Origin of the sequence: Klebsiella sp. K5-45, from assembly GCF_030128605.1 — a bacterium.
Classification (GTDB): domain Bacteria; phylum Pseudomonadota; class Gammaproteobacteria; order Enterobacterales; family Enterobacteriaceae; genus Klebsiella; species Klebsiella quasipneumoniae.
Window position 1 is genome coordinate 1 of sequence record NZ_JAKUZW010000018.1, and the last position, 57,671, is coordinate 57,671.

Annotated in this window: 53 protein-coding genes and 4 pseudogenes (1 of these 57 running past the window's edge); 36 read left to right on the plus strand and 21 right to left on the minus strand. The window is 53.1% G+C overall.

Annotated features, from left to right (window positions below):
• Positions 1-445 precede the first annotated feature (445 nt).
• Positions 446-1,441 carry an IS110 family transposase gene (locus MKS11_RS25000; RefSeq protein ID WP_104458976.1) on the minus strand — a complete coding sequence of 332 codons (996 nt, stop codon included), beginning with the start codon at positions 1,439-1,441 and terminating at the stop codon, positions 446-448.
• A 465-nt stretch (positions 1,442-1,906) separates the two neighbouring features.
• Between MKS11_RS25000 and MKS11_RS25005 the strand changes: the two are divergent.
• Positions 1,907-2,095 (plus strand): annotated as a pseudogene (locus MKS11_RS25005) (DUF2913 family protein); the annotation flags it as partial.
• A gap of 205 nt (positions 2,096-2,300) precedes the next feature.
• Here MKS11_RS25005 and MKS11_RS25010 read toward each other — a convergent pair.
• Positions 2,301-2,513: a hypothetical protein gene (locus MKS11_RS25010; protein ID WP_161989521.1), complete on the minus strand. Its 213-nt coding sequence runs from the start codon at positions 2,511-2,513 to the stop codon at positions 2,301-2,303.
• Here MKS11_RS25010 and MKS11_RS25015 point away from each other — a divergent pair.
• From MKS11_RS25015 to MKS11_RS25055, 9 genes and pseudogenes are all read left to right on the plus strand, one after another.
• A pseudogene (locus MKS11_RS25015) lies at positions 2,508-2,609 on the plus strand (integrase); the annotation flags it as partial. The gene MKS11_RS25010 and the pseudogene MKS11_RS25015 overlap by 6 nt on opposite strands.
• A 284-nt stretch (positions 2,610-2,893) precedes the next feature.
• Complete coding sequence (locus MKS11_RS25020) at positions 2,894-4,021, plus strand: transporter substrate-binding protein (protein ID WP_004118840.1); 1,128 nt, start codon at positions 2,894-2,896, stop codon at positions 4,019-4,021.
• Positions 4,018-4,611, plus strand: a complete 594-nt coding sequence (locus MKS11_RS25025) for an ANTAR domain-containing response regulator (RefSeq protein WP_004118229.1) — start codon at positions 4,018-4,020, stop codon at positions 4,609-4,611. The genes MKS11_RS25020 and MKS11_RS25025 overlap by 4 nt, the downstream gene beginning before the upstream one ends.
• Positions 4,608-5,456 (plus strand): ABC transporter permease, encoded by an 849-nt coding sequence (locus MKS11_RS25030; protein WP_004118228.1) that lies wholly within the window; start codon positions 4,608-4,610, stop codon positions 5,454-5,456. Before MKS11_RS25025 ends, MKS11_RS25030 begins: the two co-directional genes overlap by 4 nt.
• Positions 5,456-6,376 (plus strand): ABC transporter permease, encoded by a 921-nt coding sequence (locus MKS11_RS25035; protein ID WP_004118227.1) that lies wholly within the window; start codon positions 5,456-5,458, stop codon positions 6,374-6,376. Before MKS11_RS25030 ends, MKS11_RS25035 begins: the two co-directional genes overlap by 1 nt.
• 12 nt (positions 6,377-6,388) lie before the next feature.
• Positions 6,389-7,993 carry an ABC transporter substrate-binding protein gene (locus MKS11_RS25040; protein WP_024196104.1) on the plus strand — a complete coding sequence of 535 codons (1,605 nt, stop codon included), beginning with the start codon at positions 6,389-6,391 and terminating at the stop codon, positions 7,991-7,993.
• A gap of 44 nt (positions 7,994-8,037) precedes the next feature.
• A complete protein-coding gene (locus MKS11_RS25045; RefSeq protein ID WP_004118225.1) occupies positions 8,038-8,985 on the plus strand; it encodes an acetamidase/formamidase family protein in 948 nt (315 codons plus the stop codon).
• Positions 8,986-8,992: 7 nt separating this feature from the next.
• Positions 8,993-10,726 carry an ABC transporter ATP-binding protein gene (locus MKS11_RS25050; protein ID WP_104458974.1) on the plus strand — a complete coding sequence of 578 codons (1,734 nt, stop codon included), beginning with the start codon at positions 8,993-8,995 and terminating at the stop codon, positions 10,724-10,726.
• A 363-nt stretch (positions 10,727-11,089) separates the two neighbouring features.
• A protein-coding gene (locus MKS11_RS25055) for an IS1 family transposase (RefSeq protein WP_284109754.1) occupies positions 11,090-11,786 on the plus strand; the annotation gives its coding sequence in 2 pieces (ribosomal slippage) (positions 11,090-11,343 and positions 11,342-11,786; 699 coding nt in all).
• 14 nt (positions 11,787-11,800) lie between these two features.
• On the opposite strand, the pseudogene MKS11_RS25060 reads toward MKS11_RS25055, so the two are convergent.
• The 4 genes and pseudogenes from MKS11_RS25060 to lacI form a co-directional block, all read right to left on the minus strand.
• Positions 11,801-11,941: pseudogene (locus MKS11_RS25060) on the minus strand (maltose acetyltransferase domain-containing protein); the annotation flags it as partial.
• Positions 11,942-12,006: 65 nt separating this feature from the next.
• The gene (lacY, locus tag MKS11_RS25065; protein ID WP_003846917.1) at positions 12,007-13,260 is read right to left on the minus strand and encodes a lactose permease; all 1,254 of its coding nucleotides are present in this window, start codon (positions 13,258-13,260) and stop codon (positions 12,007-12,009) included.
• Between the two features lie 51 nt (positions 13,261-13,311).
• Positions 13,312-16,386: a beta-galactosidase gene (gene lacZ / locus MKS11_RS25070; protein WP_104458973.1), complete on the minus strand. Its 3,075-nt coding sequence runs from the start codon at positions 16,384-16,386 to the stop codon at positions 13,312-13,314.
• 121 nt (positions 16,387-16,507) lie between these two features.
• On the minus strand, positions 16,508-17,590 hold the full coding sequence (gene lacI / locus MKS11_RS25075; protein WP_004206569.1) for a DNA-binding transcriptional repressor LacI: 1,083 nt from the start codon (positions 17,588-17,590) through the stop codon (positions 16,508-16,510).
• 230 nt (positions 17,591-17,820) lie between these two features.
• On the opposite strand from lacI, the gene MKS11_RS25080 reads away from it, so the two are divergent.
• Positions 17,821-18,672: an HNH endonuclease gene (locus MKS11_RS25080; protein WP_375538594.1), complete on the plus strand. Its 852-nt coding sequence runs from the start codon at positions 17,821-17,823 to the stop codon at positions 18,670-18,672.
• A 387-nt stretch (positions 18,673-19,059) separates the two neighbouring features.
• Here the strand turns inward: MKS11_RS25080 and MKS11_RS25085 are convergent, their stop codons facing one another.
• The 4 genes from MKS11_RS25085 to silR all read right to left on the minus strand — a co-directional run bounded on the left by MKS11_RS25085 (position 19,060) and on the right by silR (position 22,384).
• Positions 19,060-19,410 (minus strand): DUF305 domain-containing protein, encoded by a 351-nt coding sequence (locus tag MKS11_RS25085; RefSeq protein ID WP_000694953.1) that lies wholly within the window; start codon positions 19,408-19,410, stop codon positions 19,060-19,062.
• Positions 19,411-19,553: 143 nt separating this feature from the next.
• The gene (gene silE, locus MKS11_RS25090; protein ID WP_000790483.1) at positions 19,554-19,985 is read right to left on the minus strand and encodes a silver-binding protein SilE; all 432 of its coding nucleotides are present in this window, start codon (positions 19,983-19,985) and stop codon (positions 19,554-19,556) included.
• A gap of 250 nt (positions 19,986-20,235) precedes the next feature.
• Complete coding sequence (gene silS / locus MKS11_RS25095) at positions 20,236-21,711, minus strand: copper/silver sensor histidine kinase SilS (protein WP_104458972.1); 1,476 nt, start codon at positions 21,709-21,711, stop codon at positions 20,236-20,238.
• Positions 21,704-22,384, minus strand: a complete 681-nt coding sequence (silR, locus tag MKS11_RS25100) for a copper/silver response regulator transcription factor SilR (RefSeq protein ID WP_000697969.1) — start codon at positions 22,382-22,384, stop codon at positions 21,704-21,706. Before silR ends, silS begins: the two co-directional genes overlap by 8 nt.
• Positions 22,385-22,573: 189 nt before the next feature.
• On the opposite strand from silR, the gene silC reads away from it, so the two are divergent.
• The 7 genes from silC to MKS11_RS25135 all read left to right on the plus strand — a co-directional run bounded on the left by silC (position 22,574) and on the right by MKS11_RS25135 (position 32,243).
• Positions 22,574-23,959 carry a Cu(+)/Ag(+) efflux RND transporter outer membrane channel SilC gene (gene silC / locus MKS11_RS25105; RefSeq protein ID WP_023292107.1) on the plus strand — a complete coding sequence of 462 codons (1,386 nt, stop codon included), beginning with the start codon at positions 22,574-22,576 and terminating at the stop codon, positions 23,957-23,959.
• A gap of 28 nt (positions 23,960-23,987) precedes the next feature.
• A complete protein-coding gene (cusF, locus tag MKS11_RS25110; RefSeq protein WP_001246153.1) occupies positions 23,988-24,341 on the plus strand; it encodes a cation efflux system protein CusF in 354 nt (117 codons plus the stop codon).
• Between the two features lie 113 nt (positions 24,342-24,454).
• Positions 24,455-25,747 carry a Cu(+)/Ag(+) efflux RND transporter periplasmic adaptor subunit SilB gene (silB, locus tag MKS11_RS25115; protein WP_004098959.1) on the plus strand — a complete coding sequence of 431 codons (1,293 nt, stop codon included), beginning with the start codon at positions 24,455-24,457 and terminating at the stop codon, positions 25,745-25,747.
• Positions 25,748-25,757: 10 nt separating this feature from the next.
• The gene (gene silA, locus MKS11_RS25120; protein WP_004098958.1) at positions 25,758-28,904 is read left to right on the plus strand and encodes a Cu(+)/Ag(+) efflux RND transporter permease subunit SilA; all 3,147 of its coding nucleotides are present in this window, start codon (positions 25,758-25,760) and stop codon (positions 28,902-28,904) included.
• Positions 28,905-28,990: 86 nt separating this feature from the next.
• On the plus strand, positions 28,991-29,431 hold the full coding sequence (locus tag MKS11_RS25125; RefSeq protein WP_000758228.1) for a DUF411 domain-containing protein: 441 nt from the start codon (positions 28,991-28,993) through the stop codon (positions 29,429-29,431).
• Between the two features lie 126 nt (positions 29,432-29,557).
• Positions 29,558-32,005 carry an Ag(+)-translocating P-type ATPase SilP gene (silP, locus tag MKS11_RS25130; RefSeq protein ID WP_029505601.1) on the plus strand — a complete coding sequence of 816 codons (2,448 nt, stop codon included), beginning with the start codon at positions 29,558-29,560 and terminating at the stop codon, positions 32,003-32,005.
• Positions 32,006-32,045: 40 nt separating this feature from the next.
• Entirely contained in the window at positions 32,046-32,243 is a 198-nt protein-coding gene (locus MKS11_RS25135) for a DUF2933 domain-containing protein (RefSeq protein WP_000843497.1), read from the plus strand.
• Positions 32,244-32,276: 33 nt separating this feature from the next.
• Here the strand turns inward: MKS11_RS25135 and MKS11_RS25140 are convergent, their stop codons facing one another.
• Positions 32,277-33,014 (minus strand): peptidoglycan DD-metalloendopeptidase family protein, encoded by a 738-nt coding sequence (locus tag MKS11_RS25140; RefSeq protein ID WP_029505602.1) that lies wholly within the window; start codon positions 33,012-33,014, stop codon positions 32,277-32,279.
• A 288-nt stretch (positions 33,015-33,302) separates the two neighbouring features.
• Entirely contained in the window at positions 33,303-33,752 is a 450-nt protein-coding gene (locus tag MKS11_RS25145) for a copper resistance protein (protein ID WP_001023257.1), read from the minus strand.
• 233 nt (positions 33,753-33,985) lie between these two features.
• Between MKS11_RS25145 and pcoA the strand changes: the two genes are divergently transcribed.
• From pcoA to MKS11_RS25180, 7 genes are all read left to right on the plus strand, one after another.
• Positions 33,986-35,803, plus strand: coding sequence for a multicopper oxidase PcoA (gene pcoA / locus MKS11_RS25150; protein ID WP_016947613.1), 1,818 nt, complete (start codon positions 33,986-33,988; stop codon positions 35,801-35,803).
• Positions 35,804-35,808: 5 nt separating this feature from the next.
• Complete coding sequence (gene pcoB, locus MKS11_RS25155; protein ID WP_001378118.1) at positions 35,809-36,699, plus strand: copper resistance outer membrane transporter PcoB; 891 nt, start codon at positions 35,809-35,811, stop codon at positions 36,697-36,699.
• Positions 36,700-36,738: 39 nt separating this feature from the next.
• The gene (pcoC, locus tag MKS11_RS25160) at positions 36,739-37,119 is read left to right on the plus strand and encodes a copper resistance system metallochaperone PcoC (RefSeq protein ID WP_099729061.1); all 381 of its coding nucleotides are present in this window, start codon (positions 36,739-36,741) and stop codon (positions 37,117-37,119) included.
• Positions 37,120-37,174: 55 nt separating this feature from the next.
• Complete coding sequence (gene pcoD / locus MKS11_RS25165) at positions 37,175-38,053, plus strand: copper resistance inner membrane protein PcoD (RefSeq protein WP_080821469.1); 879 nt, start codon at positions 37,175-37,177, stop codon at positions 38,051-38,053.
• Between the two features lie 54 nt (positions 38,054-38,107).
• Positions 38,108-38,788, plus strand: a complete 681-nt coding sequence (pcoR, locus tag MKS11_RS25170) for a copper response regulator transcription factor PcoR (protein ID WP_001188930.1) — start codon at positions 38,108-38,110, stop codon at positions 38,786-38,788.
• Complete coding sequence (gene pcoS, locus MKS11_RS25175) at positions 38,785-40,185, plus strand: copper resistance membrane spanning protein PcoS (protein WP_002436614.1); 1,401 nt, start codon at positions 38,785-38,787, stop codon at positions 40,183-40,185. Before pcoR ends, pcoS begins: the two co-directional genes overlap by 4 nt.
• A gap of 215 nt (positions 40,186-40,400) precedes the next feature.
• A complete protein-coding gene (locus tag MKS11_RS25180; protein ID WP_004118347.1) occupies positions 40,401-40,835 on the plus strand; it encodes a hypothetical protein in 435 nt (144 codons plus the stop codon).
• Between the two features lie 179 nt (positions 40,836-41,014).
• Here MKS11_RS25180 and MKS11_RS25185 read toward each other — a convergent pair.
• The 3 genes and pseudogenes from MKS11_RS25185 to MKS11_RS25190 all read right to left on the minus strand — a co-directional run bounded on the left by MKS11_RS25185 (position 41,015) and on the right by MKS11_RS25190 (position 41,478).
• Positions 41,015-41,177, minus strand: a pseudogene (locus tag MKS11_RS25185) (type II toxin-antitoxin system RelE/ParE family toxin).
• A gap of 36 nt (positions 41,178-41,213) precedes the next feature.
• On the minus strand, positions 41,214-41,333 hold the full coding sequence (locus MKS11_RS27625; RefSeq protein ID WP_009654306.1) for a type II toxin-antitoxin system RelE/ParE family toxin: 120 nt from the start codon (positions 41,331-41,333) through the stop codon (positions 41,214-41,216).
• Positions 41,299-41,478 (minus strand): type II toxin-antitoxin system ParD family antitoxin, encoded by a 180-nt coding sequence (locus MKS11_RS25190; RefSeq protein ID WP_104458971.1) that lies wholly within the window; start codon positions 41,476-41,478, stop codon positions 41,299-41,301. Before MKS11_RS25190 ends, MKS11_RS27625 begins: the two co-directional genes overlap by 35 nt.
• Before the next feature lie 313 nt (positions 41,479-41,791).
• On the opposite strand from MKS11_RS25190, the gene MKS11_RS25195 reads away from it, so the two are divergent.
• The 5 genes from MKS11_RS25195 (at position 41,792) to MKS11_RS25215 (ending at position 44,483) form a co-directional block, all read left to right on the plus strand.
• Entirely contained in the window at positions 41,792-42,055 is a 264-nt protein-coding gene (locus tag MKS11_RS25195) for a hypothetical protein (protein ID WP_009310051.1), read from the plus strand.
• Positions 42,052-42,618, plus strand: a complete 567-nt coding sequence (locus MKS11_RS25200; protein WP_009310052.1) for a hypothetical protein — start codon at positions 42,052-42,054, stop codon at positions 42,616-42,618. Before MKS11_RS25195 ends, MKS11_RS25200 begins: the two co-directional genes overlap by 4 nt.
• A gap of 30 nt (positions 42,619-42,648) precedes the next feature.
• Positions 42,649-43,143: a hypothetical protein gene (locus MKS11_RS25205; RefSeq protein WP_004213594.1), complete on the plus strand. Its 495-nt coding sequence runs from the start codon at positions 42,649-42,651 to the stop codon at positions 43,141-43,143.
• 60 nt (positions 43,144-43,203) lie between these two features.
• Positions 43,204-43,407 carry an HHA domain-containing protein gene (locus MKS11_RS25210; RefSeq protein ID WP_004150739.1) on the plus strand — a complete coding sequence of 68 codons (204 nt, stop codon included), beginning with the start codon at positions 43,204-43,206 and terminating at the stop codon, positions 43,405-43,407.
• Positions 43,408-43,514: 107 nt separating this feature from the next.
• The gene (locus tag MKS11_RS25215; RefSeq protein ID WP_284109755.1) at positions 43,515-44,483 is read left to right on the plus strand and encodes an IS5 family transposase; all 969 of its coding nucleotides are present in this window, start codon (positions 43,515-43,517) and stop codon (positions 44,481-44,483) included.
• Positions 44,484-44,587: 104 nt separating this feature from the next.
• On the opposite strand, the gene MKS11_RS25220 is transcribed toward MKS11_RS25215, so the two are convergent.
• Positions 44,588-45,955 carry a formimidoylglutamate deiminase gene (locus tag MKS11_RS25220; RefSeq protein WP_241506243.1) on the minus strand — a complete coding sequence of 456 codons (1,368 nt, stop codon included), beginning with the start codon at positions 45,953-45,955 and terminating at the stop codon, positions 44,588-44,590.
• A gap of 102 nt (positions 45,956-46,057) precedes the next feature.
• Between MKS11_RS25220 and hutC the strand changes: the two genes are divergently transcribed.
• Complete coding sequence (hutC, locus tag MKS11_RS25225) at positions 46,058-46,819, plus strand: histidine utilization repressor (RefSeq protein WP_104458982.1); 762 nt, start codon at positions 46,058-46,060, stop codon at positions 46,817-46,819.
• Positions 46,816-47,373 (plus strand): HutD family protein, encoded by a 558-nt coding sequence (locus tag MKS11_RS25230; protein WP_023329012.1) that lies wholly within the window; start codon positions 46,816-46,818, stop codon positions 47,371-47,373. Before hutC ends, MKS11_RS25230 begins: the two co-directional genes overlap by 4 nt.
• Positions 47,374-47,406: 33 nt before the next feature.
• On the opposite strand, the gene hutH is transcribed toward MKS11_RS25230, so the two are convergent.
• The 5 genes from hutH to MKS11_RS25255 are packed head-to-tail and all read right to left on the minus strand — an operon-like array spanning position 47,407 to position 52,277.
• Positions 47,407-48,939, minus strand: coding sequence for a histidine ammonia-lyase (gene hutH / locus MKS11_RS25235; RefSeq protein ID WP_057072327.1), 1,533 nt, complete (start codon positions 48,937-48,939; stop codon positions 47,407-47,409).
• A 10-nt stretch (positions 48,940-48,949) separates the two neighbouring features.
• Entirely contained in the window at positions 48,950-49,825 is an 876-nt protein-coding gene (locus MKS11_RS25240; RefSeq protein WP_032439658.1) for an ABC transporter substrate-binding protein, read from the minus strand.
• Between the two features lie 30 nt (positions 49,826-49,855).
• Positions 49,856-50,536 (minus strand): ABC transporter permease, encoded by a 681-nt coding sequence (locus MKS11_RS25245; protein WP_014228066.1) that lies wholly within the window; start codon positions 50,534-50,536, stop codon positions 49,856-49,858.
• A gap of 2 nt (positions 50,537-50,538) precedes the next feature.
• Entirely contained in the window at positions 50,539-51,183 is a 645-nt protein-coding gene (locus tag MKS11_RS25250) for an ABC transporter permease (protein ID WP_004848024.1), read from the minus strand.
• Entirely contained in the window at positions 51,180-52,277 is a 1,098-nt protein-coding gene (locus MKS11_RS25255) for an ABC transporter ATP-binding protein (protein ID WP_104458980.1), read from the minus strand. Before MKS11_RS25255 ends, MKS11_RS25250 begins: the two co-directional genes overlap by 4 nt.
• A 507-nt stretch (positions 52,278-52,784) precedes the next feature.
• Here MKS11_RS25255 and hutU point away from each other — a divergent pair.
• The 4 genes in view from hutU to hutG are tightly spaced (at most 52 nt apart) and all read left to right on the plus strand, a layout consistent with a single transcriptional unit that may run on beyond the window.
• The gene (hutU, locus tag MKS11_RS25260) at positions 52,785-54,461 is read left to right on the plus strand and encodes a urocanate hydratase (RefSeq protein WP_104458979.1); all 1,677 of its coding nucleotides are present in this window, start codon (positions 52,785-52,787) and stop codon (positions 54,459-54,461) included.
• 52 nt (positions 54,462-54,513) lie between these two features.
• Entirely contained in the window at positions 54,514-55,908 is a 1,395-nt protein-coding gene (locus tag MKS11_RS25265) for a cytosine permease (protein WP_104458978.1), read from the plus strand.
• Between the two features lie 11 nt (positions 55,909-55,919).
• Positions 55,920-57,128 (plus strand): imidazolonepropionase, encoded by a 1,209-nt coding sequence (hutI, locus tag MKS11_RS25270; protein WP_023329016.1) that lies wholly within the window; start codon positions 55,920-55,922, stop codon positions 57,126-57,128.
• Positions 57,121-57,671, plus strand: the 5' portion of a protein-coding gene (hutG, locus tag MKS11_RS25275; protein ID WP_023329017.1) for an N-formylglutamate deformylase. It continues 259 nt past the right edge of the window; 551 of the gene's 810 nt are visible here — the first part of the coding sequence; it begins with the start codon at positions 57,121-57,123; its stop codon lies beyond the right edge, outside the window. The genes hutI and hutG overlap by 8 nt, the downstream gene beginning before the upstream one ends.

Consider the following 57,671-nt stretch of genomic DNA (forward strand, 5'->3'; position numbering starts at 1 on the left):
CGACCAGTTGAGCGGATTCGCGTTTAAACTCTGCGCTGAAATTTCTTTTTTTCATTATGACACCTGTGTTGTTCTGAGGTGAGCATATCACCTCTGTTCAGGTGGCCAAATTCAGTAAACCACTTCACTAACCATTCAGCCGAAGATCGTAAAGGATTATAAATCGCTATGCTTTGACCTAATCGCAGATCTTGAAAATGGCATATAACAAGGTAATCAAATTCGGTCGCCGGACGCTCATTCCTCGCGCCGTTTATTGCGGGAGTTACTGAGCGGCAGCTTCTGGCACAAAAATGAAATAGAATCTTCTATCACTGAATGACCGCTCTTTGTCTGAAGCAGACCACCGCCTGCGCGGTGGCGACCGTCTGCTTTTCGCTCATAACGGACTGCGCTCACTTATTGCAGTGAGCGTTACCTTGTGTTTAATGCCAGCCTGGTATAGTCAGGTTGACAGTACCGGTTTCAGGTCTTCGTCATTAAAAACGGTTCCGGTCTTCAGGACGCCATAACACCAGTGCACCAGTTTCCGCATCAGCGCGCCAATGGCCACCATTTTAGGTTTACCCCGCAGGCACATCTCATCGTAAATATTACGCATTCGCTTATTGTAGATTTTTCCGCACAGGGCGGACATGTAAAGCTTCGCTCTCAACTGAGGGGGGCCGATTTTCGACATCCGCGGCCGGCGCCGGACCGATGTGCCTGAGCGTTTATCGATCGGCACCACGCCCAGAAAGGCGGCAGCCTGCTCAGCCGATACAAAGTTATGGCTGCGAAGCACGATCAGCATATGCATCCCCAACTGGGGACCAACCGATTTAATTGAGGTCAGCAGTGTATAATCACGCCTCAGTGCAGGGCTGGCTTTGATATGTGCTTTTATCTGCCGCTCGATATTACTTATCTCCTCGCGCAGAAGCTGCGCCATACGCCTGCAGGAACTGATAATATCTGCAGGTGTGTCTGTCGACAGGTATTTTTCCAGTCTGTTCTCCTCACGCAGGGCATCACCCAGCAGAACATCCCGCCGTCGCAGTAGTGCACCGAGATATCTGATTTCGGGTGCCGGCGGCTCCCAGCGGTGTGGCTTCTTAAGGAATGCGTAACAGGCCAGCATATACGCATCCACCTTATCCGTTTTTGTCATGATTCCCATGCCACGCGCAAACTCCCGACTACGGTGAGGGTTGGCCAGAGAAACCCGGAAACCGGCATCATGTAATTCAGTGGCCAGCTGTTCGTGATAAACACCGGTAGCTTCCATTACCACATGAACATCTTCCGGACTGCAATGTTGAAGCCTGAGCCAGCGAAGAATATTTTCAACTGAATGTCTGTTATTCTGGATGTTACGGGTTTTTATGCGTCCTTTGATACCGTCATAAAGCATGCAAAGATCCAAGGTGTTTTTACTTACGTCAATGCCGACTGGAAACATGGTCAAACTCCTCTCACATAAACCGTCACGCCTGTTCGCCTTGTACATACGGAGTCGAGCTCCCGGTAACCGTTCAACCTGATGTGCTGGCGTGAAAGGTGAAGCGGAGGGCCATGTGCTGCAAATCAAGGTTCAGCGGTGCCGACTTTTCTGACCTTAAGGGAAGGGGGCGGCTCACTCTGCTTCAGTGGTGGTAGCTAATCACCACAAACTGTTAGATACAAGGGAGGGGGTCGGTGAGGCAGAACCTGTCAACACAGTAGCCGGCTGCGCCGGGCAACGGCGCCACTCACTATCAGAGTTGTACTCAACTGCTGCTGGCGCCTCCATGCCGCAAAGCGGCATTCAGAGAACTTGCTCGTCAGTCCAGGCTGTGTATTCAATTCAGGGTGAACGGTTCCGAATCCTTTCTGCTTCCGGTTAAGATACATTCAGGTTCTCGAAAAATAAGGGAAAACGTTCGTAGTGAATCTGAAGGAAAAATCGGCCCATCTGGCGTGGTGCGAGCTGGTTGCGCTGGCATTAGGTAGGAAGAACGGCGATATAGTGTCGCCAGTACAGTAAAATCTCTTTCTCACCAGGTGGCTGGCGACGGCGCTGAAGCAACGTCGCTTTTCGTGTGATATTACCCCCGACATCGAGTGGCTTCTGAAACTGCTGTGTCTCATTGAACGTGAGCCTGCACTGATTAATACATTGCGCGGTATTCTCGCTTGAACAAAACCAGCCCCTTCGCGCTGACGGGCCTGGTTTTGTTCTTCGGTGTACAGTACACCGTCTGACGACGGATTGCCTCCCTTTACCTCGGTGCATAGCCCTCTTCCGCCAGTGTTTTCATATGAATGGACTAGGAAATAAATTATGCTGACTCATTATTTCTGGCCATAAAGGTTCTGGCAGTGCCATCTTTCGGGTCAACAAAGGTAATATCTTCAGGATCACGACGAGGGCTGGCCAATGACAGAAATATTACGGGTTCTTCAAGAAGGGTTGGTAATGCATGGACAACATTACGCTCGAAAAAAAGCACGTGGCCGGGGGCAAATTCGGCTTCGTCACGAGGATCTTCCATCCAGAGCGTCCCCATGAATCCCTGAATAACCTGACGCCGGAGGATCACCTGCTGATGGCTGAAAAACCGGAACTCTCAAAAAGTGCGTGGAACTAAAACAGGTGTGCATTACTCCACCTCATGTTGAAGAGACCAGACTGCATCAGAAAATTGCACCATAACTGAGCAAGCCGCATCCCATTGGTGCAAAAGTGTCTCCAAAAATAAATAATCCATTGATTTAACTGTGCTTTAAAAATGGCATGAATTTTTCATGTCGGGTATATGCAAGCAGGGGCAACCCTTAAGCCTTGAATCCATTAAATATCGACAGGTAATGAAGCCTGATTGTCCTAATAAGGACAATCAGGCTTTTTTATTAATGCAGAGAGCAAACATACGTGCAAACTATTGATATTGGAATTTTGCTTTCCACAGAAGGTACCTACAGCCACCTGGCGAACAGCACACTGCTTGGTGCGCGCCATGCCTTAGAGGAAATCAATGCCGATCCTGCTTATCCTTTTCAGCTGCGGGCCCGACATATCAACCCTGCGGGTGAACTCGCAGCCTACAGTGAAGCGGTGAGCACCTTTATCGCTCACGGCATCCGCCATATCTTCGGAACCATTACCTCTGCCAGTCGGAAGGAGATTATCCCGGACCTGGAGCAGCATAACCTGCTGCTGTGGTATGGCTGTCCTTACGAGGGGTTCGAGAGCTGCGAGCAGGTCGTATATCTGGGCGGTTGTCCGAACCAGACTCTGCTGCCACTCCTGCGGCTGGCGCTGGATATGTTCGGAAATCGCTCCTGGCTGATCGGCTCTAACTACGTCTGGGGCTGGGAAAGCAATCGTATCGCCCGTGAGGTAGTGGAAGGTTCCGGCGGTACGGTGGTGGGCGAAAAATATCTGCACCTGAGAAACAGCAACGTGACCGAGTTGATTGAGGCGATTCTCAGCACAGAGGTAGATTTTGTGCTCAATAACCTGGTAGGCGAAACCTCTTATGCGTTTCTGCGCGCACTGGACGAGGCCTGTCTTCGCGATCGGCGGACGTTAGCGGTGCTCAGCTGTAATTTTACCGAAGCCGAAGTCGCCGAAGTCGCGCCACTAAGGGCGGTACGTTTGCTTTCCTGCGGACCGTTTTTTGAGAGCGTCGATCTCGATTTTTGTGCGCGGCAGCACCTGCAACATGGCGCACAGCGCATCTCCCACTACTATATCGGCGGCTGGCGGGCAGTAAGGCTGTTTGCCAATAGCCTGCGCGAGGCCGGAAACAGCGAGCCGGGTGCGGTGCTGGCGGCACTGCATCGTCAGCACGACGTTGATTCTCCGGGCGCTCGCTCAGTAATGGCTCGAAACAACCACGCCTGTTTGCCCTGCTACATCGCTGAGTTGCAACAAACTTGCTTTCAGATACTGCATCGCGAACCGCTGCCGGTTATGCCCGATCCCTATCTCTCCGCGACCGAGCTACGTGAAAGCCGAACGGTTGCAGCCAGACCTGCTCTGAGGATTGTTAAATGAAAACGCTGCTGTCCCCGGATTTAGATGCTCAGCCGCTCCTGCTGGTAGACTGTGAAGCAAGGAGTCGCGAAGCGCTGGAAAAAAACCTGACGCGGATGGGTATCCGCTGGCATCACCTGACCGGAGATGAGGCTTTACCTCCTCTCACCCCCTGTGCAGTACTGGTGGAACTGGAGGCATTCGCCAGCCCGCTAACCCTGAGCCAGATCAATCTGGCGGGAATACCGGTGATCGCGCTGACCTCACATGAGGGACTTTACCAGGTACAGCGCGCGCTGGAGTTAGGGGCAACAGCGCTCCTTACCAAGCCTATTACACAGCGAGCCATCTATACCACCCTGATGATGGCAGTGGGGCTGCGTCAGCAGTTGCATGACATTCAACAGCAACAGATGCTACTGCGCCAGCGTCTGGCAGCAATGCCGCAGATTACCCAAGCTCTGGCGGCCCAGATGCAAGCGGAAAGTATTGATGAACAACAGGCATGGGTTCGCCTGCGCTCGGAATCAATGTGTACGAACCAGTCGGTGGCACAGGTGGCGCAGAAGTGGCTGCTACGAATGTCGTCCGGCAAGCGGGGAGCACAATGAATAGAGTCGGATATTTTCTGCGCCGGCCAGCCCTGCTGCTCTCGCTGCTGTTTATTCTCCTGGTGGTGATGAGCGCGCTGTTTGCCCCCTGGCTCACCCCCTTCGATCCCGATGAACAGTTTGTCGAGGGACTGAGCCTGGAAGGCGCACCGCTTTCTCCCAACAGCACTTACTGGCTGGGAACCGATCTGCTGGGACGCGATCTCTTCTCGCGTTTAATTTACGGAGCTCGTACTTCGTTACTCATCGGTGTTGTCGCCAACGGCACTGCAGTACTGATCGGCGTCCTGGTAGGGCTTAGCGCAGGTTATCTGCAGGGGCGTATCGGAGGGCTGCTGATGCGCTTTACCGATCTGATGATGGCGTTTCCCGCACTGCTGCTGGCGATTGCCCTGGCGGCGATTTTCCAGCCAAGTGTCTGGATCGTCTCCCTGGTGATCGCCATGGTGAACTGGGTGCAGATCGCCAGGGTTATCTACGCCGAAACTAGCGCGCTTAGCGCCCGCGACTTTATCGCCGTGGAACGCACCCTGGGGGCCGGAACGTTGCGTATTCTCGGCGTGCATTTAATTCCACATCTGGCGCCAACGGTGCTGGTCTGGGCCACACTAGGCATCTCCACCACAGTCCTGCTGGAAGCTACTCTATCGTTCCTCGGGGTGGGGGTACAGCCGCCAACGCCGAGTTGGGGCAACATCATCTTTGAAAGCCAGAGCTATTTTACTTCGGCTCCCTGGCTGGTGTTCTTTCCCGGCGCGGCGATTGTGCTGCTGTCGCTCTCTTTCAATATCGCTGGTGACGCCCTGCGCGACGCCCTCGATCCCGGCTTAAAAGGACGAAACTAATGCTATTTCTGGGAAAACGTCTGTTGCATGCCGGGCTGATCCTGCTTGGCGTTACGTTGATCTGCTATTTGCTGCTGTTTATGTTGCCCGCCGATCCAGCGCGCCAAATCGCCGGGCGCAGTGCCACGCCGGAAGTAGTCGAAAACATCCGCCATCAGTTGGGGTTGGATCTGCCGTTTTATCAGCAATATTGGCGTTATCTGCAGGGGCTGCTGCACGGCGATCTGGGACGCTCGTTTATTCAGCGCAGCGAAGTGAGTGAACTGGTTTCCGCCCGTATCGGGCCGTCACTGCAGCTGATGGCGGCGGGTATTCTCTGCGAGTTGGTACTGGGGATCGCCCTCGGCACCCTGGCGGCGTTAAAACGCGGCGGGCTGGCGGACCGGCTTCTGATGGCGCTCTCCTTTATCGGTGTTTCGGCGCCGCAGTTCATCGCCGCGATGCTTTTTCTCTATCTTTTCGCCGTGGTACTCAACTGGTTCCCGATGGGAGGCTATGGCGGCTTCAGCCATCTGGCGCTACCGGCGCTAACCCTCGGCCTGCTCGGCAGCGGCTGGTATTCACGCATGTTGCGCTCGTCGATGATTGAGGTGCTGCATCAGGATTTTATCCGTACCGCGCGGGCCAAAGGGCTGGGCCGAACCCGCGTACTGCTGCGTCACGTGCTGCCGAATGCCGTGCTGCCGCTAATTCCGATGATAGGCATTGATATCGGCATTTTTATGGGCGGACTGGTGGTAGTCGAATCGGTCTTTGGCTGGCCGGGTATCGGTCAGCTGGCCTGGCAGGCGATTCAACAGGTGGATATCCCGGTGATTGTCGGGGTAACCACCGTGTCAGCGGTTGCCATTGTTGGCGGCAACCTTATTGCGGATCTGGTGCTGCCGTGGGTCGATCCGCGCATTGATGTCAAAAAGTAGCAGGGGAAGATGATGAAAAATGCGTTATTGACAATGGCGGTGGCCGCGGCCTGTTTCTCTTATGGCGCGCAGGCTGACGAGAAGACCGGCGGCGATATCGTGGTGACCTACCAGAACGACGTGGCGACCCTCGATCCGGCCATTGGCTATGACTGGCAAAACTGGTCGATGATCAAAAGCCTGTTCGACGGCCTGATGGACTATCGTCCCGGCACCACCGAGTTGGTGAACGACCTGGCGGAGAGCTACGCCATTTCCGAGGACGGCAAGGTCTACACCTTTGTGCTACGCAAAGGGGTGAAATTCCACAACGGCCGCGAGGTCACGGCGGCGGACGTGAAATATTCTCTGGAACGCACAGTCAACCCGAAAACCCAAAGTCCGGGCGCCGGGTTCTTCAGTCCCATCGCGGGCTATGACGAGGAGGCCAGCGGTAAAAGCACGACCCTGAGCGGTATCGAGGTCGTCGACGATCATACGGTAAAAATCACTCTGAAAGAGCCCAACGCCACCTTCCTGCATGTGCTGGCGCTGAACTTTGCCTCGGTGGTTCCCCGTGAGGAGGTGGAGAAATGGGGCGCCGACTTCGGCAAGCATCCGGTCGGCAGCGGCGCGTTTGAGCTCCAGGAGTGGAAGCTGGGCCAGGAGCTGATCTTCCGCAAAAACCCGAACTACTTTAAAGCCGGCGTGCCGCGGCTGGATCACATAAAGTTCGAAATGGGACAGGATCCCTCGGTCGCTCTGCTGCGGCTGGAAAAAGGCGAAGTGGATATTGCCGGCGACGGCGTACCGCCCGCACAGTTTCTGTCGTTTAAAAACAACCCGGCCTATAAGGGCCTGATGGTCACCGGCGACCAGTTGCAGACCGGCTACGTGACGATGAAAACCACGCTGCCGCCTTTCGATAATCTCAAAGTCCGCCAGGCGGTGAACATGGCGGTCAACAAAGATCGCATCATGCGCATCATTAATGGACGCGCGGCGCCGGCCAACCAGCCACTGCCACCCGCCATGCCCGGTTATGACAAGGCATATCAGGGTTTCAGCTACGACCCGGCAAAAGCGAAGCAACTGCTCAGCGAAGCGGGTTTCCCCAACGGTTTTGCTACCGAACTGTACGTGATGAATACCGATCCGCAGCCGCGTATCGCCCAGTCTATCCAGCAGGATCTGGCCAAAGTGGGCATCCACGCCAGCATCAAATCCCTGGCGCAGGCGAATGTGATTGCGGCGGGCGGCTCCGCCAGCCAAGCGCCGATGGTCTGGTCCGGCGGCATGGCGTGGATCGCCGATTTCCCGGATCCCTCGAACTTCTATGGCCCGATCCTCGGCTGCGCCGGGGCGGTAGAGGGCGGCTGGAACTGGGCGCGCTACTGCAACAAAGCGCTGGACGCGCAGGCGGCCGCGGCGGACAGCATGGTGAAACCCGACCAGCAGGACGCGCGCATTGAAGCCTGGCGCAAAATCTTCATCACTGCAATGGATGACGCGCCCTGGGTGCCGGTATTCAACGAGAAGCGCTACACCGTACATTCCGCACGCATGGGGGGCGAGGACGCGCTGTATGTCGATCCAGTGCATGTACCAGTCAACTACGACTATATCGGACTGAAATAATTTGATGGCGCCGGGACGGCGCCGCTGCTTAAAGGAGAGTCAGGATGTGCCAAAATTGTCTGGTGAAGACCATTCATCATGCTCAACATCATTTCGGCTGGGATAACAGCCTGAGCCCGGTCCTGCACGTAGCTTCCGGCAGCCAACTGGAGTTTCACTGCCTGGATGCGGCTAACGGCTGGTTCAACGCCGGTTCTACCGCAGCGGATATCCCAACGCTGCCGTTTGATAAGCTCAACCCGGTCAGTGGCCCGGTCTATGTGGAAGGCGCTCAGCCGGGCGATGCGCTAAAGGTGACGCTGGAATCCTTTCGTCCCAGCGGCTTTGGCTGGACTGCGAATATCCCGGGCTTCGGCCTGCTGGCCGATCAGTTTTCTGATCCGGCGCTGACGCTGTGGCAATATGACCGCCAGGGCTTAACCCCCTGCGCCTTTGGCCGATATGGCCGCGTACCGCTGAAACCCTTCGCCGGTACCCTCGGCGTCGCTCCCGCCGCCGCGGGCCATCATTCGGTGGTGCCGCCGCGCCGCGTGGGCGGCAATCTGGATATTCGCGATCTGGCCGCTGGCTGCACATTATGGCTACCGGTGGAAGTAGAAGGCGCGTTGTTTTCTATTGGTGACACCCACGCCGCGCAGGGCGATGGTGAAGTCTGCGGCACGGCGATTGAAAGCGCGATGGACGTGGTGGTGAAGCTGGAAGTGGTTAAAGATATGCCGCTGAAAACGCCGCGTTTCGCCACCCCTGGCCCAGTGACCCAACATCTGGATCGGCACGGCTACAGCGCCTTCACCGGCATTGGCCCTGACCTGATGACCGCCGCCCGCGACGCGGTAAGCTATACCATCGATGCGCTGTGCCGCGAACAAGGGATGTCGGCGGAAGAGGCCTATATGCTCTGCTCCGTGTGCGGCGATCTGCGCATCAGCGAAATCGTCGATCGGCCTAACTGGGTGGTGTCGTTCTATTTTCCCAACAGCGTGTTTAATTAGGAGCGTTATGTCAGCAGTCCTATTTCCGGCGCCGCTGCTCTCGGTCGAGCGCCTGTCGATCCAGTTTGGTACACAGCGGGTGGTGGATGACATCAGCTTTGCGCTCTGGCCGGGAAAAACTCTGTGCATTGCCGGCGAGTCGGGCAGCGGTAAATCGCTGACTTCGCTGGCGATCATGGGTTTGCTTCCGGAGGAGGCACAGATTCCAGGCGGCGCGATTATTTTTGATAACCAGGATTTGCTCAGCCTGCCGGAGCGGCAAATGCAGCTGCTGCGCGGCAAGTCGGTTGCCATGATTTTTCAGGAACCGATGACCTCGCTCAATCCGCTGATGACGGTGGGCCAGCAGCTGGAAGAGACGCTGCAACGCCACGAAGTGCTGGGCCGCCGTGAACGGCGCAGCCGGGTCAGCACGATGCTGGACGCGGTCAAAATCAGTCATGTGGAGAAGCGCCTGCAACAGTATCCGCACGAGCTTTCCGGCGGTATGCGCCAGCGGGTGATGATCGCCATGGCAATGCTGTGCCAGCCACAGGTGCTGATTGCCGATGAGCCGACCACGGCCCTCGACGTCACTATTCAGGCGCAGATCCTCGAGTTGATGCGCGAACTGCAGCAGGCGTTTTCCACCAGCCTGCTGTTGATCACCCACGATATGGGAGTGGTGGCAGAAATGGCCGATGATGTGCTGGTCATGAGTCACGGCAAAATCATGGAGCAGGCTCCGGCAAAAACGCTGTTTACCTCGCCGCAGGCGGCTTATACCCGCCAGCTGTTGCAGGCGGTACCGGTGCTGGGCCAGGCGCCCGCGCTGGCGCCGGTCGAGGCGACGCGACCGTTGCTCAGCGTCCGCGACCTCAGCGTGCGCTTTCCGGTGCGCGGCGACGGCCTGCGCGTGCGTCGCGAAGTCCATGCCGTCGATGGCGTCAGCTTCGATCTTTTCCCCGGCGAGACGTTGGGCATCGTCGGTGAAAGCGGCTGCGGTAAATCGACGACGGCAAAAGCGCTGATGAATATGGTGCCATTTAGCGGCAGCGCGCAGCTTAACGGACAGGAGCTGCACGGCCTGAAGGACGAGGCGTTAAGAGCGGTACGCCGCGATTTGCAGATGGTGTTTCAGGATCCCTGGGCGGCGCTCAATCCGCGCAAAACTATTTTCGACCTGGTTGGGGAGCCGCTGCTGATTCATGAGCAGATGCCCGCAGTACAGCGCACGGAGCGGGTGGCGCAGCTATTGCAGCAGGTCGGCCTGCCAGCGGAAGCGATGCGGCGTTATCCGCACCAGTTTTCCGGCGGCCAGCGCCAGCGCATTTGCATTGCCCGCGCGCTGGCGCTGAACCCGAAAGTGATCATCGCCGATGAATCGGTTTCCGCGCTGGATGTTTCAGTACAGGCGCAGGTGCTGACGCTGCTGGAAGATTTGCGTCAGCGCTATCGGCTCAGCTATCTGTTTATTTCCCATGATATGGCGGTGGTGGAGCGCATCTGCCACCGGGTAGCGGTGATGTTTGGCGGCCAGCTCGTGGAGATCGGCCCACGAGATCGAGTGTTGCACCATCCGCAGCATCCTTATACTCAGCACTTGCTCAGCGCCGTTCCTATACCTGACGTTCAGCAAAGACGGCAACCCCGAGCCACCAGCGCAATGCCGATAAGACCAGAACCGATCAAACCCATCGGCTATCAGAGAGTACCGCAGCGCTTTACCGATTTTGGCGACGGGCACCTCGTCGCCTGCTGAACAAAAAAGCATTCAAACCGGCGGATTTCCGCCGGTGGCAACACTGTTGCCACACAACTCGACGAGAGGCCATTAAACTGGAAAAGTTAGCACATAGCAGGACATAGAGCCGGTCTAAAATGCCCTAAATGCAACGTACCGTATCTTTTATTGTTAGACAAAACCGGAGGTAAACATGCTTAAACCGTCTTCTCCCTAGTGGTGTGATCTCACCACGCGGGAATTCAGTAAACTGGATATGGCGAATATCGTCGCCGTACTACCTATTTGCGCCGTAGAACAACACGGAGCTCATCTGCCGGTTCGGGTGTTTGCTGAGTGGTTTACTGATTTAGTGTATGATGGTGTTTTTGAGGTGCTCCAGTGGCTTCTGTTTCTATCAGCTGTCCCTCCTGTTCAGCTACTGCCGGGGTGGTGCGTAACGGCAAAAGCACTGCCGGACATCAGCGCTATCTCTGCTCTCACTGCCGTAAAACATGGCAACTGCAGTTCACTTACACCGCTTCTCAACCCGGTACGCACCAGAAAATCATTGATATGGCCATGAATGGTGTTGGATGCCGGGCAACCGCCCGCATTATGGGCGTTGGCCTCAACACGATTTTACGTCACTTAAAAACTCAGGCCGCAGTCGGTAACCTCGCGCATACAGCCGGGCAGTGACGTCATCGTCTGCGCGGAAATGGACGAACAGTGGGGCTATGTCGGGGCTAAATCGCGCCAGCGCTGGCTGTTTTACGCGTATGACAGGATACGGAGGACGGTTGTGGCGCACGTCTTCGGTGAACGCACGTTGGCCACGCTGGAGCGTCTTCTGGGCCTGCTGTCGGCCTTTGAGGTCGTGGTATGGATGACGGATGGCTGGCCACTTTATGAATCACGCCTGAAGGGAGAACTGCACGTTATCAGCAAGCGATATACGCAGCGCATTGAGCGGCATAACCTGAATCTGAGGCAACATCTGGCAAGGCTGGGCAGGAAGTCACTGTCGTTCTCAAAATCGGTGGAGCTGCATGACAAAATCATCGGGCATTATCTGAACATAAAACACTATCAATAAGTTGGAGTCATTACCCTTTTTTCAACTTCTGATGGATGCGAGTGATTGAACTCATACATTAATGTTTTCCCACGAAGTCTTTTTTCAGGTAAGCCTTCGCACATATCGGTAAATAGCTTGCCTGCTTTTATTTTTTCTGTCATCGACATGTTCATTTTTAACATTCCGTCCTGATAAGTTGGTCGGATAAGGCGCTCGCGCCGTATCCGACATTAATTTCTTAAGCGACTTCATTCACCTGGCGACGCAGCAGAGAAAGTGGGCCGGGGCCGCTAAGCGTGAACACGGAAATTAAGGTGAAGCCCAGCGCCACCAGACCCAGCACCAGGTAAGCGCCCTGGAAACCGATGCTTTCATACATATTGCCCGCCAGAATAGACATAAAAATCATCGCCAGTTGCTTAAAGAAGCAGAAACAGACCAGATAAATCGTCGCTGAAAAACGCACTTCAAACTGGCTGGTAATATATTTAAAGCAGCCCACCAGCAGGAACGGTACTTCAAACATATGCAGCGTTTTCAGAATAACCACTTCCAGTGCTGAGGTAGCGAACGATGAGCCAATAATACGTACTGACATAATAGTGCCAGCCAGCAGCAGGGCGTTTTTCCCACCGATGCGATTAATGATCAGTGGCGCAAAAAACATAATCGAGGCGTTAAGTAATTCGCCCATTGTCGTTACGTAGCCAAATACCCGCGTACCCTGTTCACCGGTAGCAAAGAACGAAGTAAAGAAATTAGCAAACTGTTGGTCAAAAACATCGTAGGTGCAGGAAACGCCAATAACATACAGTGACAAAAACCACAGTTTTGGCTGTCTGAACAGTTCCAGCGCCAGCTTAAGGCTAAATGCCGAATGGTTGGCACCTACCGCATTGGCAACCGTGGCAGAAGAGGGCGCATCCGTTTTGGCGAAAAAGAGTAAAACGGCGAGGATGAATGCACAGCCAGAACCCAGCCAGAAAACAAACTGATTATTGATGGTGAACATGATGCCGACAATCGAGGCACACAGCGCCCAGCCAACACAGCCAAACATCCGCGCGCGACCATATTCGAAATTACTGCGACGGCTGACTTTCTCGATAAATGCCTCTACTGCTGGCGCACCGGCGTTAAAACAAAAGCCTAGATAAATACCACCAACAATCGATCCTACTAAAATGTTGTATTGTAACAGTGGCCCGAAGATAAAAATAAAGAACGGCGCAAACATCACTAACATGCCGGTAATAATCCACAGCAGGTATTTGCGCAGCCCGAGTTTGTCAGAAAGCAGACCAAACAGCGGTTGGAATAATAGCGAGAACAGAGAAATAGCGGCAAAAATAATACCCGTATCACTTTTGCTGATATGGTTGATGTCATGTAGCCAAATCGGGAAAAACGGGAAGTAGGCTCCCATGATAAAAAAGTAAAAGAAAAAGAATAAACCGAACATCCAAAAGTTTGTGTTTTTTAAATAGTACATAATGGATTTCCTTACGCGAAATACGGGCAGACATGGCCTGCCCGGTTATTATTATTTTTGACACCAGAGCAACTGGTAATGGTAGCTACCGGCGCTAAGGTGGAATTCCGCCGACACTGACGGGCTCCAGGAGTCGTCGCCACCAATCCCCATATGGAAACCGTCGATATTCAGCCATGTGCCTTCTTCCGCGTGCAGCAGATGGCGATGGCTGGTTTCCATCAGTTGCTGTTGACTGTAGCGGCTGATGTTGAACTGGAAGTCGCCGCGCCACTGGTGTGGGCCATAATTCAATTCGCGCGTCCCGCAGCGCAGACCGTTTTCGCTCGGGAAGACGTACGGGGTATACATGTCTGACAATGGCAGATCCCAGCGGTCAAAACAGGCCGCAGTAAGGCGGTCGGGATAGTTTTCTTGCGGCCCTAATCCGAGCCAGTTTACCCGCTCTGCTACCTGCGCCAGCTGGCAGGTCAGGCCAATCCGCGCCGGATGTGGCGTATTGCTCGCCACTTCAACATCAACGGTAATCGCCATTTGACCACTTCCATCAATCCGGTAGGTTTTCCGGCTGATAAATAAGGTTTTCCCCTGATGCTGCCACGCGTGGACCGTGGTAATCAGCACCGCGTCGGCAAGCGTATCTGCCGTGCACTGCAACAACGCTGCTTCGGCCTGGTAATGGCCCGCCGCCTTCCAGCGTTCGACCCAGGCGTTAGGGTCAATGCGGGTCGCTTCACTTACGCCAATGTCGTTATCCAGCGGTGCGCGGGTGAACTGATCGCGCAGCGGCGTCAGCAGTTGTTTTTTATCGCCAATCCACATCTGTGAAAGAAAGCCTGACTGGCGGTTAAATTGCCAACGCTTATTATCCAGCTCGATGCAAAAATCCGTTTCGCTGGTGGTCAGTTGCGGGATGGCGTGGGGCGCGGAGGGGAGTGTCACGCTGAGGTTTTCCGCCAGACGCCACTGCTGCCAGGCGCTGATGTGTCCGGCTGCTGACCATGTGGTCGCGTTCGGTTGCACTACGTGAACCGTTAGCCAGAGTTGTCCGGCGCTCTTCGGCTGCGGTAGTCCAGGCAGTTCAATCAACTGTTTACCTTGTGGAGCGACATCCAGAGGCACTTCACCGCTTGCCAGCGGCTTGCCATCCAGCGCCACCATCCAGTGCAGGAGCTCGTTATCGCTATGACGGAACAGGTATTCGCTGGTCACTTCGATGGTTCGCCCGGATAAACTGAACTGGAAAAACTGCTGCTGGTGTTTTGCTTCCGTCAGCGCCGGATGCGGCGTGCGGTCGGCAAAGACCAGACCGTTCATGCAGAACTGGCGATCATTCGGCGTATCGCCAAAATCACCGCCGTAAGCCGACCACGGATTGCCATTTTCATCATATTTAATCAGCGACTGATCCACCCAGTCCCAGACGAAGCCGCCCTGTAAACGGGGGTACTGACGAAACGCCTGCCAGTATTTAGCGAAGCCGCCAAGACTGTTACCCATCGCGTGGGCGTATTCGCAAAGGATCAGCGGGCGCGTCTCTCCAGGCAACGAAAGCCATTTTTTGATGGACCATTTCGGCACAGCCGGGAAGGGCTGGTCTTCATCCACGCGCGCGTACATCGGGCAAATAATATCGGTTGCGAAGGTGTCGGCTCCGCCGCCTTCATACTGTACCGGGCGGGAAGGATCGACAGATTTGATCCAGCGATAGAGTGCGTCGTGATTAGCGCCGTGGCCTGATTCATTCCCCAGCGACCAGATGATCACACTCGGGTGATTACGATCGCGCTGCACCATTCGCGTTACGCGTTCGCTCATCGCGGGTAGCCAGCGCGGATCATCGGTCAGACGATTCATTGGCACCATGCCGTGGGTTTCAATGTTGGCTTCATCCACCACATACAGGCCGTAGTGGTCGCACAGCGTGTACCACAGCGGATGGTTCGGATAATGCGAACAGCGCACGGCGTTAAAGTTGTTCTGCTTCATCAGCAGGATATCCTGCACCATCGTCTGCTCATCCATGACCTGACCATGCAGAGGATGATGCTCGTGACGGTTAACGCCGCGAATCAGCAACGGCTTGCCGTTCAGCAGCAGCAGACCATTTTCAATCCGCACCTCGCGGAAACCGACATCGCAGGCTTCTGCTTCAATCAGCGTGCCGTCGGCGGTGTGCAGTTCAACCACCGCACGATAGAGATTCGGGATTTCGGCGCTCCACAGTTTCGGGTTTTCGACGTTCAGACGTAGGGTGACGTGATCGGCATAACCACCACGCTCATCGATAATTTCACCGCCGAAAGGCGCGGTGCCGCTGGCGACCTGCGTTTCACCCTGCCACAAAGAAACCGTCACCCGCAGCTCATCGCGCAGCTCGCCGTACATCTGAACGTCTGCCTCCAGTACAGCGCGGCTGAAATCATCATTAAAGTGAGTGGCTACATGGAAATCGCTGATTTGCGTGCTCGGTTTATGCAGCAACGAGACGTCACGGAAAATGCCGCTCATCCGCCACATATCCTGATCTTCCAGATAACTGCCGTCACTCCAGCGCAGCACCATCACCGCGAGGCGGTTTTCTCCGGCGTGTAAAAATGCGCTCAGGTCAAATTCAGACGGCAAACGACTGTCCTGTCCGTAACCGACCCAGCGCCCGTTGCACCACAAATGAAACGCCGAGTTAACACCATCAAAAATAATTCGCGTCTGGCCTTCCTGTAGCCAGCTTTCATCAACATTAAATGTGAGCGAGTAACAACCCGTCGGATTCTCCGTGGGAACATACGGCGGATTGACCGCAATGGGATAGGTCACGTTGGTGTAGATAGGCGCATCGTAACCGTGCATCTGCCAGTTTGAGGGGACGATGACAGTATCGGCGTCAGGAAGATCGCGCTCCAGCCAGCTTTCTGGTACCGCTTCTGGTGCCGGAAACCAGGCAAAGCGCCATTCACCATTCAGGCTGCGCGACTCTTGGGAAGGGCGATCGGTGCGAGCCTCTTCGCTATTACGCCAGCTGGCGAAAGGGGGATGTGCCGCAAGGCGATTAAGTTGGGTAACGCCAGGGTTTTCCCAGTCACGACGTTGTAATACGACGGCCAGTGAATCCGTAATCATTGTCATAGTTGTATCCTGCGTGAATTGATATCCGCTCACATTTTCGCATAACATACGAGCCGGACACATAGAGTGTAAAGCCTGGGGTGCCTAATGAGTGAGCTGACTCACATTAATTGCGTTGCGCTCACTGCCCGCTTTCAAGTCGGGAAACTTGTCGTGCCAGCTGCATTAAGGAATCTGCCAACGTGCGGGGAGAGGTGGTTTGCGTATTGGGCGGTAGGGTGGTTTTTCTTTTCACCAGTGAGACGGGCAACAGCTGATTGCTCTTCACCGCCTGGCCCTGAGAGAGTTTCAGCAAGCGGTCCACGCTGGTTTGCCCCAGCAGGCGAAAATCCTGTTTGATGGTGGTTAACGGCGGGATATAACACGAGCTGTCTTCGGTATCGTCGTATCCCACTACCGAGATATCCGCACCAACGCGCAACCCGGACTCGGTAATGGCGCGCATTGCGCCCAGCGCCATCTGATCGTTGGCAACCAGCATCGCAGTGGGAACGATGCCCTCATTTAGCATTTGCATGGTTTGTTGAAAACCGGACATGGCACTCCAGTCGCCTTCCCGTTCCGCTATCGGATGAATTTGATTGCGAGTGAGATATTTATGCCAGCCCGCCAGACGCAGACGCGCCGAGACAGAACTTAATGGGCCCGCTAACAGCGCGATTTGCTGGTGACCCAATGCGACCAGATGCTCCACGCCCAGTCGCGTACCGTCTTCATGGGAGAAAATAATACTGTTGATGGGAGTCTGGTCAGAGACATCAAGAAATAACGCCGGAACATTAGCGCAGGCAGCTTCCACAGCAATGGCATCCTGGTCATCCAGCGGATAGTTAATGATCAGCCCACTGACGCGTTGCGCGAGAAGATTGTGCACCGCCGCTTTACAGGCTTCGACGCCGCTTCGTTCTACCATCGACACCACCACGCTGGCACCCAGTTGATCGGCGCGAGATTTAATCGCCGCGACAATTTGCGACGGCGCGTGCAGGGCCAGACTGGAGGTAGCAACGCCAATCAGCAACGACTGTTTCCCCGCCAGTTGTTGTGCCACGCGGTTGGGAATGTAGTTCAGCTGCGCCATCGCCGCTTCCACCTTTTCCCGCGTTTTCGCAGAGACGTGGCTGGCCTGGTTCACCACGCGGGAAACGGTCTGATAAGAGACACCGGCATACTCTGCGACATCGTATAGCGTTACTGGTTTCACATTTACCACCCTGAATTGACTCTCTTCGGGTGCTATCATGCCATACCACGAAATGTTTTGCGCCATTCGGAGGGGGCACGCCGAAGTGAGATTCAAAATGCCGACGTCAGTTCACAGGTGGGTAATGATACCAACGTGTTGATTTCGTATTTTCACTGACACCAGGATCATCCTGATGTTACAAGGATTGAATGACTACAGATTAAAATAGTCATCAACAGGTTGACAGCATTACCGAAGAATGGAAGATTTTATTAAGGGATAAAAAAGTTTTTGATGACAAAAGTATTGCAGCGTTAAAAAAATGGTTCATTGAGCCAGACCATTCCTGTACATGTTTCGATATCGGCAAGAAGTACGACCTGCACAGTATGAGTGCTAATGGTGTAATCAATGGGTTGGGTGGAAGAGTTCAGAAGCAGCTTGGCCGATTCGAGGTTAAAGGAGTCGGAAAGATTGCTTCCGGGACAAAATTCATTACAGTCATGAAAAGTAGAGAAATTAAAGGAAACCCAAAGCGAAATTTATGGACTATCCGTGAAGAACTTGTTCAGGCAATAAAAGAACTAGATTTTTTTAGTACGAGCGAAAGCTCAAGCATTGATTTTTACTCAGATAATGATTTGATCACTGCTCTAGAAGAAAGTAATCACTTTGACGTTACTCAGACATTTGAGTATAGCGAAAAAGCGAAACCTAAGAAAGCTGCAATAGAAGTCAAAAATGGACTCTCATACCCAAGAAGTAAATCTGTTTCAAAAAATGCGCTTAACAAAGCTGATTATAAATGTGAAATTAATTGCGACCATCCAACGTTCAGAAGGCGAAACTCTCCTCTAAATTACACAGAACCTCATCACATTGTCCCGATGTCAAAGCAAGACTATTTTGAGAATTCACTGGATGTGGAAGAGAATATCATATCACTATGTTGCAACTGCCATAAACAAATTCATCTTGGCAAGGGGTTTGAAGATATGTTGAGGAAAATATATGCCGAGCGGAAAGATGTATTAAAAAAAGCGGGAATCGAGATATTATTAGAGGATTTGATTCTTTTTTACAAGATGGAAGGTAATTAATCTTCGAGAAGATGCATGCTTATTTTTATTTTTTTAGCAATGAATGTGAAATACTGCCTGACTATCAATCCTGTCATGTGGTTCAGATTTATGGGGGAGGATTTTAATATTTTACCAGCATGGCATGTCGATCAATCGGTTAAGTATAGCGCCAGGTAACCAGACGGATTTTTCCTCTCAGGCGGGAGTCGTTATCCATCGTCCAGTACCTGATTAAAAGTAGGAGCAATTACAAGAAAATTAAATTGTATGACTATTATTTCCGTTCAGAAAAGAAAGTTACATTAAAAACCCGAAATTATTCGGGTTTTTAATTAGTTAAGTGCTATATATTTTCGTGTCCGGGGGTACCCTAAGAGGGTGCGCAAGACAACACTCCAGTGTTCATTATTTATGACTGTCAAGCCATTTATTCATCTGCTCAATTTCACCTTTTTGAGCTTTAATGATGTCCTGCGCAAGCTTTCTCATTTCGGGATCTTTTCCGTATTTGAGCTCAGTCTCAGCCATTGCGATTGCCCCTTCATGGTGTGCGATCATACCTTTTGCAAAGGCCTTATCGGGATTGGATTCATTAACGGCGGCCATCATTTTTTCATGCATATTTTTCATGCCAGCCATATATTCCTGTGATGATGCCGATGAGTGCATATCTGACATTTTCATTTCCGAATGTTCAGCAGAAATGGCTGGCAGGGATAACATTAATATTACAAAAAGGGTGTTTTTGATTTTCATATAATAATTCCTTTCAGACAGGTACCGGTTAAGTGTAGCTGAGTCAGACAAAAAAGCCCCCTGACGGGGGGCAAAAATGTAGCAACGTTGTTTCAGGAAAATCTATCAGGGAAAAGGTAACAGCACGGATACTACCGTCGCATTCAGCCTGCATTGATCATGCGGCGGTGCGCTTCGGCCATGGCCTGATGTGGGCCGGATTGCCCGTTATTCATGAATTCATGGGCAACCGCTGCTCTTTCATGCTCATTCATCGCCGCGTAAGACGTTGACGGGACGGTCGTGGATACCGTGTTATTTCCCATCATCTTCTGATGACTTTCCACCATTTTCTGGTGCGCATCCGCCGAGCCGTTCGTCATGGTCTCATGAGCAATAATGGCCTGTTCATGCTGGTCCATACCGGTCATACGAGGAGCAGTCCCCTGGATCCCGACAGGAGCCGCAGCAGACTGCATCTGGTGAGCAGGAGCCTGTGCATTGTTGACGCGATCATGGATATTCACGGTTTCAGTGGCCCAGGCCGATGAAATTAAACCAAAGCCCAGCAAAGATGCTAATACGATATTTTTCATGATAACTCTCCATTTCTGAATTAGTGATGTCCGGGGAAGTACAACCGGTGTTTTCAGTTCCATAACTGAAACAAGTTCGGCAGCGTTTATTTCTCCGGAAGAGGGCTGGATATTCATTTCCTGGCGTACTCTGACGCCGGGTATTGATGAAGCAATCCAGCCTTCCTGATAAGTTGCACTAATTATATCGAATGGCTTCTGTTTGCTGCATGACAGGCTAATGACATCTTTGTCATTTACATCTTTATTTTCAGCATTGGGTTTCCGGGATCATTTTCTCCAGTCTGGGCACGGATAAGATAAAACGCGTGGAGCGTACGTCTGATTCCACCTGCACTCTTCCGTGATGTGCTTCCACGATTGACTTCACAATCGCAAGGCCGATGCCGCTGCCTTCTCCTTTTCGTTGTCTGGATGGATCCACCCGATAAAAACGGTCAAACAGCCTTGATAAATGTTCTTCAGGGATCGGTTTCCCCGGATTTTCAATCACAAGGTCAAAAAAGCTCTCCTGCACTCTTATTGAGACGGTGATTGCCTGTCCCTCCGGGGTATAACGCAGGGCATTGGATAACAGATTATTGATCGCCCTTCTGAACATTTGTGGATCTCCCTCAACCAGGCAGGGCATCCCGTTAAATTTGAGCGTGATATTGCGTTCTTCGGCCCAGGCTTCGAAAAACTCGAAGACTTTCATGACTTCCGCTCTGAGGTCAAACATGACCCTGTCAGGTATCAGCTGATTATTATCTGCCTGTGCCAGGAACAGCATATCGCTGACCATTTTGGTCATCCGGTTATACTCTTCAAGACTGGAATAGAGGACATCCTCAAGTTCCTTCTGTGTTCGATCCTGACTCAGTGCGATTTCAGTCTGCGTCACCAGATTGGTGATGGGCGTTCTGATCTCATGCGCGATATCGGCAGAGAAATTGGCCTGGCGGGTAAAGACATCCTCAATCTTTCCAATCATATGATTGAACGAGATAACCAGTTGCTCCAGCTCAATGGGAACGCGTGTCGGTTCCAGTCGCGCATCAAGATTCTCGGAGGTGATGTTTTTAATGGCATTGCTGACATTACGAAGGGGCAGGTGCCCCTGACGGACAGCGATTCGAATGATCAGAACAATCAACAGGCTTATCACGACGGCAATCGCAATCAGGTTCTTTTTCAGCGCATCGAGGTAATGGAGATGGAAATTAATGGATAGGCCAGTCAGCATGACATAGTTCTGCTGTTTGCCCTGAAATATCGCCTGACCAGAGGAGGCGATAATCCTGTATGTTTCCATCTTCATTTCGGACCCGGTATCCATCGGTCCCGCAGGATCCTCCACCGTCCAGAGAAAGACATCCCGTGCGCGGCTGTGCTCGCTAAAATCTGCTGAATTCACTGCCGGGCGTAGTGCCGCCCCCTGAGCTGAGCTAAAGAGCACTTCACCCCTGGGATTGAGGAGCAAAAGGGCAACGTTGCGGTAGCTGGCAATTGATTCCTTTATTTTGCTTATTTTTTTATCATCCGGATCCACCGGGGACTGCAGTATACGGTTCAGTGTGGTGCTGATTTGTTGAAGATCGCTGACATCCTGCTCGGCAAAATGATTTTCAACAGAATGCAGCATAAACCAGGTGAAGGCGATAAAAGCCAGTATCGTGGACAGGCTGATAAAAAAGGTCAGCCGCAGAGCGAGTGAGAAAGGGCGTCTGGAAGGTTTGCTATGCATCCGGGACCTCCAGCATGTAGCCCACGCCCCGGACTGTCTGGATCAGCTTTGTCCCGTAATCGTTGTCTATTTTAGCGCGGAGTCGCTTTACTGCGACATCGATCGCATTAGTGTCGCTGTCAAAATTCATGTCCCAGACCTGAGAGGCAATCAGGGAGCGGGGAAGAACCTCTCCCTGATGGCGAATGAAGAATTCCAGCAGGCTGAACTCTTTACTGGTGAGCACAATGCGGTTTCCGGCGCGACTGACTTTTCTGGATACGAGATCAATCGAGAGGTCAGCCACCTTAAACTGGCTTTCCGTGATCATCGTGTTTCCCCGCCTCAGAAGGGTTCTCACCCGGGCGAGCAGTTCGGCAAACGCAAAGGGTTTAACCAGATAATCGTCCGCACCCAGTTCCAGTCCTTTGACCCTATGTTCGATCGTGCCGAGGGCTGTCAGCAGTAAGACCGGCATACCCTTTCCGGCAGTGCGCAGCATGCGGATGATATCCCAGCCGTTCACATCAGGTAGCATGATATCCAGAATGACTAAATCATACTCGGCTGTCATGGCGAGATGATATCCGGTAAGACCATTATCAGCGTGATCCACTACGAACCCTGCCTCTGTAAGCCCTTTGCTGAGATATTCACCTGTTTTAATTTCGTCTTCGACGATCAATATTTTCATCATGTTCCCCGGCTGGCTGCTAATGTCATTTTATTGCGCCCACGATCGTTATCAACGGATTACAGCAAAAATGACAACATTGTCATTATCCTGTCACCCGGCAAACAGAGAGCGTTCGGTAAAGTATCCCTATCAATACTCTGGATTTCGTTTGAACCATTTACCAGGTCTGCCTGTACGAGAAGCGTTATGTTCAAATTAAAATTACTCAGCATCAGTACCATATTCATCCTGGCTGGTTGTGTTTCTCTGGCACCTGAATATCAGCGTCCGCCAGCTCCGGTTCCCCAGCAGTTTTCATTGTCTAAAAACAGTCTGACGCCTGCGGTAAACAGCTATCAGGATACGGGTTGGCGAAACTTTTTTGTCGATCCCCAGGTCAGCAGGCTGATCGGTGAAGCCCTGAATAATAACCGTGATTTGAGAATGGCTGCCCTGAAGGTTGAAGAGGCCCGGGCCCAGTTCAACGTCACGGATGCAGATCGTTATCCCCAACTGAATGCCTCATCCGGGATCACATACAACGGTGGTCTGAAAGGTGACAAGCCGACCACACAGGAGTACGACGCGGGTCTGGAGCTCAGCTATGAGCTCGATTTTTTCGGCAAACTTAAGAACATGAGTGATGCTGACCGCCAGAACTACTTTGCCAGCGAAGAAGCCCGTCGGGCCGTACACATCCTGCTGGTCTCCAGCGTTTCACAGAGCTATTTCAGCCAGCAACTGGCGTACGAACAACTCCGTATTGCGCGGGAAACGCTGAAAAATTATGAACAGTCCTATGCTTTCGTTGAGCAACAGCTCGTGACCGGGAGTACGAACGTTCTGGCACTTGAACAGGCGAGAGGACAAATCGAAAGTACCCGCGCCGAAATAGCCAAACGAGAAGGCGATCTGGCTCAGGCAAACAATGCCCTGCAACTGGTGCTGGGAACGTACCGCGCACTTCCGTCAGAAAAAGGGATGAAAGGCGGGGAGATCGCACCAGTAAAATTGCCACCAAATCTATCTTCACAAATTTTGCTGCAGCGACCGGATATTATGGAAGCGGAATATCAGCTGAAAGCGGCTGATGCCAATATTGGCGCAGCGCGAGCGGCCTTTTTCCCCTCCATTACCCTGACCAGTGGTCTTTCCGCAAGCAGTACGGAGCTGTCAAGCCTGTTTACGTCAGGAAGTGGAATGTGGAATTTTATCCCTAAAATTGAAATTCCTATTTTTAATGCTGGCAGGAATAAAGCCAATCTGAAGCTGGCTGAAATTCGCCAGCAACAATCGGTGGTTAATTACGAACAAAAAATTCAGTCAGCCTTTAAGGATGTTTCCGACACGCTTGCGCTGCGCGACAGCCTTAGCCAGCAACTTGAGTCACAGCAGCGTTATCTTGATTCACTTCAGATAACTCTCCAGCGTGCCAGAGGATTATATGCAAGTGGTGCTGTCAGTTACATCGAAGTGCTGGATGCAGAACGTTCCCTCTTCGCTACGCAGCAAACCATTCTCGATCTTACCTATTCCCGACAGGTTAACGAAATTAATCTGTTTACCGCGCTGGGTGGCGGTTGGGTAGAGTAAATTTATTTAATTAATCAGGAAATTAAAAATGCGTAATTCACTTAAAGCCGTTTTATTTGGTGCCTTCTCTGTCATGTTTTCTGCCGGTCTTCATGCTGAAACACATCAGCATGGCGATATGAATGCTGCCAGTGATGCTTCGGTACAGCAGGTTATCAAGGGCACCGGTGTCGTTAAAGATATTGATATGAATAGTAAAAAGATTACCATTTCGCACGAAGCAATCCCTGCTGTGGGCTGGCCTGCAATGACCATGCGCTTCACTTTTGTTAATGCAGACGACGCTATCAATGCCCTGAAAACCGGCAACCATGTCGATTTCTCGTTTATTCAGCAGGGCAATATCTCCTTACTCAAAAGCATTAACGTTACGCAATCCTGATTATCAGTCCGGAGCGAATACATCCAGTGCGCCTGAACATTCATTAAGGGATTACTGTGAATGAATGATCGGGCGCATATGCCAGGTGTTTTGATTTTTCAGCGAGAAATTGTATGGCTTCTTTAAAGATAAAATATGCTGCAATAATTATCAGCAGCCTCATAGCAGGGGGGCTGATATCGGTTACTGCCTGGCAGTATGTAAACTCATCACAAAAAACAGTACAAACCGAACAAAAGGCACCGGAGCGAAAGGTACTTTTCTGGTATGACCCGATGAAACCGGATACCAAATTTGATAAACCCGGAAAATCTCCCTTTATGGATATGGACCTGGTGCCGAAATATGCTGATGAAAGTGGCGATAAAAGCAGTGGCGGGATCCGTATCGATCCAACGCAGGTTCAGAATCTGGGATTAAAAACGCAAAAAGTCACGCGAGGAATGCTGAATTATTCCCAGACAATCCCGGCTAATGTCAGTTACAACGAGTATCAGTTTGTCATTGTGCAGGCGCGCTCTGACGGTTTCGTCGAAAAAGTGTATCCCCTGACGATTGGCGATCATGTGAAGAAAGGCACTCCGCTTATCGATATCACCATTCCTGAATGGGTTGAGGCACAAAGTGAGTTCCTGCTGTTATCCGGTACAGGCGGTACGTCAACCCAGATAAAAGGGGTTCTGGAGCGACTTCGTCTGGCTGGTATGCCGGAAGAGGATATTCAAAGGCTGCGTTCAACCCGCACAATCCAGACCCGTTTTACCATTAAAGCACCTATTGATGGTGTCATTACTGCGTTTGACCTGCGCACCGGCATGAATATTTCGAAAGATAAAGTAGTGGCTCAGATTCAGGGGATGGACCCGGTCTGGATCAGCGCTGCAGTGCCAGAATCTATCGCATATCTGCTGAAAGATACGTCGCAGTTTGAAATTTCGGTACCGGCTTATCCGGATAAAACATTCCATGTCGAAAAATGGAACATTCTTCCCAGCGTGGATCAGACAACCCGTACGCTTCAGGTCCGTCTCCAGGTTTCTAATAAGGATGAGTTTCTCAAGCCGGGCATGAATGCCTATCTGAAACTGAATACCAAGAGCCAGGAGATGCTGCTGATACCAAGCCAGGCCGTTATCGATACCGGCAAAGAACAGCGCGTGATTACTGTTGATGATGAAGGCAAGTTTGTGCCGAAACAGATCCACGTTCTGCATGAATCACAGCAACAGTCCGGCATCGGTTCCGGCCTGAATGAAGGCGATACCGTGGTGGTCAGTGGCCTGTTCCTCATTGACTCCGAAGCCAATATTACGGGCGCGCTGGAACGTATGCGCCACCCTGAAAAAACAGAAAGCAGTATGCCAGCAATGTCTGACCAGCCTGTAAATATGCATTCAGGGCACTGAGGAGACGACGATGATTGAATGGATTATCCGGCGCTCTGTCGCCAACCGTTTCCTGGTCATGATGGGGGCCCTGTTTCTCAGCATCTGGGGTACATGGACGATTATTAACACGCCGGTCGATGCCTTGCCTGACCTGTCAGATGTACAGGTCATTATCAAAACCAGCTATCCCGGCCAGGCCCCGCAGATTGTAGAAAACCAGGTCACCTATCCACTTACCACCACCATGCTGTCCGTACCTGGCGCAAAAACCGTGCGTGGTTTTTCACAGTTCGGGGATTCGTATGTGTATGTCATTTTTGAAGACGGCACCGATCTGTACTGGGCCCGTTCCCGCGTGCTGGAATATCTGAATCAGGTTCAGGGAAAACTGCCTGCCGGTGTGAGTTCTGAAATCGGTCCTGATGCCACGGGTGTGGGCTGGATTTTTGAATATGCCCTTGTCGATCGCAACGGAAAACACGACCTTTCAGAACTGCGCTCTCTGCAGGACTGGTTCCTGAAATTTGAGCTGAAAACCATCCCGAACGTGGCTGAGGTCGCTTCGGTTGGCGGCGTGGTGAAACAGTACCAGATTCAGGTCAATCCGGTAAAACTGTCCCAGTACGGTATCAGCCTGCCCGAAGTGAAACAGGCACTTGAATCGTCTAACCAGGAGGCCGGTGGCTCATCCGTTGAAATGGCCGAAGCGGAGTATATGGTCCGTGCCAGCGGTTATCTTCAGAGCATTGATGATTTTAATAACATCGTCCTGAAAACAGGTGAGAACGGCGTGCCGGTTTATCTGCGGGATGTTGCCCGCGTGCAGACCGGGCCCGAAATGAGGCGTGGTATTGCCGAGCTGAACGGCCAGGGAGAAGTCGCTGGCGGCGTGGTGATCCTGCGGTCGGGTAAAAATGCGCGCGACGTTATCACGGCAGTGAGGGATAAACTGGAGACGCTGAAGGCCAGCCTGCCGGAAGGCGTTGAAATCGTGACCACCTACGATCGCAGCCAGTTAATCGACCGGGCGATTGATAACCTCAGTTACAAGCTTCTTGAAGAGTTTATCGTTGTTGCTGTCGTTTGCGCACTGTTCCTCTGGCATGTCCGTTCTGCCCTGGTGGCGATTATTTCTCTGCCACTTGGCCTGTGTATCGCCTTTATCGTCATGCACTTCCAGGGACTGAACGCCAATATCATGTCGCTGGGAGGGATAGCGATTGCCGTCGGTGCGATGGTGGATGCCGCCATTGTGATGATTGAAAATGCGCACAAACGGCTTGAGGAGTGGGATCATCAGCATCCGGGTGAGCAGATTGACAACGCCACCCGCTGGAAGGTGATTACCGACGCCTCCGTGGAAGTGGGACCCGCGTTGTTCATTAGCCTGCTGATCATCACCCTGTCCTTTATTCCTATCTTTACCCTGGAAGGGCAGGAAGGTCGTCTGTTTGGCCCGCTGGCATTCACGAAAACGTACTCCATGGCGGGAGCGGCCGCCCTGGCCATCATCGTCATTCCTATTCTGATGGGATTCTGGATCCGGGGGAAAATTCCTGCCGAGACAAGTAACCCCCTGAACCGGGTGCTGATCAAAGCGTATCATCCTTTGCTGCTGCGGGTCCTCCACTGGCCAAAAACAACCCTGCTGGTTGCGGCCTTGTCCATTTTCACGGTTATCTGGCCACTGAGTCAGGTGGGCGGTGAATTTCTGCCGAAGATTAACGAGGGCGATCTGCTGTATATGCCGTCGACCTTGCCTGGCGTCTCTCCGGCAGAAGCTGCAGCGCTCCTGCAGACAACAGACAAGTTAATCAAAAGCGTTCCTGAAGTGGCTTCTGTATTTGGCAAGACCGGTAAAGCAGAGACCGCAACGGATTCCGCGCCGCTCGAAATGGTGGAAACCACGATCCAGCTCAAACCTGAGGATCAGTGGCGTCCCGGCATGACAATTGACAAGATTATTGATGAACTCGACAGGACAGTCCGTTTACCGGGTCTGGCAAACCTCTGGGTGCCGCCTATCCGTAACCGTATTGATATGCTCTCAACCGGGATCAAAAGCCCGATAGGTATCAAAGTGTCCGGGACTGTTCTGTCCGATATCGACGCGACGGCGCAGAGTATCGAGGCGGTAGCCAAAACCGTGCCTGGCGTGGTGTCTGTCCTGGCTGAGCGACTTGAGGGCGGGCGCTACATCGATATCGATATCAACCGGGAGAAAGCTTCCCGGTACGGGATGACTGTGGGCGACGTCCAGCTGTTCGTCTCTTCAGCAATCGGTGGGGCTATGGTGGGTGAGACGGTTGAAGGCGTGGCCCGGTACCCTATTAACATTCGCTATCCGCAGGATTACCGTAACAGTCCGCAGGCGTTGAGAGAGATGCCAATCCTGACCCCAATGAAGCAGCAAATTACGCTGGGCGATGTTGCCGATATTAAGGTCGTTTCCGGACCAACCATGCTGAAAACCGAAAATGCCCGGCCAGCCAGCTGGATTTATGTTGATGCCCGCGGCAGGGACATGGTGTCGGTGGTGAACGATATTAAGACGGCCATCAGTGAGAAAGTGAAACTGAGACCGGGGACCAGTGTGGCATTCTCAGGACAGTTTGAATTACTCGAGCACGCCAATAAGAAATTAAAACTGATGGTACCGATGACGGTGATGATCATCTTCATCCTGTTATATCTGGCATTCCGCCGGGCTGATGAGGCCTTACTTATTCTGATGAGCCTGCCGTTTGCCCTGGTTGGCGGGATATGGTTCCTGTACTGGCAGGGCTTCCATATGTCAGTGGCGACCGGAACCGGGTTTATCGCCCTGGCCGGGGTGGCAGCAGAGTTTGGCGTGGTCATGCTGATGTATCTGCGTCATGCCATTGAAGCGCACCCGGAATTGTCCCGTAAAGAGACGTTCACACCGGAAGGCCTTGATGAAGCCCTCTATCATGGTGCCGTACTGCGTGTCCGGCCGAAAGCCATGACCGTGGCGGTGATCATTGCGGGTCTGCTGCCAATACTGTGGGGAACCGGTGCAGGTTCAGAAGTCATGAGCCGTATCGCGGCACCCATGATTGGTGGGATGATCACGGCTCCGCTGCTGTCCCTGTTCATTATTCCTGCCGCCTACAAATTAATCTGGCTGCGCAGACATAAAAAAAGCGTGTCCTGAACCTGAAAGGGCACCCCCTGTGGGTGTCCTTCTTTACTGATTCACCCTGACGTCAGGGTTTATATCGATAATATACAGAGGTGAGTATGAAAAAAGTGGTTCTAATGGCGCTGGCTCTCGGCCTTTCACTACCCGCGATGGCGAGTGAAAAAGTGATTGATATGTACAAATCTGAAAACTGTGGCTGTTGTTCCCTGTGGGGCAAAGCGATGGAAAAAGACGGGTTTGAAGTACGAACTCACGTCATGAATGATCAGGCGCTGTCAGCCCTGAAAGAAAAGCATGCTATTCCTGCAGGACTACGAAGTTGTCATACCGCGGTTGCCGGTAATTTGATCATTGAAGGCCATGTGCCTGCGACAACGATACATAAGGCAATGCAGTCTGGTTCGGGTATATACGGTCTCGCCACCCCCGGTATGCCAGCAGGAAGTCCTGGAATGGAGATGGGAGCCCGAAAAGAGGCTTACGATGTTATCGCATTCTCACCGGATGGAAGTAAAAAAGTCTTCCAGCGAATCGAATAGTCAGCGGAACGGCTGATAACGGGACGCCGGTAGCAGGCACTCCTGTGCCGGCGATATTCGTGGTAATCGCATCCATGACATACCCTGAAGACAGAAGATGCTTCGGTATGCATAAGGAGAGTTACTGTGAAAAATGACAATGCAGTGCAACACAACAACCAGACTGCTTCTGAGCAGACATTATCCCCGGACGAGGGCCACGTATTGCATAAGGTGAGAGATCCCGTGTGCGGGATGGCCATCCTGCCCGACAGGGCGCACAGCAGCATTCGATACCAGGACCACCAACTTTATTTCTGCTCCGCCAGCTGTGAGAGTAAATTTAAAGCCCATCCCGATCGTTATCTTACCGAAGATGCCAGTGAACATTCCCATCACCATCACCACGATCATCACGAAGTCAGCCCTGATCAGATAAAACAGCCTCACAACCAGGCGGAAAAAGAGAATTCTGAAGGTGTGTGGACATGTCCGATGCACCCGGAGATACGCCGCAGTGGTCCCGGAAGCTGTCCTGTCTGTGGAATGGCACTGGAGCCGCTCGTAGCTACGGCATCCACGGGGCCGAGTGATGAACTTCACGACATGACAAGACGCTTCTGGCTGGGGTTGTTGCTGGCGTTTCCGGTTCTGGTACTCGAAATGGGATCTCATCTGTTTCCCGACTTGAGGAATACAGTACCGCCACAGTACAACACATGGCTGCAGTTGCTTCTGGCCTCCCCTGTCGTGTTGTGGTGTGGCTGGCCATTCTTCGCCCGGGCCGGAATGTCGTTACGTAACCGCTCCCTGAATATGTTTACCCTTGTTGCAATGGGGACCGGCGTAGCCTGGGTTTACAGCGTCATTGCAACCGTCTTCCCCTCCTGGTTTCCTGCATCGTTCAGAAACATGGATGGCCTGGTGGCCGTTTATTTTGAAGCCGCAGCAGTTATTACGGTGCTTGTTCTGCTGGGACAGGTTCTTGAGCTGCGGGCACGGGAACAAACCTCAGGCGCCATTACTGCGCTTCTGAACCTTGCCCCCAAAACCGCCAGACGGCTGGATCATGACGGTCATGAAACGGATATTAATGCGGAAGATGTCCTGCCTGGCGATAAGCTCCGCATCAGACCTGGAGAGAGTATTCCGGTCGACGGTATCGTGATCGAAGGCAAAACAACCGTTGATGAATCGATGGTGACCGGGGAGTCTATGCCGGTTACCAAAACGAAGGGTGACCCTGTCATTGGGGGGACGATTAATCAGACAGGTAGTCTTATCATCCGTGCAGAGAAAGTCGGTGATGAAACGATGCTCTCACGAATTGTTCAGATGGTCGCTGATGCACAGCGTTCGCGTGCCCCCATCCAGAGAATGGCAGACAGCGTTTCAGGCTGGTTTGTTCCTCTGGTGATACTTATCGCGGTTGTTGCTTTCTTGATCTGGTCTGTCTGGGGGCCCGAGCCCAGGATGGCGCACGGTCTCATTGCGGCTGTGTCGGTCCTGATTATTGCCTGTCCCTGCGCGCTGGGACTGGCCACGCCGATGTCGATAATGGTGGGGGTGGGCAAAGGCGCCCAGGCCGGGGTGTTAATCAAGAATGCCGAAGCCCTTGAGCGTCTTGAAAAAGTGGACACGCTGGTTGTCGACAAAACAGGCACGCTCACGGAAGGTTCGCCTACGGTGACAGGGATTATCAGTCTCAGTCCGGGTGGGGAAATATCTCTTTTACGTGTAACAGCTGCAGTGGAAAAAGGTTCGCAGCATCCGTTGGGTATGGCTGTTGTCAGAGCCGCGCATGAAAAGGGGATCGTGATACCTGCCGTCAGTAATTTCAATGCCCAGTCGGGGAAAGGTGTCTCAGGCGATGTCGAAGGTCAACGGGTTGTTATTGGTAATGAACTGGCTATGCAGGAAAACAGTATCGTTATTGATAATCAAAAGGCCGTTGCGGATACGTTGCGGATGGAAGGCGCTACCGTTATCTATGTGGCCACAGACGGGAACCTTGCAGGCCTGATAGCTATCTCGGATCCCGTGAAAGCAACCACGCCGGATGCGCTTAAAGCTTTGCGTCAGGCGGGGATCCGCATTGTTATGCTCACCGGGGATAACCAGCTTACTGCTGAAGCAGTCGCACGGAAACTGGGAATAGATGAGGTTGAAGCCGGGATTCTGCCGGATGGCAAAAAAGCAGTGATAACCCGACTGAAAGCGTCTGGCCATGTGGTTGCGATGGCCGGAGACGGTGTGAATGATGCCCCGGCGCTGGCAGCGGCTGACGTGGGTATAGCCATGGGAACGGGTACAGATGTGGCAATAGAAAGTGCTGGCGTTACCCTTCTCAAAGGCGATTTGATGATACTCAACAGGGCCCGTCATCTGTCAGAAATCACCATGAAAAATATCCGGCAGAATCTGTTTTTTGCGTTTATCTACAATGCTCTTGGGGTGCCTGTAGCTGCAGGTCTGCTTTATCCTGTGTATGGAATACTGCTGTCGCCAGTTATTGCGGCGGCGGCTATGGCCCTTTCCTCCGTTAGCGTCATTGCAAATGCGTTGCGTCTGAAAAGTGTCAGGCTCGGGAAATAACCCTGAATGAAGGGTCTGTTACTAACAGAAGGAGTCCGGTATGAAAAGTACCACCTATGCGCTTATTGCTGTCGCCGCGATTGCGGCATTTGCCCTCCTGCGCGAACACTGGTCACATGTGGCAGGTTACTGGCCATATCTGTTATTGCTGGTCTGCCCGCTAATGCATCTTTTCCACGGCCACGGAGGGCATGGAGATCATCAACATCAAGGAAGTGAAAACGATAAAAAAAATTAATCCGGCAGACGGGGCCGCGTCGCGGCCCCGTTATCAGTCCAGGTATCGTTCGTAGTCTCTGGCATGCGCAAAGGCATGCTGTTCAAGTTTGTTATCAGCGGGTGCCGCTGCCCGGAACGCCAGTGAGTTAACAGGATTGTTATTGATGACCAGCTCGTAATGCAGATGAGGACCGGATGAACGTCCGCTGTTACCGGATAACGCAATAGCGTCTCCCCGGGTAACCCTGGCCCCTTTAGTAACGAGTATTTTATTGAGGTGGAGATAGCGAGTTTTAACACCGGCTTTTCCCGTTACTTCAACAAAATATCCCATGGTACTGTTGTATTCGGCCCGGGTGATTTTTCCGTCGATGACGCTGACTATTTTCGTGTTCATGGGCATGGAATAATCAATGCCATTATGGGGACTCACTTTTCCCGATACCGGGTTAAGTCTTGCAGGATTGAAAGGCGAACTGAGTCTTGCTGTGGCCGGTAACGGATAATCGAGACTGCCTTTCCCGGAAGTTTCGGAAAGGTTATAGAACTTTTTATCTGATATACGATACGCCGTGTAATTAAATGAACCGGACGTAAATTTATAGGCCACGACACGTGATTTTCCCGCTTTCTTTTGCAGTACGAGTTTTAATGATTCATTTTTTTTCAAATGCCGCAGATTAAACCGGGAAGGCAAGGAGCGCTGAAGAGTAGCGATCTCGTTCGATTCCAGCCCCGAGCGGGTGGCTGAAAGGTAGGCATTTTCTTTTACGACATCGGTAGAATACATTTACTGGAATTCGCCGTTAGCATGAACACTGCGGCGTATGCTAGGGGTTTTCAGGAGGCGTGTCATCTGTCAGTTAATCGGGAGCACCGTTGATGGTCGTCATTTTTGTAACATATCTTGTTTCCCGTTTGCTCCTGAAGCTCTGGGAACTGTATGACCAGCCCGACGGTGATGATTAACGGGACTGAAACAGGTTACGGCAGAGCAATATGGGGCTCATGTCCTGCTACGTAACCCGTCAGTAAAGCCCTGCTGCGCACCTGACGCTAAGCACTAACCCGCCTGCAGTTACCTGGTCGAATACAGCCCGCGAAGCTTTCTTGCCTGCGTCTGATGTGCTTCCGCACCGGCATTATTGACCTGCTCATGCACGAGAGCGGCTTTTTCTCCGGCATTCAGTTCGTTAAAAGAAGAAGACGAGGTCTTTGAATTTGCATCACTGCCGGACAGCATTTTTTTATGTTCCTCAATCATTTTCTGATGCGCATAGGACGCGCTGTTGTTCATAAATGAATGAGCAACAATGGCCCTTTCATGTTCATTCATTTCAGAGAATGAGGGCGTGTTGTTTTTATTAACCCTGTCCGGTAAGTTTTCATGCGTCGAGGAGTTCACATGACTGACGGCTGAGGCATTATTAACAAATCGATGTGCTTCATGGGCAATATCACTGGACTGAGCAAAAGCTGCCCCACAAAATAAAGCTGTAAACGCAGTGGTCGTGATTAATATATTCATGTGTAATTACCTTCTGAGGTACATAAAAGATGTCCTTATGATCATATATAAAAAAATCAACCTGTGGGGAAGATGACGTAAATGTAATACAGCCACGTACATTACACGATTGTAATGAATTTGTTTCTTAAGGTGTGCTAGATTCATTTCATTGTAAGTGGATGAACCAGTAATTTAATTTAAATCGGTTCTCGAATTCTGTCAGTAACCATACTTTAAATAAGGGAATGCGCATGCTGTTGAAAACGTCTCGACGAACTTTCCTGAAGGGGTTAACCCTCTCTGGCGTAGCCGGAAGTCTTGGCGTATGGAGTTTCAATGCGCGTTCCAGTCTGAGCCTGCCAGTTGCCGCATCCCTGCAGGGTACTCAGTTTGACCTGACCATTGGTGAAACGGCCGTCAATATCACGGGCAGTGAGCGTCAGGCCAAAACAATCAATGGAGGCCTGCCGGGGCCCGTTCTTCGCTGGAAAGAAGGTGACACCATTACCCTGAAGGTCAAAAACCGTCTTAATGAACAGACGTCCATTCACTGGCACGGCATTATTCTTCCGGCCAATATGGATGGTGTTCCGGGGCTGAGTTTTATGGGCATAGAGCCTGATGATACCTACGTTTACACCTTTAAGGTTAAGCAGAACGGGACTTACTGGTACCACAGCCATTCCGGTCTGCAGGAACAGGAGGGGGTATACGGTGCCATTATCATCGATGCCAGGGAGCCAGAACCGTTTGCTTACGATCGTGAGCATGTGGTCATGTTGTCTGACTGGACCGATGAAAATCCTCACAGCCTGCTGAAAAAATTAAAAAAACAGTCGGATTACTACAATTTCAATAAACCAACCGTTGGCTCTTTTTTCCGCGACGTGAATACCAGGGGGCTGTCAGCCACCATTGCCGATCGGAAAATGTGGGCTGAAATGAAAATGAATCCGACTGACCTCGCGGATGTCAGTGGCTACACCTACACCTATCTCATGAACGGGCAGGCCCCGCTGAAAAACTGGACCGGACTGTTCCATCCCGGTGAAAAGATACGCTTACGGTTTATCAACGGCTCGGCAATGACCTATTTCGATATCCGTATCCCCGGGCTGAAAATGACGGTCGTGGCTGCAGATGGCCAGTATGTAAACCCGGTTACCGTTGACGAATTCAGGATTGCCGTTGCCGAAACCTATGATGTCATTGTGGAGCCTCAGGGTGAGGCCTATACCATCTTCGCACAATCCATGGACAGGACCGGTTACGCTCGAGGGACACTGGCCACGAGAGAGGGGTTAAGTGCTGCCGTTCCCCCCCTCGATCCCCGTCCTCTGTTGACCATGGAAGATATGGGTATGGGGGGAATGGGACATGATATGGCAGGAATGGACCACAGCCAGATGGGAGGCATGGATAACAGCGGAGAGATGATGTCTATGGACGGTGCTGACCTTCCGGATAGCGGGACATCCTCCGCGCCCATGGATCACAGCAGCATGGCCGGTATGGATCATTCCCGGATGGCCGGAATGCCGGGTATGCAAAGTCATCCTGCGTCAGAAACGGATAACCCACTGGTTGATATGCAGGCGATGAGCGTCTCTCCGAAATTAAATGATCCGGGTATTGGTCTTCGAAATAACGGAAGAAAGGTTCTCACGTACGCGGATTTGAAAAGCCGCTTTGAGGATCCTGACGGACGTGAACCTGGCCGTACCATAGAACTGCATTTAACCGGCCACATGGAAAAGTTTGCCTGGTCATTTAACGGAATCAAGTTTTCAGATGCCGCACCGGTGCTGCTGAAATACGGTGAGCGGCTCAGGATCACGCTGATCAACGATACCATGATGACTCACCCCATTCACCTGCATGGTATGTGGAGCGATCTGGAAGATGAAAACGGTAATTTCATGGTTCGTAAACACACAATAGATGTTCCCCCTGGTACAAAACGCAGTTACAGAGTGACAGCAGATGCGCTTGGCCGCTGGGCGTATCACTGCCATTTGCTCTATCACATGGAAATGGGAATGTTTCGTGAAGTCCGGGTGGAGGAATGATGCGAATGAAGAGAAATTTGAAGGCCATACCTGTTCTGGTCGCCGGTTTGTTTACCTCACAGCTTTCTATTGCGGCGGGCTCCGTCTCTGCAGATCCCCACGCCGGGCACGACATGTCTGCCATGCAGATGCCAGCAGATGAGAATTTCACTGAGATGACGTCAATGGAGCCCATTGTAACTGAGAGCAGAACGCCAATTCCGCCTGTTACCGATGCCGACCGGAAGGCTGCATTCGGCAATTTACAGGGGCATGCGATTCACGACAGTGCGATTAATTATCTGGTTCTGCTGGATCAACTGGAATGGCAACGGTCGGATAACACCAACAATTTCAGCTGGAGTGTTAACAGCTGGATTGGAGGCGACACAGATCGGATTTGGCTAAAGAGTGAAGGTGAACGAAGCAATGGGGAAACGGAGGCGGCTGAAGCGCAGTTACTCTGGGGACATGCGGTTGGCCCATGGTGGGATTTGGTTGCGGGTGTCAGGCAGGATTTCAGACCTGCTTCTGCCCGGACCTGGGCTGCTGTCGGTTTTCAGGGGCTGGCACTCTATAATTTTGAGTCTGAAATTACGGGTTTTGTCAGTAATGGCGGAAAAGCAGCCCTTCGTCTGGGAGGAGAATACGACGTTTTACTGACTAACCGGCTCATACTCCAGCCATCCTATGAGGTGAATTTCTACAGTCAGGATGATGAATCGCGGGGTCGCGGCAGGGGACTGACTGACACAGAGCTGGGGCTCCGGCTGCGCTATGAAATACGCCGTGAGTTTGCACCCTATATAGGCGTTTCCTGGAATCAACTTTACGGGAAAACATCCGATATGGCGAAAAGAGAAGGTGAGAAAGACCATCAGGTAGTATTCCTAGCGGGAGCCAGAATCTGGTTTTAACGCACTGATATAAAACACTCAACTAAACAGGTAAATAAAATGTCGATTTTAAATAAAGCCATTCTTACAGGTGGCCTCGTTATGGGCGTTGCTTTCTCTGCTATGGCCCATCCGGAATTAAAAAGCTCTGTGCCACAGGCTGATTCAGCCGTAGCGGCCCCGGAAAAGATTCAGCTTAATTTCTCGGAAAATCTGACCGTGAAATTCTCAGGTGCAAAATTAACGATGACGGGTATGAAAGGCATGTCATCACATTCTCCGATGCCGGTCGCGGCAAAAGTGGCGCCAGGCGCTGACCCTAAATCGATGGTCATTATTCCGCGAGAGCCTTTACCCTCTGGCACTTATCGTGTTGACTGGCGCGCGGTTTCTTCAGATACGCACCCTATTACCGGTAATTACACCTTTACAGTGAAGTAATATTATGAACGACCTGATTATGATTGTTATTCGTTTTCTTCTTTATCTGGATTTGATGGTAATATTTGGATTGCCATTTTTTCAGATATATGGAATAAGCGGTGTCAGACATGAAACCTATAACCTGACTAATTTCAGGTCGTTTATAACCTTTGCTGTTGTTACAGGCATCATTCTTACTGGCATTAATATGCTCCTGGTATCTAATGCCATGAGTGGAGTAACTGACCTCAGAGAATTATCCATCCATGTTATCGAGATGGTGATAGAAGAAACTGATGTGGGTATTAGCTGGATTGTCAGGCTCTGTGCCCTGTTTACCACACTCGGTGCTTTGTTCCTTTACACTAATAAGAGAGTATTGTCCTGCCTGCTGATGACGATGAGTGGGGGCGTGGCGCTGGCTACACTTGCCTGGGGAGGACACGCCGTTATGCATGACGGTCTGCATTACTATCTCCATTTACTGAGCGATCTGACCCATCTCGGCGCTGCAGGTGCCTGGACAGGTGCTCTGGTTGCATTTGCTATCCTGCTGATGCGCAGAAACGAGCATAATGCACAGAGCGTCATTGTGATATCTGACTCCCTGGCAAAATTTGCCACGGCAGGAACGGTGATTGTTGTAGCCCTGATCCTGAGTGCGCTGGTCAACTATCTGTATATTGCTGAGGGTAACTTAACTCCCTTATTCAACAGTTCCTGGGGGAGGATATTGCTTGCCAAGACGGCTCTGTTTGTTCTGATGCTTCTTCTGGCTGCAGCAAACCGGTTTCACCTGGGTCCCCGGCTTGAAGTTATGGTCAGGGAAGGGAATTATGATCGCAGCGTTGCCCTGATGCGAAACAGCATCCTGACAGAATTCGTTGTTGCGATTATCATTCTGGGCGCCGTAGCGTGGCTTGGAATGCTTGCTCCGTCTCAGATCAGCTAGGGGACAGCCAAAGCTCATGCGTGAGATTTTTACTTTCATATCAGCGAGTTGACCATGCAGCGTATTTTAATCGTTGAAGACGAACAAAAAACAGGTCGTTACCTGCAGCAGGGACTGGTTGAGGAAGGCTATCAGGCCGATCTCTTTAATAATGGCCGCGATGGTCTCGGGGCCGCGTCGAAGGGACAGTATGATTTGATAATACTGGACGTGATGCTGCCTTTCCTCGACGGGTGGCAAATCATCAGCGCACTGAGGGAGTCCGGGCACGAAGAACCGGTCCTGTTTTTAACCGCAAAGGACAACGTGCGGGACAAAGTGAAAGGACTGGAGCTTGGCGCAGATGACTACCTGATTAAGCCCTTTGATTTTACGGAGCTGGTTGCACGTGTAAGAACCCTACTGCGCCGGGCACGCTCGCAGGCCGCAACAGTCTGCACCATCGCCGATATGACCGTTGATATGGTGCGCCGGACCGTGATCCGTTCGGGGAAGAAGATCCATCTCACCGGTAAAGAATACGTTCTGCTTGAGTTGCTGCTGCAACGCACCGGAGAAGTGTTACCCAGGAGTCTTATCTCGTCCCTGGTCTGGAACATGAATTTTGACAGTGATACGAATGTGATTGATGTCGCCGTGAGACGTCTGAGAAGTAAAATTGATGATGACTTTGAGCCAAAACTGATCCATACCGTTCGCGGTGCCGGATATGTCCTGGAGATCAGAGAAGAGTGAGGTTCAAAATTTCCCTGACCACACGCCTGAGCCTGATTTTTTCTGCGGTGATGCTTACGGTATGGTGGTTATCAAGTTTTATCCTGATTAGCACCCTGAATGGCTATTTCGATAATCAGGACCGCGATTTTCTGACAGGTAAACTTCAGCTCACCGAAGAGTTTCTTAAAACAGAGACGTTCAGGAACAAAACGGATATTAAGTCATTATCAGAAAAAATAAACGATGCGATGGTGGGGCACAATGGCTTATTCATTTCTATAAAAAACATGGAAAATGAAAAAATTGTTGAACTCTATGCCAAAAATTCTGTTGTTCCAGCGGTCCTGCTTAATAAGTCGGGTGATATTCTCGACTATATGATCCAGACGGAAGAAAATAACACCGTGTACCGCAGTATCTCGCGGCGGGTTGCCGTGACGCCGGAACAGGGTAAAAGCAAACATGTCATCATTACGGTTGCCACGGATACTGGGTATCACACCCTGTTTATGGACAAACTCAGTACCTGGCTGTTCTGGTTCAATATCGGTCTGGTCTTTATTTCTGTTTTTCTGGGCTGGCTGACCACACGTATTGGTCTGAAACCGCTACGGGAAATGACCAGTCTGGCTTCCTCCATGACCGTACACAGCCTGGATCAGCGTCTAAATCCCGATCTGGCTCCGCCGGAAATCTCTGAGACCATGCAGGAGTTCAATAATATGTTTGATCGCCTGGAGGGGGCATTCCGGAAACTGTCAGATTTCTCGTCTGACATCGCGCATGAGCTGCGCACACCAGTCAGTAATCTGATGATGCAGACGCAGTTTGCACTGGCTAAGGAAAGGGATGTTTCGCATTACCGCGAAATTTTATTCGCTAACCTGGAAGAACTGAAAAGGTTGTCACGAATGACCAGTGACATGCTTTTTCTGGCACGTTCAGAGCATGGTCTGCTGCGGCTGGATAAACATGATGTGGATCTGGCAGCCGAACTGAATGAATTACGTGAGTTGTTCGAGCCCCTGGCAGACGAAACAGGAAAGACAATCACGGTTGAAGGAGAGGGCGTTGTTGCCGGAGACAGCGATATGCTCCGACGTGCTTTCAGTAACCTGCTTTCCAATGCAATCAAGTATTCTCCCGATAACACCTGTACAGCGATACACCTTGAGCGTGACAGTGACTGTGTGAACGTGATGATTACGAATACGATGTCCGGCCAGGTTCCCGCTAATCTGGAACGTTTGTTTGACCGGTTCTATCGCGCAGACTCATCAAGGTTCTACAACACGGAAGGCGCGGGGCTGGGATTATCAATTACAAGGTCGATCATTCATGCTCACGGCGGCGAGCTGTCAGCAGAACAGCAGGGGCGGGAAATTGTGTTCAGTGTGCGTCTGTTAATGGATTAATACCGTTATTCAGGAGAAACCCGGAAGGTGACAAAAATGTCATCGTTCAGTCACGCGATAAACAGAGGCGGTTTTTTATAATCAGCCATAAATCAGGACAGCGTGATAATTCAATCGCCCGGTTCCTGGCGTGATGATCAACCAGCCCTGAGATCAAATGCTTTCTCTGTTATAAGCATTGATTGTTCGGGTATGAAAACACCGGAGACCCAACCATGAAAAAGATCCTTGTATCCTTTATTGCCATGATGGCTGTCGCTTCATCTGCCTGGGCTGCAGAGACAATGAACATGCATGACCAGGTAAATAATGCCCAGGCGCCTGCCCATCAGATGCAATCATCCGCTGAAAAAAGTGCAGTTCAGGGGGAGAGCATGAAAATGATGGATATGAGCGGTCACGATCAGGCCGCAATGTCCCATGAAATGATGCAAAACGGCAATTCTGCCGCCCATCAGGACATGGCTGAAATGCATAAAAAAATGATGAAAGCCAAACCTGAGAACACCCAAGAAACTGCTAAGCCATTTTCCGAAATGAGCGAGCATGAGAAAGCCGCTGTTGTGCATGAGAAGGCGAATAATGGCCAGTCTTCCGTTATTCATCAGCAACAGGCGGAAAAGCATCGCAGCCAGATCACCCAGAATTAACCCGCAGCTCCACTTGTCAGACCCTCATTTGACGCCGAAGTCACTGGCTTACGCTCCCGTCCGGGAGCGTTTTTTTTATAAGCGAAATGAATAATAATGAAAGAGTCCATACACAATGTTTTTTTTGGTCATGTCGACCTCACAATTAACTTATATTGTTTGAGAATCCTGTTCCCCGGTCATCTCCAGGGTGCATGTCGCGCCGTATCCTGAGACTGGCTGAGAATACGAATGACCGTAACCATAGAATGTGATGATACAAAATAGATCGTATGCCGGTTCTACCGGCAGTGTGCAGATATCGTCTCCCAGCTCTGCACAATGCGTGCCGATATCATGCATGGCCAGCACATCAAATACTGCAGCTATACGACCGATCTATGCATCCGCCTGAACAACCCCGATCTGTCTGAAGCTGAAGTCCCAGATGGCCTCCAGATCCTCTTCTGCTTTGGGTGTCAGCTCAATCTCTTTCATTTGCCACCCTGGCCCTGACATTCCTCAGGAATGCATTCTTGTTCCATGGTTTCGCCTCGCCGCTGCTGATCCCTTCGGCCAGCAGATCGCGCAGTTCCTGAAGTCTGGATTCAGCCTGCTTTTCATGCAGCTCATCACCCACGTCCACCGTCATCATACGAGCCATAACCCCTCCATATCTTAATGTAAGATTTATTCTTACATCATTAAATCAGCTTACTACGCTGCTTCCATCTCCGGCATTTTTTCAAAACAGCCCTGCTGCAGTCTGGAGATCCGACTTAGCCAGAAACCGGATCTGCGCGGCGGGAAACGCGCAAAGGATATGATAATTAAACCAAAAACATAAAATCATACTGAATGTGATATTTAGCATTAAACACATAACAATATCTGATATGATATTTGAATTATTAGTAAGAAATCATACATGATATGATTTTTAACCTAACCGGACATGTTCAGACGGAGCGAGCAGGATGGATGAGAAAGAAGTGAATTTTTCACTCAGCTATGAGCAGCTGACCCGGATAGCGGAAGAGCGTATCCGTGAATGCAATCTGGACAGCCAGGGCGCGATTTACATCAGCGAGTCAGCCAAGGCCGGTGCCGTGCTGAGCTATTGGTATGAACTGGCCATAAATGGCTATGCCTCAGTGAATGCCATAAAGAGACAAGAGCTCATAGACGCCGATCACCTGCGCCTCAGACAACTCATCTGGCCGGAGGCGGACAAGCAATGACTCAGGCGCGCCGACCATCGCCGCTGCAGCGGCGGGTGCTGATTGTGCTGGCCGCCCTCGATGCGAAACGGCCGGGCCCGGTGGCGACGCGGGATATCGAGCGGGTGCTGGAGCAGGGCGGGGACGCCCCGGTGTACGGGCCGAACCTGCGCGCCTCCTGCCGGCGCATGGAAGCCGCGGGCTGGCTGCGCACCCTGCGCGCCCCGAACCTGCAGCTGGCCGTCGAGCTGACGGAGGCCGGTCGCGGCATTGCAGAACCGCTCTTCCAGGCAGAACGCGAGGCTGAAACGGCACGACAACGACTGACAGACGTCCGGCGTCTGCCGTTACGCCAGACGGCTGCCGGTGACGCGGTGGAGTTGCAGCTGGATGACGGCCATTACACCATCAGGGAAGCGGCCTACGTGATCCGTCTGGACGGTACCACCTGTCTGCAGCTGACGGATGCCGGCGGCATACGCCGGATAAAAGAGGGCGATCCCCTGCAGGTGGCCAGCTGGTATCAGACCTGTTTTGATGCAGGCCTGCCGGTCACCGTCCAGGTGAATGAGAGCCGGGACTGATCGCCACCACACAAGGAACATGAGCATAAAATGAAAGTCACTGAACCCGGGCTGAATAAGCTGATCGATAACCTGAACACCCTGATTTGCGAGGACAGCCTGCTCACGCGCCAGGAGCGTGAAACGCTGGTACTGGCCGTCGCCGCTATCGGCGCCATGAAAGCGCGCGTCGGCTTGAAAAAAGGCGATGCGCCGACCGTTGCCAGACGGGAAAAAAGGGAGAAAAAAGACCGCCAGCCTGATCCGCGTTTTCCGCGAGCCGGTCATCCCTGGCAGGAAGACGAAAAAACCTTACTGAGTGATGCGCTCGATTCGGTACCGGACGAAGAGATTGGCAAGCATCTGTTCTGGCTTTCCGAGAAACTGGGCAGAACGCCTTTCAGTGTTGCTTTCCAGATCGCGGCAATCAGGGAGCTGCAGGACGGATGGGAGGAGCAGTTCAGGGAGATTTCGGATAACATACGCTTGTCCGGTCTGAGCATCAGTGATTATCTTACGCAGAACGGCACGGGCCATAACGCCTGAAAGAAATTTGCGTTATTTGTAAAATTAAATACCATGGAAGCCTCAGGATATAAAAAACTAATGACCAAACAGGAATGGATTTTACGACTACGGCGCTGTACATCGAAGGAAACCCTGGAAAGGGTAATAGAAAAAAATAAATATTCTCTGTCAGATGATGAGCTTGAGCATTTCAATGCTGCGGTTGATCACCGGCTGGCGGAAATGGCAATGGGGAAGTTTTATGACAAAATACCTGCAGGCGTCTGGAAATATGTTAAATAATACAGCCGGCATCAGTCTGTTCGCAGTTATCTCACCTGGAGCGCAATCATGAATATGATATTTGAACTGATTGGAGGCTTTGTTGAATAAATCGAACTTTTGCTGAGTTGAAGGATCAGATCACGCATCTTCCCGACAACGCAGACCGTTCCGTAGCAAAGCAAAAGTTCAAAATCACCAACTGGCCCACCTACAATAAAGCCCTCATCAACCGTGGCTCCATAACTTTCTGGCTGGATGATGAACCTATTCAGGCCTGGTATGAGTCGGCAACGCCTTCATCACGGGGAAGACCTCAGCGCTATTATGATCTCGCCATCACCACCGTTCTGGTCATTAAACGCGTGTTCAGGTTGACCCTGCGGGCTGCACAGGGTTTTATTTATTCCATTTTTACACTGATGAATCTTCCGTTGCGCTGCCCGGATTACACCAGTGTCAGCAAGCGCGCAAAGTCGGTTAATGTCAGTTTCAAAACGTTCACCCGAGGTGAAATCGCGCATCTGGTGATTGATTCCACCGGGCTGAAGGTCTTTGGTGAAGGCGAATGGAAAGTCAAAAAACACGGCAAAGAACGCCGTCGTATATGGCGAAAGTTGCATCTGGCAGTTGACAGCAAAACACATGAAATCATCTGTGCAGACCTGTCGCTGAACAATGTGACGGACTCAGAAGCCTTCCCGGGTCTTATCCGGCAGACTCACAGAAAAATCAGGGCAGCATCGGCAGACGGCGCTTACGACACCCGGCTCTGTCACGATGAACTGCGGCGTAAGAAAATCAGCGCGCTTATCCCTCCCCGAAAAGGTGCGGGTTACTGGCCCGGTGAATATGCAGACCGTAACCGTGCAGTGGCTAATCAGCGAATGACCGGGAGTAATGCGCGGTGGAAATGGACAACAGATTACAACCGTCGCTCGATAGCGGAAACGGCGATGTACCGGGTAAAACAGCTGTTCGGGGGTTCACTGACGCTGCGTGACTACGATGGTCAGGTTGCGGAGGCTATGGCCCTGGTACGAGCGCTGAACAAAATGACGAAAGCAGGTATGCCTGAAAGCGTGCGTATTGCCTGAAAACACAACCCGCTACGGGGGAGACTTACCCGAAATCTGATTTATTCAACAAAGCCCATCTGAAACCAAAGCGGTTCACCGTCGGTGAACCGCTTTGGTCAATATCAGGCTGCAAGATCTTTCATTACCTGAATAAATGCCTGAGAGACAGATTCTTCTTTATGGTGATGCCCATCCTCAATCACCCAGCGTCCGCCAGTCATCACCGCGGTAATGGGATTAGATGAGCAGGCGAAGATCCAGCGGTTGAGCAACATCTGGTCTTCTGCGCTGGCGATAAAGGGATTCTGGCTATCCAATACGACAAGATCGGCCCGATATCCTACACTTAGCTGGCCAATGTTTTGGCCCAGCGCTCTGGCGCCGCCTCGTAGTGCCCCTTGATACAGCACGTTGCCGACGTGAGGCTCGCCTGGGACGATGAGCCGGTTGCGTCGCTGGGCTACCAGGCGCTGCCCGTATTCGAACCAGCGTAAATCCTCGCTGACGCTGACGCTAATATGGCTGTCGGAACCTATTCCCCAGACGCCGTTATGCTCCAGATATTGTGGGCCAGGGAATATGCCATCGCCGAGATTGGCTTCGGTGGTCAGGCACAGGCCGGCCACCGCACCGGATGTGGCGATCTTCATCGTTTCCTGAGGCGTCAGATGAGTGGCGTGGATCAGGCACCAGCGCGAATCCACGGGAAGATGGTTGTACAGCCACTCCACCGGGCGCTCGCCGGACCAGGCCTGGCAGTCATCAACCTCTTTTTGCTGTTCAGCAATATGAATATGAATCGGCTGCTGGCCAGGATGGCAGGCCAGAATGGCGCCAATCTGCTCCGGCGTAACGGCCCGTAATGAGTGGAAGCACAGACCGGTACGCTGCATTGGCTCGCTGGCCAGCCGCGATGTGAGCGACTCGTACATATTCAGGTAGCTGTCGCTATCGTTGATAAAGCGGCGCTGTCCAACGGAGGGCGGCTGCGCGCCAAACCCGGCGTAACTGTAGAGGACGGGCAGCAGCGTCAGGCCGATGCCGGTATGTTTCGCCGCGCTGGCGATACGCAGCGCTAATTCCGTCTGCTCTTCATAAGGCGCGCCGCTGCTGCTGTGATGCAGATAGTGGAATTCGGCGACCGAGGTGTACCCGGCTTTGAGCATTTCGATGTACAGATAGCTGGCGATGGTTTCCAGCTGTTCTGGCGTAATTTTATCTACCAGCCTGTACATCAGATCCCGCCAGGTCCAGAAGCTATCCGACGGGTTTCCCGCCACCTCCGTTAACCCGGCCATCGCCCGCTGGAAGGCATGGGAGTGCAGGTTCGGCATACCCGGCACGACGACCCCTTTGATGCGCGTCGCCTGCGGATTCGGCGCTGAGTTCTTTTCCAGCGCGGTTATGATGCCTTCTTCGGACACGGTTATGCCGACATTATTTGCCCAGCCATCAGGCAACAGCGCTTTTTCTGCCAACCAGACTGCCATTTTACCACCTTATTATCAGTGTTAATGTATATACATGTACATATATATACATCTAACAGGTCATAGAGTAAACTGACAACGTCAGCATATGAGGAATGGTTAATGGCGCGTAACAACCTGTCAAATTCGGATTCCATGGATGAGTTACTTGAACATCCCGCCCCCTTTTATGAAAGGGTAAAGGCCATGATCAAAACCAAGATCCACAGCGGGGCATGGCCCGCGAATTACCGTGTTCCTTCTGAAAGCGAGCTGGTCACGCAGTTTGGCTATAGCAGAATGACGATTAACCGCGCGTTGCGAGAACTGACCGCGGAGGGCTTGCTGGTGCGGATGCAGGGGGTCGGTACTTTTGTCGCCGAAATCCGCGGCCAGTCGGCGCTGCTGGACATTAACAATATCGCTGACGAAATCGCCAGCCGTGGCCATCGCCACCACGCCAGAGTCTTCAGACTGACGGAAATCGAAGCCGATGCCCAGCAGGCGTTCAGCTTTGGCATGCAACAGGGTTGCGGTCTGTACCATTCGCTGATTTGCCATTATGAAAATGGCGTACCGGTTATGCTGGAAGACCGACTGGTGAATATGCAGGTTGTGCCTGACTACCTGCAGCAGGATTTTACACGTATCACGCCGAACGCCTATCTCTCCTCAATTGCGCCGATTGTTGAAGGCGAACACGTTATTGAAGCGGTCAACGTCACGCGGGCCGAGTGTGTTTACCTGGAAATTGATGAACATACGCCTTGTCTGCAGGTCAATCGTCGGACGTGGACCGGCCGTCAGGAGAAGAAAATCGTCACCAGCGTGCGCCTGGTCTATCCCGGTCCGCGTTACCGCCTGGAAGGGAGCATGCGCAAATGATCCGTCTGCTCCCTGCCGGGTTGTATACGGAAATGCCCTGGAAAAACGGCCAGGGCGTGACGCGCGAAGTGGCCCGCTATCCGGAAGCGGGGGAATATGACTGGCGTATTTCCCTGGCGACCATTCGCCAGCCTGGTCCGTTCTCCGCATTTCCCGGCTACCTGCGCAATATCAGCGTGCTGGAAGGCGGCGGGATGTACCTGACAATCGATGGGCAGCGCAGCGCATTGATTACGCCTTTCCAGGCGCTGGGGTTTAACGGCGCGAGCGGCGTATCCTGTGAGATTGTCGGCGGCCCGCTGCTGGATTTTAATGTGATTTACCGGGAAGCCGCTATGCGGGCTACGGTGAGCTGGTGCGGGGCGGGGACGTGGTCGCATCAGGGCGGACTGCGGATATTGTTTAATGCCGGGCCCGCGTTGCGGGTGAGCGTCGGCGACCAACGCTATTTACTGGAACATTACGACAGCCTGCTGGTGGATGAAGCGGTGGCGCTGGTTATCCAGGACTCTCCGGGCGCGCGTCTGGCCCGCATCACGCTGATTCCCCTTTAATCACGCCGCAGGCTCCTTCTGCGGCGCCTGTTGTCACTCCTCTTCGCACAATGCCTGCAGCATCGCGCTGAGTTCGCCCTGATGAATCAGGGCGCGTAGCGCATGTATATCGGGGTAGAGCAGCGTATCTTTATCCCGGAACGGCACCGCCTGACGCACTCTCTCCAGCGTCGCCTCGCTGCCCACGGCGGCACGCAGCGGGCGATGGAACTCCAGCGCCTGACAGGCGCACAGCAGTTCGATGGCGACGATGTCTACGGCGTTTTCTACCGCCTTAAGCGCTTTGCGTGCGGCGGCAACCCCCATGCTGACATGATCTTCCTGACCGGCGCAGGTGGATACCGTGTGGATACTGGCCGGGCCGGCCAGACTGCGGTTATCGCCCGCCAGCGCAGCGGCGACGTAGGGTGGGATCATCATCCCGGAGTACCCCGAATCCGGCGAGATAAGAAAGGCCGGCAGCCCGCTGAGATGCGTATTGGTTATTCGGTCGCAACGGGCCTGGGAAGCGGTGCTCAACTGGGCAATGGCAACGGCCAGCGCATCCAGCGCCAGCGCCGTTGGCGCACCGTGACCGTTGCCCCCTGGCATCACGATAAGCCTGTCTTCTTCTACCAGAAACAGCGGGTTATCGGTCACCGAATTGAGTTCGATGGTCATAATCTGCCGACAGTGGGCCAGCTGGTCGCGCACCGCGCCGTGGATCTGGGGGATACAGCGTAAACTAAGCGCGTCCTGAACCCGGTGGTCGCGATAACGCGCCAGGATCTTGCTGCCTTTCAGCAGGCGGCGCAGGTTTTGCGCGGTTTCCTGCTGTCCGGGATGAGGGCGCAGGGCGTGCAGGCGGGCATCGTAGCCGCGCGTATTGCCCCGCATGGCCTCGAGGCACATCCCGCCCGCCATATCGGCGACGGGGAGCAGACGCTGGAAATCCGCCACGGCCAGGCAGCCCAGCGCGGTGATCTCATAGGTGCCGCCGACCAACGCGTGACCCTCTCTGGGGCCGGGAACATAGGGCGGGATACCCGCCCGCGTCAGCGCCTGTTGCGCCGGCAGCAGTTCTCCCTGATACCAGCATTTGCCTTCGCCGAAGACCGCAAGGCCGATATGGGCTGTGGCAATCAGGTAACCGACGGAGCCGCCGGCGGGTGACCACGGCGTGACCTGACGGTTCAACATATCGGCGATACGCTGCGCCAGCGCCGGGGTAACGCCGCTGTATCCCTGCAGCAGGGATTTTAACGTCACCGCCATCATGGCCCGCACTTCACGCACCGTCAGGTCCGGACCGACTCCGCAGGCGTGGCTGCGCAGCATATTCAGCTGAGTATCCGTCATCCTGTCCGGGGAAAGCCGGGTGGTGACCAGATCGCCGACGCCGGTCGTCAGCCCGTAGATTACCTGGCCTTGTTCAATAGCGCGCTGAATACGGCTGCTGACCCGCGCCATATTATCCAGCGCGGCCTTCTCCAGCGCGATCGGCGCGCCGTCGGCAATCCGCACTATCTCATCCACAGTACCCGGTGCCCGCCCGAGGGTAATGCTGCCGTTCAGAGGAGTTGTCATGTCTGCGACCTTATTGGCTAAATCCGTGTTTTACCAGCCACTGATGCGCGATATCGTCGATGTTGACAAATTCGGCAATTTTCTCGTTCATGTCGATCAGATCTTCAGTCGTTAGCTGAGCAGAAACTTTATTCAGCGTGGTGGTCACGGCGTCATTCAGCGCTTCACTGGCGACGATTGGCACAATATTTTGCGCCGCGAACAGATGTTTTGTGTCTTCCAGCACGACAAGGCGATCTTTTTTGATTGCTGGCGAGGTTGAAAGCAGATCGGCGACCTGGACCTGGTTATTTTTCATGGCGCTGAGCGTCAGCGGCCCGCCGACGTCCAGTACTTTAAAACTCTTAAAGTTCAGCCCGTACACGTCGCGCAGGCCGGAGAGCCCCTCATGGCGGGTTTTCCATTCCGCCGGGCCGCCCAGCACCAGCTGGCTGGCAACAGGCTGTAAATCGGCGATGGTTTTCAGTTTATATTTATCGGCGGTTTTCTGCGTCACGGCCAGAACGTCGATATCCTGAGCCTGGGAGATCTGCAGCATTTTAACTTTCTCCGGCAGCTTAGCGGCCAGCTCTCTGGCGACGTCCTCACTACCGTGTGCCGCATTTTTCGCATCCAGATAGCTCAACAGCGCGCCGCTGTATTCCGGGATCAGCGTGATGGAGCCGTCCAGCAGCGCCGGGATATACACTTCGCGGCTGCCGATGTTCAGCTTTTTCTCCACCGGGATGTTTTGCGCTTCTAACGCACCCGCATAAATGGTGCCCAGCAGTTGGCTTTCCGGGAAGTCTGCAGAACCGACAATGACTTTCGGCGCGGCCCAGGCCGATGAGGTCGCCGACAGCAGCAGCGCTGAACACAGCGTCAAAATACGTTTTTTCATATTCATTGAGGTATCCTTTTGAGCAGTGGAATGAGGTTATGGGTTTTTAATACGCCGGGTAATACCGGGTGAAACGACTATTTTTTGCGAGAAAGAGAACAAGCAGTCGATCAGTAAAGCCAGTAGCGCCACCAGCATGGCGCCGGCGATCATCTGGCTGAAATCGTTCGCCGCGCGTCCGTCAATAATCAGACGTCCGAATCCCCCCAGCGAGACATAGGCTGCGATGGTGGCGGTGGAAATAATCTGCAACGTGGCGCTGCGCACGCCGGAGAGGATCAGCGGAAGCGCGCAGGGCAACTCCACCTGTAGCAGGATCTGCAGCCGCGTCATCCCCATGCCGCGAGCGGCATCAAGGACATAGGGATCGAGCGCGCGAATACCCGCATGCACACCCAGCGCAATCGGCGGGAGCGCCAGCGCCACCAGCACCAGAATACAGGGCAGAATAAAGGCCATATCGGACTCAAACTCGCCGGAAAGTAAAATCACCAGCAGAATAATCAGCCCAAATGAGGGCAGGGAGCGCAGGGCGTTGGTGGTACCGATGAGCAGGCCTTCCCCTTTACCGGTATGGCCGGTGTAGCAGCCGACGGGAAACGCGATGATAAAGGCGATCGCCAGAGCGACAGCGCTATAGCTGATGTGCTGCGCCAGAAGGGGGAAAATGCCGCCCTCACCAAACCAGTGGATGGGATCCATAAACCAGGTAAGCATAATTATCCTCTCTGAGGTTGCCAGCGGCTGAGTTGACGAGTGGCGTAAACCACCAGCATATCCAGCAGCAGCGCCAGAATGATGCTGAGCGCGATCCCGGCGATGATGGGCGTCAGAAATTGCAGCTGGAAGCCCAGGGTAAACAGCGAGCCGAGCTGCGGTGCGCCGATTAATGCCGCGACGGAAACGATACTGACGTTAGACACCACGGCAACGCGCAGGCCGGAACCAATCACCGGCACGGCCAGCGGCAGGTCGATCTGGAAAAACTGCTGAGCGGGTTTATACCCGAGCGCTGCCGCGGACTGACGGGTATCGGCCGATACGGAGTCCAGCCCGTCGCAGACGGTGCGAACCAGTAGCGCAAAGCTGTAGATGGTCAGTGCGACCACAACATTAATGGGGTCCAGAATCTGCGTGTGGAGCAGCGGGGGCAGCAGCACAAACAGCGCCAGTGACGGAATGGTATAGAGTAGGCCAAACAGGTTAACGATCGCCGACTTGACCGATGGCAGGTGGTGAATACCCCAGCCGACAGGGATCGCCAGAATTAACCCTATCACTACCGGCACAATTGCGAGATAGCTGTGCCAGAGAAACAGGTTGAAGATTTTATCGCTCTGCGCCCATAGCCAATCGAATCTCATGCTCCCTCCTGGCGCGTGGATTTACACATGTCGAGTACTTGATCGAGGTGGATGGTCCCCTGCGGGATTTGCCGTTCATCGACGATCACGGCCCGGTGGTTGGGCGAGCTCAGCGCAGCGTCCAGCAAATGGCGCAACGGGCTCCCATGCTGGTGGAACGTCGCCCCCAGATTGATGTTGTCGTGGGTAATTGCTGTTGCCGGCTGATGGGTGTCGAACCAGCCAAACGCTTTGCCGTTTTGGGTAACCAGCAGCCAGCGGTCGATGGCCATCTCTTTGGCCTGCTCGAAGGAACAGTCCAGCTCGGCATAGGGCTCGTTGCGTAACCCGGTTTCTGTGTCGGCGGCGTGGAAACTCAGTTTGCGATAGCCTCTGTCTTTGCCGATAAAGTCCGCCACAAAGGCGTTTTGCGGCGTATTGAGCAGTTCGCCTGGGGAGGCCATCTGCGCCAGCTTGCCGCCAGGTTTAAGTACCGCGACCAGGTCGCCGAGCTTCATGGCTTCATCAATATCGTGAGTGACCATAATGATGGTTTTGCTCACCTCTTTCTGAATACGCAAAAACTCTTCCTGCAGCTGTTCGCGGACCACCGGGTCGACCGCGCTGAACGGTTCGTCCATCAACATAAACTCCGGGTCTGCCGCCAGGGCGCGGGCAACGCCCACGCGCTGCTGCTGGCCTCCGGAAAGCTGCCAGGGGAAGCGTTTGGCGATTTGCGGATCCAGACCGACGACTTCCAGTAATTCCCCGGCTCTGGCTCTGGCTTTACTTTTGGCGGCGCCGTTGAGAATCGCGGTGGTGGCAATGTTGTCGATAATGTTTTTGTGAGGGAATAAACCTGCATTTTGAATGACATAGCCAATACGGCGGCGCAGTTGCACGATATCCATTTGCTCGGTGGCTTCGCCGTTAAGCAGGATTCGGCCCGATGACGGTTCCACTAACCGGTTAATCATCCGCAATGAGGTGGTTTTTCCACAGCCCGAAGGGCCGACAAATACCGTAATTTTGCCACCCGGCGCTACCAGGCTAAGGCCATCTACTACGACCGAACCGTTGTCGTAGTGCTTAGTCACATTCTGGAAGGTAATCATCTTCACGCCTCTGATTGTTGTGTGTGGTGTTCCCGAATGCAGGGGAGTCACGCGACAAAATGCTGCTATGTATAATCTTGTATGTACAACTAGCAAAACTTGTGCCACTGCCAGAGGGATACGCAATAAGATGGTTATTTAGTTATTTTAAAACAATCGCTTATAGTGTGTTTGCGTTATCTGGTACTGCCGTCTATGGCGAGATAAGAAGTTATGACGAGATAGAAAATGCACTAGTGTTATCTTTTTGTGATGTTTTAGTGCACAAAAATAAGGCAGAGAGCTGTATTTTTGCACCAAAATGGCCCATCATCACGGTGTGTTCACGAGTGTATAGCGCAGCATGTCCTTCTGTTTTTATGTTAATTTGTTGAATTTTATTGGTTTTATAAATTAATTTCTAACCTGGCATCCAATATGCTTATCATGTATATACAATTAAAATGCAAATAACAAAACTAACAATTAATTAACATATGGCAGGTAACGGATAAGAAGGTAAAGCGCATGAGTAAACAAGCAACCCGTTTTCGCGATGTTGAAATCAGAGCCCCGCGAGGCACTAAGCTGAACGCAAAAAGTTGGTTCACAGAGGCGCCGCTGCGCATGCTGATGAACAACCTGGATCCTGATGTCGCCGAAAATCCAAAAGAGCTGGTGGTGTACGGCGGTATTGGCCGGGCGGCCCGCAACTGGGAATGCTACGACAAGATCGTTGAGACCCTGAAGCAGCTCAATGATGATGAAACGCTGTTGATCCAGTCCGGTAAACCGGTGGGGGTTTTCAAAACCCACGACAATGCCCCGCGGGTGCTGATCGCCAACTCCAACCTCGTACCGCACTGGGCAAACTGGGAGCACTTCAACGAGCTTGATGCACAAGGTCTGGCGATGTACGGGCAAATGACGGCCGGCTCATGGATCTACATCGGCAGCCAGGGCATTGTTCAGGGCACTTACGAAACGTTTGTGGAAGCCGGGCGCCAGCACTATAACGGTAGCCTGCGCGGACGCTGGGTGCTGACTGCGGGTCTGGGGGGAATGGGCGGCGCCCAGCCGCTGGCCGCAACCCTGGCGGGAGCCTGTTCGCTGAATATTGAATGCCAGCAGTCGCGTATCGACTTTCGTCTGCGTACCCGCTATGTCGATGAGCAGGCCAGCGATCTGGATGACGCCCTGGCCCGCATCGCCCGCTATACCGCAAAAGGAGAAGCGGTATCCATCGCGCTGCATGGCAACGCGGCGGAAATTTTACCGGAGCTGGTAAGACGCGGCGTGCGCCCGGATATGGTGACCGACCAGACCAGCGCACACGATCCCCTCAACGGTTATCTGCCGCTGGGCATGAGCTGGGAAGACTACCGCGCTCGCGCGCAGTCCCACCCGGTGGAGACGATCCACGCGGCGAAAGCCTCAATGGCCGAACACGTTAAAGCCATTCTCGCCTTCAGGCAGCAGGGCATTCCCACCTTCGATTACGGCAACAACATCCGCCAGATGGCGAAAGAGATGGGGGTGGAAAACGCTTTTGACTTCCCAGGCTTTGTTCCCGCCTATATTCGTCCGCTGTTCTGCCGGGGGATTGGCCCATTCCGCTGGGCGGCGCTTTCCGGCGATCCGCAGGATATCTACCGCACCGACGCGAAAGTTAAAGCGCTAATACCCGATGATGAACACCTCCACCACTGGCTGGATATGGCCAGAGAGCGCATCAGCTTCCAGGGGCTGCCGGCCCGGATCTGCTGGGTCGGCCTGGGACAGCGCGCCCGGCTGGGCCTGGCGTTTAACGAAATGGTCCGCAGCGGCGAGCTGTCGGCACCGATCGTGATCGGCCGCGATCATCTTGACTCCGGCTCCGTTGCCAGCCCTAACCGCGAAACGGAAGCGATGCAGGACGGCTCCGATGCGGTCTCCGACTGGCCGTTGCTGAACGCGCTGCTGAATACCGCCAGTGGCGCGACCTGGGTTTCCCTGCACCATGGCGGCGGCGTAGGGATGGGTTTCTCCCAGCACTCCGGCGTCGTCATTGTATGCGACGGCAGCGATGAAGCGGCGGAGCGCATCGCCCGGGTGCTGAGCAACGACCCGGCCACCGGTGTGATGCGCCATGCGGATGCGGGTTATGACATCGCGATTGAATGCGCCAGAGAGCAAGGACTCAACTTGCCAATGATTGCGGACTAATTTCTCCGGCGAAGGGGGCAATGTATCCCCTTCGCCTCACCGGAGTGCTGCCATGAAAAATAACAACACAACATACATCGAAACACGTTCTATTGAACCCATCCCTGACGGTGAACGCCACGGTAGCATTTTTAGCCAGTTCACCCTGTGGCTGGGGGCTAACCTGCAAATCACCGCCATGGTCACTGGCGCATTAACTATTGTATTCGGCGGGAATGTTTTCTGGTCGCTGGCCGGTCTTATGCTGGGGCAGATTGCCGGTGGGATTGTGATGGCATTGCATGCCGCGCAAGGGCCGCAGCTGGGGATACCACAGATGATCAGCAGCCGGGTACAGTTCGGCGTCTACGGCGCCTGCCTGCCGATTCTGCTGGTCTGCCTGATGTACCTTGGCTTTATCGCCACCGGGGCGGTGCTGTCCGGCCAGGCGATCTCAGCGGTTTTCCATACTACGGAAACCAGCGGCATTCTGCTTTTTGCTGCCGCCACGCTGGTTATCGCCTATGTCGGCTATCGGTTGATCCACCTGTTGGGTAAGCTGGCGAGCCTGGTGGGGATTATCGCGTTTATCTACCTGCTGTGGAAAATCAGTTCCTTTCCGGCTATTGGCAACCTGCTGAGTATCCGACCCTTTAGCTGGAGTACGTTTTTAACCGCCACCGGCCTTGCGGCTTCCTGGCAGATCACCTTTGGCCCCTATGTTGCCGATTATTCCCGCTATCTGCCGCGCAGCACCTCTCCCGGGAAGGTCTTTTTCGCCGTCGGGAGCGGTTCGGTGATTGGCGCGCAAATCGCGATGACCGTCGGGGTGCTGGCTGCCGCTCTCTCGCAGGGAAAACTGGTCGGTCATGAGGTGGACTATATCGTCGGCCTGGGCGGCACCGGCGCGATTGCCACGCTGTTATATCTGAGCATCGCGTTTGGTAAACTGACGATCAATACCCTGAATGCCTACGGCAGCCTGATGTGCCTGGCGACGGTGTACAGCTGCGGGAAGCAGCGAGTGCGCGTAAGCCAGTCGGTACGTCTGCTGGTGCTGGCGATGATTATTACCCTGGCGACCGCTATCGCGATTATCGGGCAACACTCTTTCCTGTCGGCTTTTAAATCCTTCCTGTTGTTCCTGTTGACTTTCTTTACACCGTGGAGCGCGATTAACCTGGTGGATTACTATTTCTTCAACCATCAGGCGATAGACATGGAGGCGCTGAACGATCCGAACGGGAAATATCGGGCGTGGAATGTGACGGGGCTCGGGGTTTATCTCGTTGGAGTGGCGGTACAGACGCCGTTTATTGATAGTGGATTCTATTCCGGCCCATTCGTGAAGATGCTGGGCGGTATCGACATCTCCTGGCTCATTGGGCTGGCGCTACCGGCGGGGCTCTACTATGTCCTGCGCAAAGCGCAGTCCGCAGCGGCGGCTGGCGCCGCCATCAGTCGTTAAAGGAGAGCGTCATGTATACCCTTTGGCACCACTGCCGGATCGCCACCATGGCCGCAGGGCATTATCAGTTGCTTGACGATGGCGCGATGCTGACCGACGGCGCAGTGCTGTTATGGGTCGGGAACCGGGCAGAATTGCCGGACTTACCCGTTGCGCAGCGGATGGATTTGCAGGGCAGGGTGGTCACGCCGGGACTGGTGGATTGTCATAGCCACGCGGTGTTTGGCGGCGACCGGGCCCGGGAATTTGAAATACGTCTCAACGGGGCGAGCTATGCGGAGATCGCGGCTGGCGGCGGCGGGATCGCCAGTACAGTCAACGCCACGCGACAGGCCAGCGAAAGCCAGTTGCTGGAGAGCGCGCGGCAGCGTATCCGGGAGCTGTGCCGGGACGGCGTAACGGCGCTGGAGATCAAATCCGGCTACGGCCTGGATCTGGCTAACGAACGTAAAATGCTGCGGGTGATCCGCCGTTTAGGCGACATATTGCCGCTGACCGTGCGCAGTACCTGCCTGGCGGCCCATGCGGTGCCCGTCGAGTATCAGGAGCGGGCAGATGCCTGGATTGACTATATTTGCGAACGACTACTGCCGGAACTGCATCAGGAAGGGCTGGTGGATGCGGTGGATGCGTTCTGCGAACACCTGGCATTTTCGCCCTCGCAGGTGGAGCGGGTCTTTCAGAAGGCCCGGGAACTAGGGCTGCCAGTGAAGCTCCATGCTGAACAGCTAACGCTACAGCATGGGGCGGCGTTGGCCGCTCGCTACCATGCGCTGTCGGCGGATCATCTGGAATATTTGTGCGAAGAAGATATCGCCGCAATGGCACGCCATGGGACGGCAGCGGTGCTGCTGCCGGGCGCCTATTACTTCCTGCGTGAGAAACAGCTACCGCCGCTGGATCTGCTGCGTCAGTACCGGGTGCCGATTGCCCTCGCCAGCGATTTAAATCCCGGCACCTCGCCGGTGTTGTCCCTGCGTCTGATGATGAATATGGCCTGTACGCTATTCCGCATGACGCCGGAAGAGGCGTTGGCTGGCGTGACGCTTAACGGCGCGAAGGCGCTGGGGCTGGATACAGTTTGCGGTTCTCTGGAAGCCGGAAAAGAGGCCAGCTTCGTGGCGTGGGATATCGCTCATCCGGCGGAGCTAAGCTACTGGCTGGGAGGCTCCCTTTCGAAACAGGTGATTTATCAAGGTAAGGAGGTTTATTGTGATTAAGGCGTTTGATTTGCAGCAGGGGAACCTGCCGCTTCTGGTCAGTATGCCCCACCCGGGAACGTTATTAACACCCGAAGTCGCCCAGGGGCTCACGCCGAGGGCGAAGCGTCTGGAAGATACCGACTGGCATATTCCCTTGCTCTATCAGACCATCGCGGACATGGGGGCCAGCACGTTATGCGCCCGCTATTCCCGCTATGTGGTGGATATCAATCGCCCGGCGGATGATAAACCGCTTTACAGCACGGCGACAACCGGGCTGTTTACCGATATCTTTTTTGACGGCGAAGCCCTGTTCGTGTCGGGCGGTGCGCCTGACGCGGCGGCGAAGGACGCGATACTAAAACAGGTCTGGCTGCCTTATCACCAGGCGCTTGCCGCTGAACTGGCACGCCTGCGTGAGAAATTTGGCTATGCGCTGTTGTGGGATGCGCACTCGATCAAATCCGTGGTGCCGCGCTTGTTTGAAGGGCGCCTGCCGGATCTGAACTTTGGTACGGCGGACGGCGCCAGTTGTTCGACGCAGCTCAGCCAGGCGCTGCT

What these genes read in the sequence shown, in the direction of transcription:
- MKS11_RS25000 (WP_104458976.1), bottom strand. Translation starts at nt 1,441, where the DNA reads ATGTTTCCAGTCGGCATTGACGTAAGTAAAAACACCTTGGATCTTTGC.
- MKS11_RS25010 (WP_161989521.1), bottom strand. Translation starts at nt 2,513, where the DNA reads ATGGAAGATCCTCGTGACGAAGCCGAATTTGCCCCCGGCCACGTGCTT.
- MKS11_RS25025 (WP_004118229.1), top strand. Translation starts at nt 4,018, where the DNA reads ATGAAAACGCTGCTGTCCCCGGATTTAGATGCTCAGCCGCTCCTGCTG.
- MKS11_RS25030 (WP_004118228.1), top strand. Translation starts at nt 4,608, where the DNA reads ATGAATAGAGTCGGATATTTTCTGCGCCGGCCAGCCCTGCTGCTCTCG.
- MKS11_RS25035 (WP_004118227.1), top strand. Translation starts at nt 5,456, where the DNA reads ATGCTATTTCTGGGAAAACGTCTGTTGCATGCCGGGCTGATCCTGCTT.
- MKS11_RS25040 (WP_024196104.1), top strand. Translation starts at nt 6,389, where the DNA reads ATGAAAAATGCGTTATTGACAATGGCGGTGGCCGCGGCCTGTTTCTCT.
- MKS11_RS25045 (WP_004118225.1), top strand. Translation starts at nt 8,038, where the DNA reads ATGTGCCAAAATTGTCTGGTGAAGACCATTCATCATGCTCAACATCAT.
- MKS11_RS25050 (WP_104458974.1), top strand. Translation starts at nt 8,993, where the DNA reads ATGTCAGCAGTCCTATTTCCGGCGCCGCTGCTCTCGGTCGAGCGCCTG.
- lacY (WP_003846917.1), bottom strand. Translation starts at nt 13,260, where the DNA reads ATGTACTATTTAAAAAACACAAACTTTTGGATGTTCGGTTTATTCTTT.
- lacZ (WP_104458973.1), bottom strand. Translation starts at nt 16,386, where the DNA reads ATGACAATGATTACGGATTCACTGGCCGTCGTATTACAACGTCGTGAC.
- MKS11_RS25085 (WP_000694953.1), bottom strand. Translation starts at nt 19,410, where the DNA reads ATGAAAATCAAAAACACCCTTTTTGTAATATTAATGTTATCCCTGCCA.
- silE (WP_000790483.1), bottom strand. Translation starts at nt 19,985, where the DNA reads ATGAAAAATATCGTATTAGCATCTTTGCTGGGCTTTGGTTTAATTTCA.
- silS (WP_104458972.1), bottom strand. Translation starts at nt 21,711, where the DNA reads ATGCATAGCAAACCTTCCAGACGCCCTTTCTCACTCGCTCTGCGGCTG.
- silR (WP_000697969.1), bottom strand. Translation starts at nt 22,384, where the DNA reads ATGAAAATATTGATCGTCGAAGACGAAATTAAAACAGGTGAATATCTC.
- silC (WP_023292107.1), top strand. Translation starts at nt 22,574, where the DNA reads ATGTTCAAATTAAAATTACTCAGCATCAGTACCATATTCATCCTGGCT.
- cusF (WP_001246153.1), top strand. Translation starts at nt 23,988, where the DNA reads ATGCGTAATTCACTTAAAGCCGTTTTATTTGGTGCCTTCTCTGTCATG.
- silB (WP_004098959.1), top strand. Translation starts at nt 24,455, where the DNA reads ATGGCTTCTTTAAAGATAAAATATGCTGCAATAATTATCAGCAGCCTC.
- silA (WP_004098958.1), top strand. Translation starts at nt 25,758, where the DNA reads ATGATTGAATGGATTATCCGGCGCTCTGTCGCCAACCGTTTCCTGGTC.
- MKS11_RS25125 (WP_000758228.1), top strand. Translation starts at nt 28,991, where the DNA reads ATGAAAAAAGTGGTTCTAATGGCGCTGGCTCTCGGCCTTTCACTACCC.
- MKS11_RS25135 (WP_000843497.1), top strand. Translation starts at nt 32,046, where the DNA reads ATGAAAAGTACCACCTATGCGCTTATTGCTGTCGCCGCGATTGCGGCA.
- MKS11_RS25140 (WP_029505602.1), bottom strand. Translation starts at nt 33,014, where the DNA reads ATGTATTCTACCGATGTCGTAAAAGAAAATGCCTACCTTTCAGCCACC.
- MKS11_RS25145 (WP_001023257.1), bottom strand. Translation starts at nt 33,752, where the DNA reads ATGAATATATTAATCACGACCACTGCGTTTACAGCTTTATTTTGTGGG.
- pcoA (WP_016947613.1), top strand. Translation starts at nt 33,986, where the DNA reads ATGCTGTTGAAAACGTCTCGACGAACTTTCCTGAAGGGGTTAACCCTC.
- pcoB (WP_001378118.1), top strand. Translation starts at nt 35,809, where the DNA reads ATGAAGAGAAATTTGAAGGCCATACCTGTTCTGGTCGCCGGTTTGTTT.
- pcoC (WP_099729061.1), top strand. Translation starts at nt 36,739, where the DNA reads ATGTCGATTTTAAATAAAGCCATTCTTACAGGTGGCCTCGTTATGGGC.
- pcoD (WP_080821469.1), top strand. Translation starts at nt 37,175, where the DNA reads ATGGTAATATTTGGATTGCCATTTTTTCAGATATATGGAATAAGCGGT.
- pcoR (WP_001188930.1), top strand. Translation starts at nt 38,108, where the DNA reads ATGCAGCGTATTTTAATCGTTGAAGACGAACAAAAAACAGGTCGTTAC.
- MKS11_RS25180 (WP_004118347.1), top strand. Translation starts at nt 40,401, where the DNA reads ATGAAAAAGATCCTTGTATCCTTTATTGCCATGATGGCTGTCGCTTCA.
- MKS11_RS27625 (WP_009654306.1), bottom strand. Translation starts at nt 41,333, where the DNA reads ATGTCAGGGCCAGGGTGGCAAATGAAAGAGATTGAGCTGACACCCAAA.
- MKS11_RS25190 (WP_104458971.1), bottom strand. Translation starts at nt 41,478, where the DNA reads ATGGCTCGTATGATGACGGTGGACGTGGGTGATGAGCTGCATGAAAAG.
- MKS11_RS25195 (WP_009310051.1), top strand. Translation starts at nt 41,792, where the DNA reads ATGGATGAGAAAGAAGTGAATTTTTCACTCAGCTATGAGCAGCTGACC.
- MKS11_RS25200 (WP_009310052.1), top strand. Translation starts at nt 42,052, where the DNA reads ATGACTCAGGCGCGCCGACCATCGCCGCTGCAGCGGCGGGTGCTGATT.
- MKS11_RS25205 (WP_004213594.1), top strand. Translation starts at nt 42,649, where the DNA reads ATGAAAGTCACTGAACCCGGGCTGAATAAGCTGATCGATAACCTGAAC.
- MKS11_RS25210 (WP_004150739.1), top strand. Translation starts at nt 43,204, where the DNA reads ATGACCAAACAGGAATGGATTTTACGACTACGGCGCTGTACATCGAAG.
- MKS11_RS25220 (WP_241506243.1), bottom strand. Translation starts at nt 45,955, where the DNA reads ATGGCAGTCTGGTTGGCAGAAAAAGCGCTGTTGCCTGATGGCTGGGCA.
- hutC (WP_104458982.1), top strand. Translation starts at nt 46,058, where the DNA reads ATGGCGCGTAACAACCTGTCAAATTCGGATTCCATGGATGAGTTACTT.
- MKS11_RS25230 (WP_023329012.1), top strand. Translation starts at nt 46,816, where the DNA reads ATGATCCGTCTGCTCCCTGCCGGGTTGTATACGGAAATGCCCTGGAAA.
- hutH (WP_057072327.1), bottom strand. Translation starts at nt 48,939, where the DNA reads ATGACAACTCCTCTGAACGGCAGCATTACCCTCGGGCGGGCACCGGGT.
- MKS11_RS25240 (WP_032439658.1), bottom strand. Translation starts at nt 49,825, where the DNA reads ATGAATATGAAAAAACGTATTTTGACGCTGTGTTCAGCGCTGCTGCTG.
- MKS11_RS25245 (WP_014228066.1), bottom strand. Translation starts at nt 50,536, where the DNA reads ATGCTTACCTGGTTTATGGATCCCATCCACTGGTTTGGTGAGGGCGGC.
- MKS11_RS25250 (WP_004848024.1), bottom strand. Translation starts at nt 51,183, where the DNA reads ATGAGATTCGATTGGCTATGGGCGCAGAGCGATAAAATCTTCAACCTG.
- MKS11_RS25255 (WP_104458980.1), bottom strand. Translation starts at nt 52,277, where the DNA reads ATGATTACCTTCCAGAATGTGACTAAGCACTACGACAACGGTTCGGTC.
- hutU (WP_104458979.1), top strand. Translation starts at nt 52,785, where the DNA reads ATGAGTAAACAAGCAACCCGTTTTCGCGATGTTGAAATCAGAGCCCCG.
- MKS11_RS25265 (WP_104458978.1), top strand. Translation starts at nt 54,514, where the DNA reads ATGAAAAATAACAACACAACATACATCGAAACACGTTCTATTGAACCC.
- hutI (WP_023329016.1), top strand. Translation starts at nt 55,920, where the DNA reads ATGTATACCCTTTGGCACCACTGCCGGATCGCCACCATGGCCGCAGGG.